General features: G+C 33.5%; 50 protein-coding genes (1 of these 50 running past the window's edge). 26 read left to right on the plus strand and 24 right to left on the minus strand.

The genetic code is table 11. From position 1 onward, the window contains the following. Positions 1-269: 269 nt before the first annotated feature. Positions 270-1,235: a leucine-rich repeat domain-containing protein gene (locus tag DR871_RS13370; protein WP_113666706.1), complete on the minus strand. Its 966-nt coding sequence runs from the start codon at positions 1,233-1,235 to the stop codon at positions 270-272. A 144-nt stretch (positions 1,236-1,379) separates the two neighbouring features. After that, a complete protein-coding gene (locus tag DR871_RS13375) occupies positions 1,380-2,423 on the minus strand; it encodes a tyrosine-type recombinase/integrase (protein WP_113666707.1) in 1,044 nt (347 codons plus the stop codon). Between the two features lie 459 nt (positions 2,424-2,882). On the opposite strand from DR871_RS13375, the gene DR871_RS13380 reads away from it, so the two are divergent. Next, the gene (locus tag DR871_RS13380) at positions 2,883-3,323 is read left to right on the plus strand and encodes a hypothetical protein (RefSeq protein ID WP_113666900.1); all 441 of its coding nucleotides are present in this window, start codon (positions 2,883-2,885) and stop codon (positions 3,321-3,323) included. Positions 3,324-3,456: 133 nt separating this feature from the next. On the opposite strand, the gene DR871_RS13385 is transcribed toward DR871_RS13380, so the two are convergent. From DR871_RS13385 to DR871_RS13410, 6 genes are all read right to left on the minus strand, one after another. Continuing rightward, the gene (locus DR871_RS13385) at positions 3,457-4,698 is read right to left on the minus strand and encodes a peptidylprolyl isomerase (protein WP_113666708.1); all 1,242 of its coding nucleotides are present in this window, start codon (positions 4,696-4,698) and stop codon (positions 3,457-3,459) included. Positions 4,699-4,731: 33 nt separating this feature from the next. After that, positions 4,732-5,856, minus strand: a complete 1,125-nt coding sequence (locus DR871_RS13390; protein WP_113666709.1) for a peptidylprolyl isomerase — start codon at positions 5,854-5,856, stop codon at positions 4,732-4,734. Positions 5,857-5,868: 12 nt separating this feature from the next. Further along, positions 5,869-6,528 (minus strand): gliding motility-associated peptidyl-prolyl isomerase GldI, encoded by a 660-nt coding sequence (gene gldI / locus DR871_RS13395; RefSeq protein ID WP_113666710.1) that lies wholly within the window; start codon positions 6,526-6,528, stop codon positions 5,869-5,871. Between the two features lie 4 nt (positions 6,529-6,532). Then, entirely contained in the window at positions 6,533-7,537 is a 1,005-nt protein-coding gene (locus DR871_RS13400; RefSeq protein WP_113666711.1) for a DHH family phosphoesterase, read from the minus strand. A gap of 69 nt (positions 7,538-7,606) precedes the next feature. Continuing rightward, positions 7,607-8,863: a voltage-gated chloride channel family protein gene (locus DR871_RS13405; RefSeq protein WP_113666712.1), complete on the minus strand. Its 1,257-nt coding sequence runs from the start codon at positions 8,861-8,863 to the stop codon at positions 7,607-7,609. Between the two features lie 35 nt (positions 8,864-8,898). Beyond that, positions 8,899-9,309: a RidA family protein gene (locus DR871_RS13410; protein WP_113666713.1), complete on the minus strand. Its 411-nt coding sequence runs from the start codon at positions 9,307-9,309 to the stop codon at positions 8,899-8,901. Positions 9,310-9,590: 281 nt separating this feature from the next. Between DR871_RS13410 and DR871_RS13415 the strand changes: the two genes are divergently transcribed. Further along, positions 9,591-10,259, plus strand: a complete 669-nt coding sequence (locus DR871_RS13415; protein WP_113666714.1) for a hypothetical protein — start codon at positions 9,591-9,593, stop codon at positions 10,257-10,259. A gap of 79 nt (positions 10,260-10,338) precedes the next feature. Here the strand turns inward: DR871_RS13415 and DR871_RS13420 are convergent, their stop codons facing one another. Next, complete coding sequence (locus DR871_RS13420) at positions 10,339-10,866, minus strand: hypothetical protein (RefSeq protein ID WP_113666715.1); 528 nt, start codon at positions 10,864-10,866, stop codon at positions 10,339-10,341. 202 nt (positions 10,867-11,068) lie between these two features. On the opposite strand from DR871_RS13420, the gene guaA reads away from it, so the two are divergent. The 7 genes from guaA to yidC all read left to right on the plus strand — a co-directional run bounded on the left by guaA (position 11,069) and on the right by yidC (position 21,063). After that, on the plus strand, positions 11,069-12,598 hold the full coding sequence (guaA, locus tag DR871_RS13425; protein ID WP_113666716.1) for a glutamine-hydrolyzing GMP synthase: 1,530 nt from the start codon (positions 11,069-11,071) through the stop codon (positions 12,596-12,598). Positions 12,599-12,660: 62 nt separating this feature from the next. Then, positions 12,661-14,577: a lytic transglycosylase gene (locus DR871_RS13430; protein WP_113666717.1), complete on the plus strand. Its 1,917-nt coding sequence runs from the start codon at positions 12,661-12,663 to the stop codon at positions 14,575-14,577. A gap of 84 nt (positions 14,578-14,661) precedes the next feature. Continuing rightward, positions 14,662-16,614: a LysM peptidoglycan-binding domain-containing protein gene (locus DR871_RS13435; protein WP_113666718.1), complete on the plus strand. Its 1,953-nt coding sequence runs from the start codon at positions 14,662-14,664 to the stop codon at positions 16,612-16,614. Further along, on the plus strand, positions 16,614-17,015 hold the full coding sequence (locus tag DR871_RS13440) for an OsmC family protein (protein ID WP_113666719.1): 402 nt from the start codon (positions 16,614-16,616) through the stop codon (positions 17,013-17,015). Before DR871_RS13435 ends, DR871_RS13440 begins: the two co-directional genes overlap by 1 nt. Before the next feature lie 81 nt (positions 17,016-17,096). Continuing rightward, the gene (locus DR871_RS13445; protein ID WP_113666720.1) at positions 17,097-17,327 is read left to right on the plus strand and encodes a DUF3820 family protein; all 231 of its coding nucleotides are present in this window, start codon (positions 17,097-17,099) and stop codon (positions 17,325-17,327) included. Between the two features lie 162 nt (positions 17,328-17,489). Beyond that, positions 17,490-19,103, plus strand: a complete 1,614-nt coding sequence (locus tag DR871_RS13450) for a CTP synthase (protein WP_113666721.1) — start codon at positions 17,490-17,492, stop codon at positions 19,101-19,103. A gap of 55 nt (positions 19,104-19,158) precedes the next feature. Then, complete coding sequence (gene yidC / locus DR871_RS13455; protein WP_113666722.1) at positions 19,159-21,063, plus strand: membrane protein insertase YidC; 1,905 nt, start codon at positions 19,159-19,161, stop codon at positions 21,061-21,063. Positions 21,064-21,111: 48 nt separating this feature from the next. On the opposite strand, the gene DR871_RS13460 is transcribed toward yidC, so the two are convergent. Next, positions 21,112-22,074, minus strand: a complete 963-nt coding sequence (locus DR871_RS13460) for a fasciclin domain-containing protein (RefSeq protein WP_113666723.1) — start codon at positions 22,072-22,074, stop codon at positions 21,112-21,114. 466 nt (positions 22,075-22,540) lie between these two features. Between DR871_RS13460 and DR871_RS13465 the strand changes: the two genes are divergently transcribed. The 6 genes from DR871_RS13465 to DR871_RS13490 all read left to right on the plus strand — a co-directional run bounded on the left by DR871_RS13465 (position 22,541) and on the right by DR871_RS13490 (position 28,953). Beyond that, positions 22,541-23,254, plus strand: coding sequence for a toxin-antitoxin system YwqK family antitoxin (locus DR871_RS13465; RefSeq protein ID WP_113666724.1), 714 nt, complete (start codon positions 22,541-22,543; stop codon positions 23,252-23,254). 311 nt (positions 23,255-23,565) lie between these two features. Further along, positions 23,566-24,186, plus strand: a complete 621-nt coding sequence (locus tag DR871_RS13470; protein WP_242497120.1) for a murein L,D-transpeptidase catalytic domain-containing protein — start codon at positions 23,566-23,568, stop codon at positions 24,184-24,186. A gap of 466 nt (positions 24,187-24,652) precedes the next feature. Then, a complete protein-coding gene (gene mnmA, locus DR871_RS13475) occupies positions 24,653-25,840 on the plus strand; it encodes a tRNA 2-thiouridine(34) synthase MnmA (protein WP_113666725.1) in 1,188 nt (395 codons plus the stop codon). Positions 25,841-25,965: 125 nt separating this feature from the next. Further along, a complete protein-coding gene (locus tag DR871_RS13480; protein ID WP_113666726.1) occupies positions 25,966-27,579 on the plus strand; it encodes a S8 family peptidase in 1,614 nt (537 codons plus the stop codon). A gap of 15 nt (positions 27,580-27,594) precedes the next feature. After that, positions 27,595-28,539, plus strand: a complete 945-nt coding sequence (locus DR871_RS13485) for an NAD(P)H-dependent flavin oxidoreductase (protein WP_113666727.1) — start codon at positions 27,595-27,597, stop codon at positions 28,537-28,539. A 3-nt stretch (positions 28,540-28,542) separates the two neighbouring features. Continuing rightward, the gene (locus tag DR871_RS13490; RefSeq protein ID WP_113666728.1) at positions 28,543-28,953 is read left to right on the plus strand and encodes a hypothetical protein; all 411 of its coding nucleotides are present in this window, start codon (positions 28,543-28,545) and stop codon (positions 28,951-28,953) included. Between the two features lie 29 nt (positions 28,954-28,982). Here the strand turns inward: DR871_RS13490 and DR871_RS13495 are convergent, their stop codons facing one another. Continuing rightward, the gene (locus DR871_RS13495; protein ID WP_113666729.1) at positions 28,983-29,423 is read right to left on the minus strand and encodes a DUF4268 domain-containing protein; all 441 of its coding nucleotides are present in this window, start codon (positions 29,421-29,423) and stop codon (positions 28,983-28,985) included. Positions 29,424-29,518: 95 nt separating this feature from the next. Between DR871_RS13495 and DR871_RS13500 the strand changes: the two genes are divergently transcribed. Both DR871_RS13500 and DR871_RS13505 read left to right on the plus strand, forming a co-directional pair. Continuing rightward, positions 29,519-30,169 carry an NUDIX hydrolase gene (locus tag DR871_RS13500; RefSeq protein ID WP_113666730.1) on the plus strand — a complete coding sequence of 217 codons (651 nt, stop codon included), beginning with the start codon at positions 29,519-29,521 and terminating at the stop codon, positions 30,167-30,169. An 86-nt stretch (positions 30,170-30,255) separates the two neighbouring features. Next, positions 30,256-31,065 carry a lysophospholipid acyltransferase family protein gene (locus DR871_RS13505; RefSeq protein ID WP_113666731.1) on the plus strand — a complete coding sequence of 270 codons (810 nt, stop codon included), beginning with the start codon at positions 30,256-30,258 and terminating at the stop codon, positions 31,063-31,065. A 75-nt stretch (positions 31,066-31,140) separates the two neighbouring features. Here DR871_RS13505 and DR871_RS13510 read toward each other — a convergent pair whose 3' ends face one another. Both DR871_RS13510 and DR871_RS13515 read right to left on the minus strand, forming a co-directional pair. Further along, positions 31,141-31,773 carry a hypothetical protein gene (locus DR871_RS13510; RefSeq protein ID WP_113666732.1) on the minus strand — a complete coding sequence of 211 codons (633 nt, stop codon included), beginning with the start codon at positions 31,771-31,773 and terminating at the stop codon, positions 31,141-31,143. After that, entirely contained in the window at positions 31,770-32,273 is a 504-nt protein-coding gene (locus DR871_RS13515; RefSeq protein ID WP_091171887.1) for an RNA polymerase sigma factor, read from the minus strand. Before DR871_RS13515 ends, DR871_RS13510 begins: the two co-directional genes overlap by 4 nt. 329 nt (positions 32,274-32,602) lie before the next feature. Here DR871_RS13515 and DR871_RS13520 point away from each other — a divergent pair, with 329 nt between their 5' ends. Next, positions 32,603-33,907, plus strand: a complete 1,305-nt coding sequence (locus DR871_RS13520; protein ID WP_113666733.1) for an NAD(P)/FAD-dependent oxidoreductase — start codon at positions 32,603-32,605, stop codon at positions 33,905-33,907. Positions 33,908-33,981: 74 nt separating this feature from the next. Here DR871_RS13520 and DR871_RS13525 read toward each other — a convergent pair whose 3' ends face one another. Further along, a complete protein-coding gene (locus DR871_RS13525; protein ID WP_113666734.1) occupies positions 33,982-35,043 on the minus strand; it encodes a DUF3810 domain-containing protein in 1,062 nt (353 codons plus the stop codon). Between the two features lie 109 nt (positions 35,044-35,152). Between DR871_RS13525 and DR871_RS13530 the strand changes: the two genes are divergently transcribed. Beyond that, positions 35,153-36,616, plus strand: coding sequence for an aminoacyl-histidine dipeptidase (locus DR871_RS13530; RefSeq protein WP_113666735.1), 1,464 nt, complete (start codon positions 35,153-35,155; stop codon positions 36,614-36,616). A gap of 283 nt (positions 36,617-36,899) precedes the next feature. Here DR871_RS13530 and DR871_RS13540 read toward each other — a convergent pair whose 3' ends face one another. The 5 genes from DR871_RS13540 to DR871_RS13560 form a co-directional block, all read right to left on the minus strand. After that, positions 36,900-37,238 carry a DHCW motif cupin fold protein gene (locus tag DR871_RS13540; RefSeq protein WP_113666736.1) on the minus strand — a complete coding sequence of 113 codons (339 nt, stop codon included), beginning with the start codon at positions 37,236-37,238 and terminating at the stop codon, positions 36,900-36,902. A 134-nt stretch (positions 37,239-37,372) separates the two neighbouring features. Then, positions 37,373-38,140 (minus strand): carboxypeptidase-like regulatory domain-containing protein, encoded by a 768-nt coding sequence (locus DR871_RS13545; protein WP_113666737.1) that lies wholly within the window; start codon positions 38,138-38,140, stop codon positions 37,373-37,375. A gap of 88 nt (positions 38,141-38,228) precedes the next feature. After that, positions 38,229-40,157 carry a DEAD/DEAH box helicase gene (locus DR871_RS13550; protein WP_113666738.1) on the minus strand — a complete coding sequence of 643 codons (1,929 nt, stop codon included), beginning with the start codon at positions 40,155-40,157 and terminating at the stop codon, positions 38,229-38,231. Between the two features lie 201 nt (positions 40,158-40,358). After that, entirely contained in the window at positions 40,359-40,937 is a 579-nt protein-coding gene (locus DR871_RS13555; protein ID WP_113666739.1) for a non-canonical purine NTP diphosphatase, read from the minus strand. 1,224 nt (positions 40,938-42,161) lie between these two features. After that, complete coding sequence (locus tag DR871_RS13560) at positions 42,162-43,670, minus strand: FMN-binding glutamate synthase family protein (RefSeq protein WP_113666740.1); 1,509 nt, start codon at positions 43,668-43,670, stop codon at positions 42,162-42,164. A 429-nt stretch (positions 43,671-44,099) separates the two neighbouring features. Between DR871_RS13560 and DR871_RS13565 the strand changes: the two genes are divergently transcribed. After that, positions 44,100-46,454, plus strand: coding sequence for a hybrid sensor histidine kinase/response regulator (locus tag DR871_RS13565; protein WP_113666741.1), 2,355 nt, complete (start codon positions 44,100-44,102; stop codon positions 46,452-46,454). On the opposite strand, the gene DR871_RS13570 is transcribed toward DR871_RS13565, so the two are convergent. From DR871_RS13570 to DR871_RS13580, 3 genes are all read right to left on the minus strand, one after another. Beyond that, positions 46,451-47,215, minus strand: a complete 765-nt coding sequence (locus DR871_RS13570; RefSeq protein WP_113666742.1) for an NYN domain-containing protein — start codon at positions 47,213-47,215, stop codon at positions 46,451-46,453. The two genes, DR871_RS13565 and DR871_RS13570, sit on opposite strands and share 4 nt — an antisense overlap. Before the next feature lie 63 nt (positions 47,216-47,278). Continuing rightward, positions 47,279-47,839, minus strand: a complete 561-nt coding sequence (locus DR871_RS13575) for a GDYXXLXY domain-containing protein (protein ID WP_113666743.1) — start codon at positions 47,837-47,839, stop codon at positions 47,279-47,281. After that, positions 47,829-49,112: a DUF2157 domain-containing protein gene (locus tag DR871_RS13580; RefSeq protein ID WP_113666744.1), complete on the minus strand. Its 1,284-nt coding sequence runs from the start codon at positions 49,110-49,112 to the stop codon at positions 47,829-47,831. Before DR871_RS13580 ends, DR871_RS13575 begins: the two co-directional genes overlap by 11 nt. Before the next feature lie 287 nt (positions 49,113-49,399). On the opposite strand from DR871_RS13580, the gene DR871_RS13585 reads away from it, so the two are divergent. Beyond that, positions 49,400-50,662, plus strand: coding sequence for an aminotransferase class I/II-fold pyridoxal phosphate-dependent enzyme (locus tag DR871_RS13585; protein ID WP_113666745.1), 1,263 nt, complete (start codon positions 49,400-49,402; stop codon positions 50,660-50,662). A gap of 111 nt (positions 50,663-50,773) precedes the next feature. After that, on the plus strand, positions 50,774-51,247 hold the full coding sequence (locus DR871_RS13590; protein ID WP_113666746.1) for a hypothetical protein: 474 nt from the start codon (positions 50,774-50,776) through the stop codon (positions 51,245-51,247). Positions 51,248-51,336: 89 nt separating this feature from the next. On the opposite strand, the gene DR871_RS13595 is transcribed toward DR871_RS13590, so the two are convergent. Both DR871_RS13595 and DR871_RS13600 read right to left on the minus strand, forming a co-directional pair. Next, on the minus strand, positions 51,337-52,455 hold the full coding sequence (locus DR871_RS13595) for a GTP cyclohydrolase (protein ID WP_113666747.1): 1,119 nt from the start codon (positions 52,453-52,455) through the stop codon (positions 51,337-51,339). 21 nt (positions 52,456-52,476) lie between these two features. Further along, complete coding sequence (locus tag DR871_RS13600; protein WP_165355340.1) at positions 52,477-53,412, minus strand: transporter; 936 nt, start codon at positions 53,410-53,412, stop codon at positions 52,477-52,479. 124 nt (positions 53,413-53,536) lie between these two features. Here DR871_RS13600 and DR871_RS13605 point away from each other — a divergent pair, with 124 nt between their 5' ends. From DR871_RS13605 to DR871_RS13620, 4 genes are all read left to right on the plus strand, one after another. Next, on the plus strand, positions 53,537-53,818 hold the full coding sequence (locus DR871_RS13605) for a DUF4834 family protein (RefSeq protein ID WP_113666748.1): 282 nt from the start codon (positions 53,537-53,539) through the stop codon (positions 53,816-53,818). Positions 53,819-53,866: 48 nt separating this feature from the next. Continuing rightward, positions 53,867-56,275, plus strand: a complete 2,409-nt coding sequence (locus DR871_RS13610) for a YfhO family protein (RefSeq protein WP_113666903.1) — start codon at positions 53,867-53,869, stop codon at positions 56,273-56,275. 64 nt (positions 56,276-56,339) lie between these two features. After that, complete coding sequence (locus DR871_RS13615; RefSeq protein ID WP_113666904.1) at positions 56,340-57,632, plus strand: glycosyltransferase family 4 protein; 1,293 nt, start codon at positions 56,340-56,342, stop codon at positions 57,630-57,632. A gap of 36 nt (positions 57,633-57,668) precedes the next feature. Beyond that, positions 57,669-57,671, plus strand: the start of a protein-coding gene (locus tag DR871_RS13620; protein ID WP_113666749.1) for a lipopolysaccharide biosynthesis protein. The gene runs 1,467 nt beyond the window's last position; only the first 3 of its 1,470 coding nucleotides appear in the window; it begins with the start codon at positions 57,669-57,671; its stop codon lies off the right edge, out of view.

Consider the following 57,671-nt stretch of genomic DNA (forward strand, 5'->3'; position numbering starts at 1 on the left):
TCTTTTTTTCCAGTTTAAAATTAGCAGCCTAAAAAAGACCTTTCTTAAAAGGCTTTCTTTTGGATTGTAGAAAAGGAAAAATTGAAGATTTTAACGCAAAAAAGAGGTTTTTTCACAGCCTGACGTTCTCGCGCTACAAGCAGTTTGGGACTAAATTAAGCCCATTATTCGGATTTGCCAAATCTTCCAAATACAAAACCAATTTTAAATTAAGCCTAATGCCCAAATTGCTTGTAGCGTGTGTTACCTGCAGTGCTTTCCGTTTGTCGTCACTCTATTTCTTCTCCTGTTTTGCTGTCATAGTAGTATAATGATACTTGTTTTAAGTGTGTCATTTCAAACTCCATTTTGCTCAATGGACAAAACTTATTTCCCAAAAGTTGTTCTGCTTTAGCTTGTTCTTTTTTGAGATAGAAATAAGTATAAACTTTTTTCACACAATTACTTTTTGCAATTGGTATGAGAATGTCAGTATTTTTATTTGGTCCAGTAATAATAAACTCGTCAACATAAGAGTTAGTCAAACTTGAAATGTCCTCCAAAGTGCTAATGTTCATTAGGCGAATATTTTTAAGTCTCTTTAATTGTGAAAGGTCAGGCAAAGTTTTAATTTGTTTTTCGTTTTCAATTTTAAGTTTGATTAGACTCGTTAGTTTGGATATTGCGTTTATTTCTTCAAGTTGCTTTACCCACAGAATGTCAAGTTCTTCAAGATTTTCAAGTTGGCTAATTGTGTCTATATTTTTTGATGTACCAAAACCAATGTAAAGGCGTCTCAAATTCTTGAGGTCATTAAGAAATGAAAGCTTATCAATTGAATAACCCGTCAAAGTCAATTCTGTCAATTTTGGAAGTTGCACTATACTTTCCAGTCCTTTTGGTTGTTTCACTACGCCTAAGTATTTGAGATTGGGAAGGTCAGAAAAAAAAGCAAATGAAATTTTCTTATTATTAAATTCTCCAAGTTGTAAGTTCTCTAGACTATCGGCAAGATGAAGAATTGGTTTTATGTCCGTAACACCAGGTAGAAATATTCTAATTACTTTAATACCTTTGTAAAACTTCAAGAAACTTAAGTCATAATCTTTGTTCGTTTCCCAAGTTGCTCCCCATCGTCCGCCTGCGATTGAAAGTTCTATTCCATCAATTTTATAAATAGCAAGTTGCTCCGCAATCTTACGATGTTCATTGTCGGATAGATTGTCTGCTATTTTAGTTAAGGATATTGGTTTCATTTCTTTCTATTGATGTTAGTACGTGTCAGCATTGCAGGTAACTAGTATATAGGCGCTACAAAGTAGCGCTTATACCTCTCATTTTGGGTGGATAGGCGCTACTGCGTAGCGTATTGCTTTCAAATATACACTTTAAATATTATCTTACAAATCATCAAAAGGACTTTTAATTTGTTGAATACTTTTCGTACTTACATGGGTATAAATTTCGGTAGTCTTACTACTGTTATGGCCTAATAATTCCTGTATATATCGTAAATCAGTTCCGTTTTCTAGTAAATGTGTGGCATAACTGTGACGCAACCAGTGTAATGTTACGGGTTTTGTGTTCCCCACTTTTTGAAGAGCTTGTTTTAAAACACTTTGTAAACTTTGTTCTGAATAGTGTTCTCCTACATTTTGCCCTTCAAAAAGCCAGGTTTTAGGTTTGCTTATTACATAATAATCTCGCAGCATTTCTAATATTTTTGGAGATAAAGGAACAATTCTATCCTTTTTACCTTTGCTTTGTCTGATTATTACAATACCTCTTTTTGAATCAATATTATTTGGTTTTAAATTTAAAAGCTCACCTCTACGCAAACCACAACTATAAATTAAGGACAGCATCGTTTTGTGTTTGATGTTGCTATGCGCATTTAATATTAATTTTACTTCTTCTTTGCTTAATACATTGGGTAATAGTTTGGCTCGTTTGGGACGATGGATTTTATCAATATCGATTTTGGTGCCTATAATTGTTATAAAGAATAATTTAATGGAGTTGACCGTTTGATTCTGATACGAAGCCGAAAGATTATTCTTTAAAATATACTCGTTATTATAAATAATCACGTCCTCATTATTGATTTCTACAACGGCTTTTTCTCGATAGAAGAGTAAGAACGATTTCAGAGCTTCGCTATAGGTACTAATGGTGCTTTCGCTATATCGTTTAGAACGAAGCCATTGCTTGAATTTCTCTATTTGAATAATCCCCTCGGGGGAAGGAAGAGAATTTTTCAGGGGTTCTATCTTGAAACGTTCTCTATTTTCGATTGTATCGGGTAGGTGCCAAACCGTTTTTTGCTGGCTCCATCGGGCTCCTTCTATTTGTTTGATACGGGCAATCAAATCTTCATTTTTTTCAAAATAAACGGCAATTCTATTTTCGCCTTTGTGTTTTATGGGTTTTGCAGTCCAAGTCATATCGTATTGATTTTGTGATTGAAAGATACTAATTTTTACAAATATTGTTTTATTAAACCAAAGGTTCTTATAGTACCAAAGCTTTTGCGTGAGGGATAAAAGCGGAAATCCTCCCGATTTTTCTTCGGGAGATTAAAGCGGATAGCCCGACCCGCTTTTTTTAGCGGGTCACGCCCAAATTGTAAATTTTAGAATTAGTAGCAGTATTTGTGTAGCATTATTTTTTAAATAAAAAGGTAGTGGACTTTGCGAAAAACTTTGCGAACTTTGCGGTCCAATAATACGAGATGAAAGGAGTATAACGCAAGTTTGAAATAAACAACTATAGCGCTATGCAAATTACATATTGCTTAAAAAAAATATAAACTACGTATGAAATCGCCATGACAACATTTGTCGCATACACCGATGAAGATCTGGCGATACCATATTCCATTAAAAAACAAATATTATCTACATATGAAAATAAATCCAAAAAACGGAATTGACAAGCTCATTTTCGGAATGAAACAAAATGATGTTACCGCTATTTACGGGAAACCAGACCGCAATTATAAGGATGAGGATGATAATGTGATTTTTGCTTATAATAAGCTAAAAATGCGTTTGACGTTCTATGTAGAGGAAGATTTTAAATTGGGTTACATCGTTGCGTCTAGCCCGGAACTGGAAGTTTTTGGATATAAAATAATTAACAGAATAATCAGTGAGGTCAAAAAAGATTTGGCAGCAAAGGGAATTACTAAATTTACTCAGGAAGAGTTTGATACGTTCGAAAACTATTTCAATGAGGAAAACTGGATGATTTTTCAAACAGAATTTGATGAAGTGGTGAAATTTGAGATTGGTGCCATTATCAATCAGAAAGATGAATTTGATTGGAAATTTGGAAAGAAATAATTGAGACGTCGATAATGCTCAAAAAAGCATAAAAGCCGATTTCTATTCCTGTAATCACAGAGAATAAATTATAAAAATAAACCCGACAGATTTTGAAGTCTGTCGGGTTTTTTTATGGAATTTTTTTTGAGTTTTATTGTTTTGGAGCGGGTTGTTTTTCGAGCATTTCCAATTCGAAAATAAGCATTGTATTAGGCGGAATAACACCACCGGCGCCTCTTTCTCCATACGCTAGATTTGATGGGATGAAAACTACTGCTTTGTCGCCAAAAGCCATATTTTCAAGTCCTTCAATAAATCCTGGAATCATACCGTCTTTTTTTCCGGCTTCAAACGGGAAGGCTTGGTAGCCGTTTTGTGCGGCACGATTTGCATCATATTTTCCATAGGATTTATTCACCGTTTCATAACTGCTGTCAAATAGTGTTCCGTCCTCAAAATAACCAGCATAATGAAAATAGAATGTGGATCCGTTAGCGGGTTTTACTCCTGTTCCTTTTTCTGTTATTTTGTATGCTAATCCAGACGGAGTGGTTGTTGCTGTAGCTTTTGTAGCGGCTAAATAGGCTTTTTTTGCAGCTACTACAGGACCGTATTTTTCAGTGTACGCTCTTTTGGCTTCGGCTTCAATTGCTGCTTTTTTGGCTTTGTTTTCAGCGTTGATTAAATCCTGTTTCTTTTGGTCTTCGGATTTATTGTTGAAATAATCAGCGAACACTTTTGGCGCATCAAATTTTTGTGCTAAAGCGCCTTTTCTTACGATGGTAATTTTTGTGATTACATCGTTTTGCGCAATGGAGTTTACTATATTCATTCCTTCGGTAACGTGACCAAAAATGGTGTGTTTTCCGTCTAACCAAGGCGTTTCTTTATGCGTAATGAAAAACTGGCTTCCATTAGTAGTAGGGCCGGAATTAGCCATAGAGAGTATTCCGGGTTTGTTGTGCTTCAAGTCTGTGAATTCATCCTTGAATGCATAACCAGGACCGCCAGAACCATTACCGGAAGGATCTCCACCTTGAATCATGAAGTCTTTGATGACACGGTGAAATTTTAAACCATCAAAGAACGGTTTTCCTTTTAGTTTGTCATCTGTGACAAAAGTATTTTTCCCTTCGGCAAGTGCAATGAAGTTAGCCACTGTTACGGGTGCTTTTTGGTATGCTAATTCTAGTACAATATCTCCTTTGTTTGTTGCTATTGTTGCAAAAATCCCCTCGATTGCCGCTGGAGTTTTTATTGCAGGCTTTACTGGCGATTTTACAGTTGCTTTAACGCTTGTTGCCGGTTTTTTGGCAGGAACGGATTTCTTGATCGTTTGAGAATGGACGTTGACCATTCCCAGAAATAATAAAAACAGAATTTTAAATTTCATGTTGTACTAATTTAAAGGCTTACTTTTTTAATATTATTGGGGCATTTTTTCTAATAATTCAATCTCAAAAATGATATTGGCATTGGGTGGTATTACGCCTCCAGCACCCGCTGCTCCATATCCTAAACGGGATGGGATGAAAATTACGGCTTTATCACCAAAAGATAATTGCTCCAATCCTTCGATGAAACCAGGAATCATGCCATCTTTTTTGCCTGCTTGGAAAGGGATGGGTTGGTACCCGTTTTGAGCGGCTCTGTTTTCATCGTATTTTCCAAACGTTTTAGCCACATTTTCGACACTGGCGTCAAATAATTCTCCGTCTTCCAGAAAACCAGCGTAGTGTATAAAAACATTAGCGCCATTGGCCGGTTTTTTACCACCGCTTTTCTTGATAATCACATATTGCAAACCACTAGGCGTTCTGGTAGCCTTTGCTTTTAAAGCAGTAAATTCAGCTACTTTTTGTTCGCGAACTACTTTGTACTTTTCGTTGTATACTCTTTTATTTTCCGCTTCGATTGCTGCTTTTTTCTTTTGATTTTCAGACTCTACAGCGAAATAATCATTGAATATTTTTACAGCGTTGAATTTTTTGGCAGCTTCACCATTTCTGATGATGGTTACTTTATTGATGTAATCATTTTGTTCAATTTTGTTTACGACTTCCATTCCATTTTCGACTACATGACCAAATATGGTGTGTTTTCCGTCGAGCCAAGGTGTTGCAAGATGCGTGATGAAAAATTGACTGCTATTCGTTGTTGGTCCGTTATTGGCCATAGCCAAAACACCGCCTTTATCAAATCTCAAATCAGAAAATTCATCTTTAAATTTGTATCCTGTATCTCCAGAACCTGTTCCAAGCGGATCTCCGGTTTGAACCATAAAATCTTTGATAACTCGGTGGAATTTCAAACCGTCAAAAAAGGGTTTGTTTTTAAGATTTTCGTTGGTTACAAATTCATTTTTTCCTTCGGCTAAGGCGACATAATTGGCCACCGTGATAGGTGCTTTTTCAAAATCTAATTGGACAATGATTTCACCTTTATTGGTTTCAATTTTCGCATATAAACCGTCAGGAAGGTTGTTGTATTCTTCTTTACAAGAGTAAAATGAAGCAATTATCAGGAATACGAATAGAATCTTTTTTTTCATTTCTAAATTATTTTATTGAGTTATTGTATCTACGGTCTTGTTTATAATAGGGGTTGATTCTTTTGTAGGTGTTGGAACTGTTGGCGTGACTTTCAGTTTTACCTCGTTTTCTTTTTTATAAGCTGCTTCCGATTTAAAATCACGTAATGTCACGGTGCAAAGTAGCGGTTGATTAGTGCCAATTCTTTTTTCGTCACCATGGTATCCATATCCCATGTGCGATGGGAAAAGAAAGTTTACTTTTTCATTTTTACGCATCAGCTTGATTCCGTCACGCAAGCCCATCATGATATTTTGTTTGTCCACATAATAAATTTGCGGTCGCAATTCTAATGCAGAATAGATCATGGTTCCTTTCAAGTCTTTGATTTCATAATCAAAAAAAGCAACGTCTCCTTTTTTTGGTGTAAGCGTATCGGCTTCATTTCTTGTTTCATAGGAATACCAATATCCTTTTTTGGATGCGAGATAAACAACATTAGGATTACTTTTGATTACATCCTGAATTTGGGTTTCCTCGTTGGCAACTAATTTTTTGTTGCGTGCCACAGATTTTTTCATGAAGCTTCCTGATGCTTGAGAAATAGGTCTCCTGGCTTCCTGATGTTGTTTGCAACTTGAAAAGAGGACAAACATAAAAAATACAATTGCGATTCCCTTGCTATTTTTCATAGGATTAGATGCTTAATTTTGTTACTAAATCTTCAAATTTCCGAATCGTTTCTTCCATCGAAACTTCTGATTTTCCTCCGGCAGCATTGCGATGTCCGCCACCATTAAAATAATCTCTTGCAAATTGATTGACATCAAAATCGCCTTGAGAGCGGAATGAAATCTTGATGATTTTTTCTTCTTTATTTTCGATAAATATAGCGGTAAAAAGGATTCCTTTAATGCTTAGTCCGTAATTTACAATACCTTCCGTATCTCCTTTTACATAATCAAAGGAATTTAGTTCCAATTGCGTCAGTGTAGTATAGGCTGTTTTATGTTCCGTTATCACTTTCATATTTTGAAGTGCTCTTCCCAATATTTGCAAGCGTCCAAAAGAACTGTTGTCAAATAACAAGCTTGGAATTTCTGTGTTTTCAACGCCCAAATCAATTAGTTCGGCCACAATTCTATGGGTTGTTCCAGTTGTTTTTGGGAAACGAAACGAACCAGAGTCTGTTAGGATTCCTGTATAAATGCAAGTTCCGATAGTTTTGTCGATATCTTCTTTTTTTCCAAGATGCGATATGAAGTTATAAAGCATTTCGCATGTAGATCCAAACGAAGTGTCGGAATAGGTTACCACAGCATAATCATCTGGTTTTTGATGATGATCTATCATTACGAAAGGTGCGGTTAGCTTGGCTAAAACATGTTCCATTTCGCCGGTGCGATGCAACGCATTAAAATCTAAAGTGAAAATAAGTTCTGCCTCTTCAAGAATTTGGGTGCAGTTTTGTTTGTCTTTTTCGAATATTTTAATGGTTTCAGAACCCGGCATCCACGCTAGGAAATCCGGAAATTCATTTGGAGAAACCACCACAGGATGATGCTTGTTTTTTAATAAAAAATGGTATAAACCCAGTGTAGAACCCATGGCGTCTCCGTCAGGACCGCGGTGAGGGATTATGGCAATTTTTTTTGGAGTTGATAATAACAACTGTATCGCTTGAATGTCTTGTATTTTCATAGTCTGCGAAATTACATTTTTTTAGCGTAATGTTGAAATCATTTATACAATTAACAAACTTTTAGAAGGTTATAAAAAGTCGGTATTTTTTCTTTTCAATTTTTGATACAAATGGTATTTTGCTCCTTTTACAATTTGAGCATTATAAATTCCCACTGACCCCGAAGAAAAGTAAGCAAGCAAACACGCAATCCCAATAAAAATGCCGCTTTCGATCCCGAAAAGTTCCATTCCCATAACCGTACAGGCAATAGGAGTATGAGTGGCTCCCGAAAAAACAGCTACAAATCCCATTCCTGCCAAAAGGGCTATTGGTAAAGGAACAAAAAGCGATAAAGCGCTTCCTAAAGTGGCACCAACAAAAAATAATGGTGTGACTTCACCTCCTTTGAATCCCGCTCCCAGCGTAAATCCTGTAAAAAGTATTTTTAGCAGGAAATCATAGGAAGCATTTGGGTTTGAAAAAGCATCGACAATCATAGGGACTCCAAGACCAATGTATTTTGTGGTTCCAATAAAATATACGGCTAGTGCTATAAAACATCCGCCCACAAAAGGGCGAAGCGGTGGAAACGAAATAGTTTTTGAAAATAAACGTCCCCAAAAGTGTGTGCTTCTGGAAAAAAGCATGGCGGCTAGGCCAAATAAAATACTCACGAGAATTACCCAAAATAGAGTCGTAAAGTTATTTTCCGGCAGAAATGGAATCGCATAAGGGGTGTGCTTTACATGCCAAAGTTCCACGGTGAAATAAGCGATATATGCAACCAGAAAAGAAAGAAAAATGCTTTTGAAATTGATTTTACTAAAATAAACAACTTCCAAAGCGAATAAAGCTCCGGCTAAAGGAGTTCCAAAAATGGAGGCAAATCCAGCGCTGATTCCCAGAATGAGTATCGTTTTTCTTTCGGATGCATCAAGTTGAAACAATTTTGTAAACTGGTCTGCAATCGCTCCGCCCATTTGCACGGCGGTTCCTTCTCGACCGGCTGAACCTCCAAAAAGATGAGTGATTAAGGTGCCAAAAAGCACCAAAGAAGCCATTTTTAACGGAATGATTTTTTGCGGATTTTCGTATTCTTCCAGCAATAAATTATTTCCTTTGACAACTGATTTACCCCAATAATGATAGCCCAATCCTATAATCAAACCGCCTATTGGCAAAAGCCAAATGATCCAACTGTTATTTTTCCTTATTTGCGTAACCCATTCTAAGGAAACCAGAAAAAAAGCAGATGCCGATCCGGAAATAACACCGATTAAAATGCAGATGAAAATCCATTGGAGTAGCAGCGACGAATTTTTTTTAGTTTTCTCTAAATTCATTAGTAGAATGGGCAAATTGTTTTTTTGCAAAAGTATTATAAACCTTCTTGAATTAATGGTTTTTCAGCGGCTATTGCGGTGATTTCAATTTCGACTAAATACTCAGGAGCAACTAGTTTGCTAATTTCATAAAAACCGGTCGTGGGTTTTATGTCCTTAAAAAATAGGGCATGAGCCTTGGCAACATCTTCAAATGTCGAAATATCGGTAGTAAAAATTCGTGTTCTGATGACATCTTCCATGCTTACTTTTAAGTCTTCGAGAACTACTTGTACGCGTTCTAAAATGTTTACTGTTTGTGCATACGCATCAGTAGCTTTTACTTTTTCGCCATCAATAATAGCGACTGTACCAGATACTTCAATAGTATTTCCAATGCGTACCGCTCTGCAGTATCCCATTTTGTCTTCCCATGGAGAACCGGTCAATATGTTTTCTCTTTTCATTTTCGTAGTGTTTAAATCTTGTTTAGTAATAAAAATGCGATTTTGGATATGGCATACTATTTGCAAGTTAGAAAAAAAAGTGAAATAAAAATACCGATTTTGGATTAAAAAAAATCAAATTTTATCAGGGATATTTTAGTTGTTTTATTCTCTTTAATGAAATAAAATACAGATTTAGGAGTTATAAATGAAAGTTAAATTACAGCTTGATTCTTGAATAAATACAATTGGTTTTTTATTTTTAAAATTTTACAAGCACGGATAAACTAATTTAAAAAGTTATGAAAAGGATTTTATTTTTAATGATTACCATCAGTATGTCCTTGAGCGGATATGCCCAGAATGAATTTAGCTCGAAATTTAAAGCGATTCCGCCGAAAGTTAATGCACCAAAAATAAAAAAAGCAATTCCACCCAAAGCAGATATTCCGCCTATTAATACGCCAAACGTTTTTAAAAATCCGGAAATTTTTAACCCAAAACCAAGTCCGTCGCTTCCTAGTACGCCTGCAGCTAACTTCTCCATGACTCCTAAAAACGAGTTTATTAATCCCGGAGATGTTTATAAAGATAAGTGGAATAAAAAGGAGGAAAATACAGATGGTGTTGTGTATAGAAAGAACCAAAATTTAGGTAATTTCGCCACGGGATCAGTTACTGCTAAGGTAATGTATCGGGATGCAGCTTACGTTGATGGCGATAAGATTAGGGTGTATTTGAATGATCGAGTAATAGAATATCAGGTGAACCTCGATAGTGATTTCAAGGGTTTTGAAATTGTGTTGGAAAAAGGCTTTAATAAGATAGATTTCGAAGCATTAAACCAAGGTAGTTCGGGTCCTAATACCGCCGAATTTAAAGTGTATGATGATAAAGGTGGTTTGATATCAGCAAGCCAGTGGAATCTTGGAACTGGTTTCAAAGCCACTATTATTTTGGTAAAAGAATAAAAACATAGGTAAGGTAAATAAGAAAAACCGTTGGATATCATGAATATTCAACGGTTTTTTATGTTTAAGGATGTTTTGTCTAAAACGGATCTGCAGTAACTTGAAATTTCATGTCTGATTTTACAGTAATGTCTTGAGTTAAGGATTCTTTAATAACTGCCTTAGCCCTTATTTTATAGGAAGGTGCCTTGATGTATTTGTCTAATTTTTGAGAGATACAAATTAGATTAATCGTATTTGAAGTGGAATTAATGTCGTCTAAATAAGCCAATTCAATTTCATCATTAGCATCTGTTGAAATATATAAGTGTATCGATTTTAAAAAGCGAAATGTTTTATCAGTTGGCTCAGTGATAGTTAATTTTAACGCTGTCAACTTTACATCTTTTACTAAATCTGCTTTTGTATTGTTATTTTCAAATTCTTTACTTGAATTCGTGGTTATTTCCGGTGTTACAACTTCAAATAGAGCTCCAACTGGGAAAGCACTATCAATTGTAAAAGAGGTTTCGTCATCGATTGTAAACGTTAATAAATCATCAATTACACTACACGAAATGGCTATAAGGCCAAAAATTGCAACTGCTATAAATTTCTTTGCTTTCATTTTCTTTCTGTTTTTACGAGATTATGAGGGTTACAAATGTACTCTTTTATATTCTAAACCTAATTTTAGAATAATCCCAAAATTACGATACAAGATCAGATGTCTTTTAGTAGGCAAGAGAATTTTTTTAGCAACTTAAAAGAAAATAAATATTTTTCAAAATTCAATTTTTCAATTCAAAATATAAAAAGTATTTTTGCGCATGCAACACAACGTACTTATTTTAGACTTCGGATCGCAATACACACAACTTATTGCGCGTAGAGTTCGCGAATTAAATATATTCTGCGAAATCTTCCCTTACAATCATTTTCCGAGTGATTTATCCTCTTATAAAGCAGTAATCCTTGGTGGTAGTCCATTTTCTGTCCGTTCAGAAGATGCGCCTCATCCAGATTTATCTCAAATTAGAGGAAAACTTCCTATGCTGGCTGTTTGTTACGGCGCGCAATATTTATCCCATTTCAGTGGTGGGGAAGTAGCGGCTTCCAATACCAGAGAATATGGTAGAGCTAATTTATCGTTCATAAAGGAAGACGAAATTTTCTTTGAAGGAGTTTCTGAAAATAGCCAAGTTTGGATGAGTCATAGCGATAGTATCAAAGCTTTGCCAACAAATGGCGTAAAACTGGCAAGTACTCATGATGTGGAATTTGCTGCTTACAAAATTGAAGGCGAAACAACGTATGCGATTCAATACCATCCTGAGGTTTTTCATTCTACCGATGGATCAAAAATGCTGGAAAACTTTTTAGTAAAAATTGCAGAAGTTCCTCAAAACTTTACACCAAATGCTTTTGTTGAAGAGATGGTAGCTGAACTGAAAGAGAAATTGCAAGATGATAAAGTAGTTCTAGGACTTTCTGGCGGAGTTGATTCGACTGTAGCGGCAGTTTTATTGCACCAGGCGATTGGAAAAAATCTATACTGTATTTTTGTAAATAATGGTTTGCTTCGTAAAAACGAGTTCCAAAACGTATTAGATCAATACAAAGGAATGGGTTTGAACGTAAAAGGAGTTGATGCCGGAGATCGTTTCTTATCAGAATTAGCAGGTGTAAGCGACCCGGAAACCAAACGTAAAATTATTGGACGTGTATTTATCGAAGTTTTTGATGATGAATCACACCTTATAGAAGATGTAAAATGGTTGGCTCAAGGAACAATATATCCTGATGTTATTGAATCGGTTTCTGTAAAAGGGCCTTCAGCAACAATCAAATCACATCATAATGTAGGTGGTTTGCCGGATTATATGAAATTGAAAATCGTGGAACCGCTTCGTATGCTTTTCAAAGATGAAGTGCGTAGAGTAGGAGCTTCACTAGGAATTGACCCAGAATTATTAGGAAGACATCCTTTTCCAGGACCAGGATTGTCAATTAGAATTCTAGGTGATATTACACCTGAAAAAGTGCAAATTTTGCAAGATGTAGATGCTGTTTTTATTGATGGATTAAAATCTTGGGGATTATACGATAAAGTATGGCAGGCAGGAGCAATTTTACTTCCTGTAAATAGCGTAGGAGTTATGGGTGATGAACGCACATATGAAAAAGTGATTGCGCTTCGTGCTGTAGAATCTACTGATGGTATGACAGCTGATTGGGTGCATTTACCGTATGATTTCTTGATGAAAATTTCTAATGATATTATTAATAAAGTAAAAGGGGTAAATAGAGTAGTGTATGATATAAGCTCAAAACCGCCAGCAACAATTGAGTGGGAATAATATCGTTTTTTAACATTAAGTCATTACATTTGTGATGACTTAATTGTTTTAAATCATAATTTATGAAAGAATTTTTACGAATTTTGTTTTTAGTAATATTGTTTTCAAATGTCATTCTTGGACAAGAAAGCGTAATGCAACATACCGTTGTTAAAGGGGAAACAATAACACAAATCGCATTAAAGTACAAAACAACCCCTGCAGCTATTTATAAACTTAATCCGGAATCTCAGTCCGGAATTCAAGAAAACCAACTTCTTAGTGTTCCTAATGTTGTCTTACATCAAAGTGATAGTGTTATTCACATTGTAGGTCCTAAAGAAACACTTTACGGTTTAGCTACAAAATATAATGTAAAAGTTGAAGCACTTCGAGAGTTAAATGAAACAGTGCTCGTTAATGGGTTAAAAACAGGACAGGAGTTAGTCATTCCGAAATCTTTTGAATCTAAAAAAACAGGGTTTGACCAGCAAACCATAAATGCTGCTAATTCAAAAATTACTCATAAAGTACTGCCTAAAGAATCCTTGTTTGGTATTGCAAGATTGTATAACGTATCTGTTCAGGATTTAGACAAAGCTAATTCAGATATTTTTAAAGTAGGATTACAAGTTGGACAAAATTTAGTCATACCAAACAAACGAAAAACAGTAGATGGAAGAACCAGAATTATTAACTCTGAAACTATTTTTCATGATGTTCAGTTTAAAGAAACTAAATACTCAATAGCCAAAAAATACGGGATTACAATTGATCAATTAGAATCACAAAATCCTGAAATTGTAAATGGATTAACTCAAGGAAATAAATTGGCTATAAATGTTAAGCAGATAACTCCTTCAAACGAAAATGAAGAGTTGATGATTGCATTGGCAGAGAAGCAAGTAGTGGTAGAGAAAACCAAAGCTAAAAATATTCAATTAGAGGATTTAAAAGACAAGCTCACCGTTCAAAAAGAAATAAATCAAAAAGTTATTAAAGTTAATAATTTAAAAATTGACCTTAACGAGATAGATGATGCCAAAGAAGGTTCAGAGGAAAGGCTTAAGTTAGTCTTAGAAGCTAATAAAAATATTCAGGATATATTGATTTCAAAATTAGATTCATTAGTCTACACGATGAATGAAGATTTGTCAGAATTAAAAAATACTGAGATTGAAAATCTAGAGAAATCAAAGCAATTGGAAGCTAAATCGTATGAAAGTATTTCTAGAACCAGTGAATTGTCATTTCAATTGAAAAAAGATTTAGCTCAAAATAGAAAAGTGTATTCTACATTGATGAATAAAGTGCAGCGAATCGCTGTTGAAAAAAACATTGAATACAAGAAGAAAGTAAGGGAAAATAGTAAAGCTGATCTCGCGGAGTCTGACAATGAAATTACTTCTCTTGATACTTATAAAAAGATGGAATCAGACCAAAAACGAAGAGATGAATTAAATGAAGTGCTTCTTAAAAAAATTGATTCGTTAGGCGGAGAGAAAAAAATTGAATTAAAAAGACATATTAGTATGGCTACTTTTTATAGCAGAGAAGCAAGAAATTTTGATGATAAATTAGCGTTGGTGCGATTAAAAAGATACCAAAATAAAGCGCAGGAGTCTCAAAATCAAAATCCAGTTTCTAAAGATTTAAACCAACAAAATCTAGTGGAGATAAAAGAACCTATAAAGCAGGATTCTTTAAGTGAGGGAAATAGATCTAAAATAGAAATATTAGATAATCTTAAGGAAGTGCCGGCAGGGTATTACATTGTTTTAGGAGATTTTAGTGAAGCAGAGGACAGAGATAAATTTATAATGAAATTGATTGATGCCGGAGAATTGAATTCCAGTTTTTTCTTTAATGTAAATATTATGTCATATTATGTCTTTACTGAATTTTTTACTACTGAAGAAGAAGCTCTTTATGAATACAAACAGAAAAAAAACAAAGAATTCTTTGAAAAAATGTTTGTTGTAAAGATTGAACAGAATTAATTTATTTAGGAAACAATTAACTACTCTTTTTAAAGTTCATTACTAATTTTACAAAAACTAAAAAATTAATTTATTACACTCAGCATGAAATATTTTTTAACATTCTTTGTTGTTCTTTTTTTTATTTATTTTCCGAGTCAAGCTCAAAATAAAGTGATACAACATAATGTAACAAAAGGAGAAACTATAAATCAAATTGCACAAAAATATAAAGTCACTCCTTATGATATTTATCAATTAAATCCAGATGCACAAAGTGGTTTGAAACCCAATACAATCTTGTTAATTCCTCAAAATTCTGGAAAGCAAGTAGTAGTTCAAACCAAAAAAAGTACACCGTCTACAATGCATCAAGTAATGCCAAAAGAGACTTTGTATGGAATTGAGAAAAAATATGGTGTCACAGATGAAGCATTAAAACAAGCGAATCCTTTTCTTGAAAAAGAGGGTTTACAAATTGGACAGACGCTTACAATTCCTTCGAATGTTATTTTGAAAAATAAAACTCCAATCACTGAAAAAGTGGTGTTTCATTTTGTGCTTCCAAAAGAAACTAAATATTCTATAGCAAAGCAATACGGAATTACGATTGAGGAATTAGAACGCAAAAATCCTGAAGTAGTCACTAATTTACCGGAAGGATTTAAATTATTGATTAAAGGCAATCCCGAAACTTCGGGACCAAAACTAGATAAAACTGTTCCGGTTACTGAATCTAAAAAAGAGATTGTTACTACAAATCCAGTAAAAACAGCTTCTGCAGTAAATTACTTAAATTATATTGTAAAGCCTAAAGAGACCTTATATAGTTTGTCTAAAATGGCAGGTATAAGTCAGGAGGAATTAACAGCGCTCAACCCTGAATTGGCTCAAGGCGTTATTGAAGGTATGGTTTTGAAATTTCCTGCTACAATAGCATTTTCTCCACAAGTTAAAAAAGAATACACAGAATTGTCAAACAACAAGCGAAGTAGCGGCAGAAAAAAGCTGGTACTGCTGTTGCCGTTTAACATATCCAAGATTCAAGGCGATACGGTCAATTCGACTGCAATGCGCTTAAAAAAGGATAAATTCTTGAATATGACATTGGATTTTTATGCTGGAGCACTAATTGCTATTGATTCCGCTAAAACATTAGGACTTAATATTGATGTGAAAATCTTCGATTCTCAGGAGACTAAAAATAGTTCCAATGTTGCTGCTCTGATCAAAAGTAATGATTTAGAAAATTCGGATGCCATAATTGGACCATTCTACCAAAGCAATGTGGAGAAAACTGCCGAATTACTGTTGCCAAATCAAGTTCCTGTAATTTCGCCTTTGTCTAAAGATTTAGGAGCTTCATACGCTAACATTTTTCAATCGATTCCAGCTCCTGAAGCAGTCAAAAATGCCATGTTCGATTACATGCGTTCCAAAGGTGGTAACATGGTAGCGGTTGTAGACAAGAAAAAAGGTTCGATAATTCAGTTTATCAAAGAGAATCACAAAGATGTACGATTTTCAGCGCTTACCGAAAATGGTGGCGTTTCTGCTGAAAACTTGAAAAGTTTATTTGTAAAAGACAAGATAAACTATGTCGTAATGGAAACTGGAAACACGGGAATGATAAAAACGACAATTGCGGCAATGTTAAGTGCGATGCCTTCATTTAAAGTACAGTTGGTAATTTTGGAACCTAATGAAACGTTGGATACTGATGAAATTAATTTTGGAAATTTAACCAAATTAAAATTAATGTATCCTTCAGTTACCCGTGAAAATGAATCTCCTGAAGCTTTAATTTTCGAAAAGGAATTTAGAAAGAAAAACAAAATTTATCCTAGTGTTTTTGCTACTCGTGGATTTGATTTAACTTTTGATACGATGTTGCGTTTGTCACAGGATAAAAAATACCAGGAAACAATTGATGCTGCGGCAACGGAGCAAATTGACAATAAATTCGAATTTTATAAAAAAGAGGACGGCGGTTATACCAATAAAGGAATCTATATTTTATATTATGACACGGATTTAACCATAAAAGAAGCGAATTAATGACATCAATAGTGACTTATTTAGGGGATTTGAGAACGTCTTCTATTCATTTGCAATCAGGAACCGAAATCCTTTCGGACGCTCCGGTAGACAATAACGGAAAAGGTGAGGCTTTTTCTCCAACGGATACTGTTGCAAACGCATTAGCAACTTGCATGATGACCATAATGGGTATTAAGGCACAAGAAATGGAAGTTGATTTGACAGGTTCTACCGCCGAAGTAATTAAAATTATGAATGCAGAACCAAGGCGTATCGGTGCAATAGAAATTGCTTTTGAGATGTACGGAACGGCAGAGGAAAAAAACAGAACCATACTGGAAAGAGTAGCGATGACTTGTCCCGTTTTTTTAAGCTTGCATCCTGAAATCGAGAAACGAATAATTTTTAATTGGAAATAAAGAGATTTGAGAAGCAAGAGATAAGAATCAAGAAGAAGTAATAGTTCTTGATTCTTATCTCTTGCTTCTTTTTTATAAAAAATGGATCAAAACCAAAAACAACTCGTTAAGCTAGCCCATACTAAAATGCCTTTTGGTAAGTATGAAGGATGGTTTCTTATTGATATTCCTGAATATTACATTGTTTGGTACAGCAATAAAGGGTTTCCTAAAGGAGAATTAGGTGAACAGCTGAAATTAATTTATGAATTGAAGCTCAACGGTCTGGAGGAGTTAATTAGGAATATAAAAAAACGTTATCCAAAACCATAGGATAGTATCTATAAGACTCCATAGATTTTTAGAGAATTGTATTTTGCTTTTTTTTTAACCAAAAAAGAGTCTGAAAATCTAACAAGCTAATATTCTAATAGTCCAATTAAATTTGTACTTTTGCCACGTTTTTTACACAACTACAACACAAACAACAACAGAATGAATCAAACGAAATATATTTTTGTTACTGGCGGTGTGACTTCTTCCTTGGGGAAAGGAATCATTGCTGCATCTTTGGCAAAATTGTTACAAGCAAGAGGATACCGTACAACCATCCAAAAGTTTGACCCATACCTTAATGTAGATCCCGGGACATTAAACCCTTATGAGCATGGGGAATGTTATGTTACTGATGATGGTGCAGAAACCGATTTGGATTTAGGGCATTACGAGCGTTTCTTGAATGTTCCTACTTCTCAGGCGAATAATGTTACAACAGGAAGGATTTATCTTTCGGTTATTGAAAAAGAAAGAAGAGGAGAATTTCTTGGTAAAACGGTTCAAGTTGTACCTCATATTACCAATGAAATTAAGGAAAGAATGCAGTTGCTTGGAAATTCCGGTGACTACGATATTGTAATTACGGAAATTGGTGGAACGGTAGGAGATATTGAATCTTTGCCATATATCGAATCTGTTCGTCAATTGGTTTGGGATTTAGGAGAACATAATGCCATTGTAATTCATCTTACTTTAATACCTTATTTGGCTGCTGCGGGAGAATTGAAAACAAAACCAACACAGCATTCTGTTAAGACGTTGATGGAGAGTGGGATAAAAGCCGACATCTTGGTTTGTAGAACTGAGCATGAACTTTCTGAAGAATTACGCAACAAACTAGCTTTGTTTTGTAATGTAAAAAGAGAAGCGGTTATCCAGTCTATCGATGCTTCGACTATTTATGAAGTTCCTAATTTAATGTTGGAAGAAGGACTTGATGTTGTTGCGTTAAAAAAATTAGATTTACCTAAAAAAGCGGCCCCGGATTTAAAAAACTGGAATACTTTTTTACGCCGATTAAAAAATCCAAAGCATACTGTGAATATCGGTTTGGTTGGAAAATATGTTGAAATGCAGGATTGTTACAAATCTATTTTGGAAGCTTTCATTCATGCAGGTGCTGCGAATGAAACTAAAGTAAATGTAGTTTCCATTCATTCGGAACATATTGACGCGAATAATATAAGCGAGAAATTTTCTGGTTTAGACGCAATTCTCGTTGCCCCAGGTTTTGGAGAAAGAGGAATTGAAGGCAAAATTGCAGCAGTCCAATATGCGCGTGAAAATAAAATGCCGTTTTTCGGTATTTGTTTGGGAATGCAAATGGCAATCATAGAATATTCAAGAAATGTTCTGGGTTATACTGATGCCAATTCAACCGAAATGAATGAACACACGTCTCATCCGGTGGTAAACCTTATGGAAGAGCAAAAAACAGTTACGGACAAAGGAGGGACAATGCGTCTTGGTGCATGGAAATGTGACATCAAAAAAGATTCATTGGCCTACAAAATATATGGAAAAGAAACGATTTCAGAGCGTCACCGTCATCGTTATGAATACAATAGCAATTATGTGGCGCAATTGCAAAATGCAGGATTGATTGCTTCAGGAGTAAATCCTGATACCGGATTGGTTGAGATTGTAGAAATAGAAAATCATCCATTTTTTATTGGGGTACAATACCATCCGGAATATAAAAGTACGGTTGCGAATCCACATCCTATTTTTGTGAATTTTGTGGCAGCGGCTGTTCTAGCGAAGAAGAAATAATATAATTCTGTGGAGCTGAACTTTAAACTTTAAATTTTAAACTTTTTTAATTACAATGGAACAAAAGAAATTTGACCTCAATTCGATTATCGGTTTTGCATTAATTTTTGTTATTTTGGTTTTTATCATGTACCAAAATCAACCGGACCCGAAAGTGGTTGCAGCTGAAAAAGCACAAAAAGAGTTGTTAATTAGAGAAGCTAAAGCAAAAGAGTTAGAAGCTAAAACTGTGGCAAAAGCGACAGTTGCAGTAGCAACTACGGGAGATTCTACTCAATTGGCGCAATTGCAAAAGACGCTAGGGAATTTTGCGTATTCAGCGACACTTCCTTCTGCGAAAGCGGGTGTTACCACTATCGAAAACGATTTGGTGAAGCTGACAATTGCCAATAAAGGAGGATATATTGTTGAAGCGACTTTGAAACAATTCGAAAAGTTTAAGAAAGGTTCCGGACAATTAGTTCAATTGGTAAAAGACAATAATGCCAATTTAAATGTGCAATTACTGACTAGTGATAACCGTACTTTAAACTCAAAAGATTTATATTTTGAACCTACTTTAACGAAAGTTGGAGCAGATCAAATATTGTCCATGAAATTGAAAGCGGGAGCCAATGAATTCTTGGAGTACAAATACATTTTGAAGCCTAACGATTACATGATTGGTTTTGATATTCGTTCTCAAGGGTTGAATAAAGTATTGAATACTGCAAAACCATTGGATTTAGAATGGAATTTGAAAACCTACAGAAATGAGAAAAGTGTTTCCTATGAAGACAGATATACACTTCTGTATTTTGAGTATGGAGATAAAAAATTTGATTATGTAGGCGACGGAAAAGATAAAGAAGAGATTCCTGAAAATGTTAAATACATAGCTTTTAAACAACATTTTTTTTCAACTATATTATTGACAAATACTCCTTTTGCTAAATCATCTTTGAAATCGACTAAGTTGGTTTTAGATGAAAAAGTAGATACAATTTTCACGAAACAGTTTAAAGCTAATATTCCTTTAGCTTTTACTAATGGAGAATTAGACCACAAAATGAGTTGGTATTTTGGTCCGACGGATTACAAAACTTTAAAAGACTATGATAAAAATTTAGACAAGATTATTCCTTTAGGTTGGGGTATTTTCGGCTGGATTAATAAGTTTATTTTTATCCCGTTATTCGGATTTTTAAGTTCTTACATTGCTTACGGAATTGCGATTATCATTTTTACGATTCTAATAAAAATTGCAATGTCGCCTATCACTTTTAAATCGTTCTTGTCACAAGCGAAGATGAAAGTATTGCGTCCTGAAATCACTGAGTTGGGAGAAAAATTCAAAAAAGACCCAATGAAAAAGCAACAGGAAACCATGAAGTTGTATAACAAAGCGGGAGTGAATCCTATGGCAGGTTGTATTCCAGCACTGATTCAGCTTCCTTTTATGTATGCTTCGTTTCAGTTTTTCCCTTCAGCTTTTGAGTTGAGACAAAAAAGTTTCCTTTGGGCAGATGATTTATCGTCTTTTGATGAAGTTATACGTTTGCCTTTCTATATTCCTTTTTACGGAAATCACATCAGTTTGTTTCCAGTACTGGCTTCGATTGCGATTTTCTTCTATATGAAAATGACTTCTGGCGACCAACAAATGGCTGCTCCACAACAAGAAGGTATGCCGGATATGGCGAAGATGATGAAAATCATGATTTATGTTTCGCCAATAATGATGTTGTTTTTCTTTAACAGTTATGGCGCAGGATTGAGTTTGTATAACTTTATTTCGAATCTGATTACCATTGGAATTATGATTGTTATCAAGCGATACTTTATTGATAGTGATAAAATTCATGCTCAAATTCAAGAGAACAAATTGAAAGAGCCAAAGAAACAAGGTAAATTCCAGAAAAAATTGCAAGAAGTGATGGAACAAGCCGAAGCTCAAAAAGCACAACAGAAGAAAAAATAAAACAAAAAAAAAGCTCTCAATTTTGAGAGCTTTTTTTTGTTTTAAAAATTACAGAATAGGTAATAGGACTTTGTCTATGGCATGAATGACACCATTGGAACATTGTACATCAGTTATGATAATATTTGAAATTCTGTTGTTAGCATCTTTAATTTTCGCGCCACCAGTAAGTTGAATTGTAAAAGTTTGTGCTGGTGTCAAAATTGGAGTTACAATTTGACCTTCTGTTAAACTTGCTGCTAAAACATTAGCTGGACTTACCACATGATATTGTAGAACTTTAGTCAGGTTTGCTGCTGAAACTCCTGCAATTCCTCCTGGAGCTAATTCAGTATTTAATGCAGTAAACGCAGCATTTGTAGGAGCAAAAACAGTAAATGGACCAGTTGCTGATAATGCAGTTATGAAATTGGGTTGACCTGATCGATTCAGCACACTAACTAAAGTACTAAAATTGGCATTTGCAGCAGCATGAGTTACAATAGTTGGTAAATCAATAACTTTATCTACGATGTGTATTACGCCATTAGAAGCCATGATGTCCGCAGTTGTAACTGTTGCAATTCCGTTGAGTTTCACTCCTGATGAGGCGTTAACATACATACTCAAGGTATTAGTCGTGGATGCAGTTCCTTTGGCAAGAGTTTTAATGTAGCCTGTAGTTAAATCGGTTGATTTTACTGCCCCAGTAACCACATGATTAAGTAAAATTTGTGTTAATGCTTCTTTTGGTACATCATTTATTGTAGCATAAGAAGTTGTAGCTAGAAAAGCGGTAAAGGCTTCGTTAGTTGGTGCAAAAACAGTATATGGACCAGCTCCTTTTAAAGTAGTTGCTAAATCAGCCTTGACAAGTGCCTGAACTAAGATGCTTAAGTTAGCAGTCGCAGTTGCTTTTCCTGTAATGGTATTGTCTACAACTACATTGTTATCGTCATCATCACACGATACAGCTGCGATTGAAAATAATACAATCAGAGCCCAATTTTTAATTTTAGATACATTTTTCATAGTGTTTGTTGTTTATTTGTTTCCTCTAAATTAGTAAACTGATTTCTAATTTTGTTTATTTTTTATCTAAAAATGATAAACAATGTGAAAATTTATTATTTTTTTTAAAGTTGTTTAATTTTTATTTTAACTGCATAAAATAGTATTTAACACGTTGTTGTTCAATATTATATGGGTTTTAGGGTTATTTTCAATACACTATTAGAAAAGAATAGTAACAGGATGCTTAAACAATTTATAAATTGCTTTATTTTAAATATTTGTAGAGATAATTATTTCAATATCACGAAGCGAATTGGTTGGGTTTAAAGTTTGAAATTTGCTGTGATTTTGTGTTGACTTAAAAGAAGAGTGTATTTTATTTGTGAAATAATAGAGCGAGCACCAACTCTAATAAATTCGTATTTTTGCTAAAATAAAAAAGAAGATTCTCAGTTTTAAAGTGAGGACTAAATACAGAGTAGTAATGATAAAATATAAGATTAGTTTTTTTGCCTTTTTGATTTTTGCGCTTTTGAGCCAAAATGTTATATCGCAAACCGATTTTAATAAATTAGATGCAAAAGGGAAAAAGCACGGGGTATGGAAAGGGTTTTATGCGGAATCTAAACGCTCAAGATATGAAGGGACTTTTGAGCACGGAAAAGAAATAGGAATTTTTAATTTTTTTGATGACACTAAAGCTAAATCTATAATTGCCACAAGGGAATTTAATGCAAAAGACAATTCGGCTTATACCATTTTTTATGATCAGAATAAAAATAAAGTCAGTGAAGGGAAAGTGGTCAATAAAGTATTTGAAGGACAATGGAAATATTACCATCTAGCCTCTAAAAATATAATGACAACGGAATACTACAGCAAAGGTAAGTTGGAAGGTTTGCGTACCGTTTTTTATCTAAGTGGTAAAATTGCGGAAGAAATTAATTATAAAAATAATTTAAAAAATGGTTTTTATAAAAAATACACCGAAAAAGGTATTCTGTTGGAAGAGTCTATTTTCAAGAATGATCAATATAGCGGTTTGGCAATCTTTAGAGATTCTGATGGGAATATGGTTTCTAAAGGGCAATTTGTAAATGGAAAGAAAGCTGGAATTTGGCAGTTTTTTGAGAAAGGAGAATTAGTAAAAGAAATGAATATGAGCTTTCCGGAAAATGCAACAAAATCTAAATTGTAATTTTTTTTAAAAATTAATTATTTTGACATAAAATAATTTTCGGTAAAATTAGTTATGATTTAATAATAGATTTATTTTTATTCAAATTCTTAATGGATAAATTTAACAAGACGAATAATTCAATTTTTCACTTGTTAATTAATTGCTAATGAGTGTATTGATATTGTGTAAAAGGTTTAGTTTTGCAAAATTTAATTTATAAATTGTAATCAAAACGTACTAGCTTTGTCTTAGTTTAGTATTGCATTACGTTTATAAAAGAGTCTGTAGCCCTCTAATATTTTAGATAAATAAAACGTAATATAGATAAAATGAAAAAACTTTTTTTTGTTTTAATGTCAATTGTAATGTTGATGTTTAGTATCAAAATTTTGTCAAAAAACACTAATGATAGTACCATAATTTCGGTGTTTAATAATGCTACAGAGGAAAAACTTTTTAATCGAGCAAAAATTATTAAGAAATTTATTGTCAATAATTCTAAATATAATAATGAAATCGCTTTCATTATTGATATGAAGATTATGTCTGGGAAAAATAGATTTTTTGTCTATGACTTAAAGAACAATGTAATAATCGATCAAGGTTTGGTTGCTCATGGTATTGGCTCACAAACACAAACTGAAGGTGAACTAATTTTCAGCAATGAACCTAATTCTCTTTCTACCTCATTAGGTAAGTACAGTATAGGATCCAGCTATAATGGGCAATTTGGAAAATCATACAAATTATTCGGCTTAGAGGAAACAAATAATAAAGCTTTTGCGAGAAATATTGTTCTTCATAAATATTCTAAAGTGCCTTTTGGAGAACAAGAGAGTCCAATTTGTAAAAGTTTTGGCTGTCCAATGATAAATGTGGAATTTTATAAAAGAATTGAAAAGTTAATTGATAATTCAAAAACAAATATCATTTTAGATATTTTCTATTGATAATACAATAAAGGTAAAATGTGCACTATAAAAACCTCATTCAAGAAATTCTGAATGAGGTTTTTTGATTAGCGTTTTATTTTAAAGCAACGATTTTGCGACCGAATGAAACCTTTTGTCAATCAAATTATTTACAGAAGTTGCTTCAATAATATTTTTGACACTTTCTAAAATGGATCATTCAGCAACAGTAGCAGCACTTTTTTTAAATTATTCCGTTGACTATTTTAGAGAAGAATGTAATTAAAAAAAGCAAAATTGGCTGATCTTTATTTGTTTCTAATTCAAATCAATTAGCATCTTATTAAAATTTTCACTTCATATTTAGTTCATTTTGATCTTTAAAAACGCAGATTACTGGTTCTGGAAATGTAACAAAATCGGATACAATTAACTTTATAGATAACAAATACTCTTGCAAATCTTTTGTAACTTTGGACCCTTATAAAATTATAATTTTTTGAAGATGAAGCGTGTTGTTGTAGGACTTTCCGGAGGTGTAGATTCAAGTGTTGCAGCTTATTTGTTGCAAGAACAAGGATATGAAGTAATAGGTCTTTTTATGAAGAATTGGCATGACGATTCAGTCACTATTTCTAATGAATGCCCGTGGCTGGAAGACAGTAATGATGCATTACTTGTTGCCGAAAAATTAGGAATTCCATTTCAAACTGTTGATTTAAGCGAAGAATACCAGGAGAAAATCGTGGACTATATGTTCAGTGAATATGAAAAAGGAAGAACTCCAAACCCTGATGTACTCTGTAATCGTGAAATAAAATTTGAGGTTTTCATGAAAATTGCATTGAGTTTGGGCGCTGATTTTGTAGCTACAGGACATTATTGCCAGAAAACCGAAATCGAAAAGAATGGAGAAACGATTTATCAATTAATAGCCGGTGCAGATACTAATAAAGATCAGTCGTATTTTCTATGTCAATTATCACAAGAGCAATTGGCTAAATCTTTATTTCCTATTGGAGAATTAACAAAACCTGAGGTTCGTGAAATAGCCGCTAAAATGGATTTGATTACTGCCGAAAAGAAAGATTCGCAAGGTTTATGTTTTATTGGAAAAGTACGTTTGCCTGAATTTTTACAACAAAAATTGCAGCCCAAAGATGGGATTATAATTCAAATAGATAAAAATGATCCTGTTTACAGTTCTGAATTACAAGAAGGATTAAGTATTAAGGATACTTTAAAATCAGAAGCAAGAAAAATTCCGTATACGCCACAAATGGGGAAAGTAGTAGGGAAGCATCAAGGGGCCCATTATTTTACTATTGGACAACGAAAAGGATTAAATGTAGGAGGAACAACGGATCCATTATTTATTATCGCCACGAATGTTGAAACCAATACAATTTATACCGGATTAACCAGTCAGCATCCCGGATTATTCAAGAAAGCATTGCGTATTGAGAAAGATGAAGTACATTGGATTCGTAAAGATTTGGCTTTGGCCAATGGAGAAACAATGGAGGTAATGGCAAGAATACGGTACAGACAGCCCTTACAAAAAGCTATTTTACATCAATTTGAAAATGAAATGTACATAGCTTTTAATGAACCACAATCCGCCATAACCGAAGGGCAATTTGCAGCTTGGTATTTAGGTGAAGAATTAGTTGGTTCTGGTGTAATTTCTTAGTTTAGTGCTGTATTTTAATTTCAATAAACGTTTCCTTTGATATAAGTAGGAGTGTCATAGAAAACTGCAATCTTGTTTCTAACCAGTGGAATTTAGCATATTTATGGCTTAACAAATAAAGTTTTATGAGAAAATTTTACTTATTTCTTTTTCTAATCATTGCTACTGCAGGTTTTTCACAACAGGATGCTTGGGTATATTTTAATGCAAAACCCAATTCTCGGTTTTTTTCTGATTCACCATTAAATATGCTCTCTCAAAGAGCATTGGACAGAAGAGGCAATCAAAGTATTGCCCTAGATTATAAAGATGTTCCAGTAGAAGCAACTTATATCAGTCAAATAAAATCAGTTGTAGGAATTACTGTCATGGCAAAATCCAAATGGCTCAACGCAATTCATGTTCGAGGGGAACAAGCGGCTATAAATTCGTTAGCCCTATTTTCTTTTGTCAATAAAGTTGATTTTGCGGACAAATCGTTAAATCAATTGGGAAAAATTGCAAAATCCACGAAGGTAAAAAAGGGAAATAAAACGAAGAAAACTAAAATTGACTATGCTTATGGATCCTCATCGAATCAAATTAAGATGCTTAATGGACAACTATTGCATCAGCAGAATTATACCGGGTCAGGAAAAATAATTGCAATATTGGATGCTGGTTACCCAGGAGTAAACACCACACAGCCTTTTCAAAGATTAAGAGATAATGACCAAATTTTGGGTGGTTATAACTTTGTTCTTAGAGATTCAAATTTTTATACAGGTTCTTCACATGGAACATCTGTGCTTTCCACAATTGGAGGATACAAAGAGAACTCGTTAGTGGGAACGGCGCCTGATGCCTCTTATTATTTATTTATAACAGAAGATGACACCTCTGAGAATCCTGTGGAAGAATCCCTTTGGGTTGAAGCTGCAGAAAAAGCAGATAGTTTAGGGGTAGATATTATCAATACTTCTTTGGGTTATTTTGATTTTGATAATGAGGCTTACAATCATACCTACAGTGAAATGAATGGCGCAACAGCATTTATGTCTCGCGGTGCTGAAATTGCATTTAGCCGAGGAATGATTTTAGTTACTTCAGCTGGTAATTCAGGAAATTCATCAGATCCACATATTGCTGTTCCTGCTGATGCTGTTTCGGTGCTTTCTGTTGGAGCAGTAACAGCTTCTGAAATAATAACTTCATTCAGTTCAACAGGGCCATCTTTTGACGGAAGGATAAAACCGGATGTCATGGCGCAAGGGCAAGCTGCTATAGTTTCAGATGCAGCAGGTAATATTGTAACAGCAAACGGAACTTCTTTTTCGGGTCCAATCATGGCGGGAATGGTAGCTTGTTTATGGCAGGCGTTTCCACAAAAAACAAATCAGGAAATCAGAGCATTAATACTACAATCATCCGATAAATTTTTGGTGCCAAATAATCAATATGGATATGGTATCCCAGATTTTGGATTGGCGGTTAGCAATGGATTAGCTTCAACATCTGTTTTGAAAGACGATTTTATAATTTATCCCAACCCGGCAAGTGATTTTGTTTCGGTTTCTTTACCGGCAAAGTTTGAAATGGGAACCGTTTTTATTTTTACCATTTTGGGACAAAAAATATTTGAACAAAAAATCACTTCTCAATCATCAATTATTTCATTGAAATCTCTTGAAAAAGGAATGTATCTTTATAAAATGGAATCTATCGGTTTCTCTAAAACGGGAAAAATAATAAAACAATAATAGCATTATTACCACATGAATAAAATCACAGCACTTTTTAAAATTAAATACCCAATTATTCAAGGAGGAATGATTTGGAACAGTGGATATAAATTAGCAAGTGCTGTCAGTAATGCTGGGGGTTTGGGATTGATTGGTGCTGGTTCTATGTATCCTGAAGTGTTACGCGAACACATTCAGAAATGTAAAAAAGCCACTTCAAATCCTTTTGGAGTAAATGTTCCAATGTTGTATCCCAACATTGAAGAAATCATGAAAATCATTGTTGAAGAAGGCGTAAAAATCGTTTTTACTTCGGCTGGAAATCCTAAAACATGGACTTCGTATTTAAAAGAAAATGGCATTACAGTTGTGCATGTAGTCAGCAGTTCTGTATTTGCTTTGAAGGCACAAGATGCAGGTGTTGATGCTATAGTTGCTGAAGGTTTTGAAGCCGGAGGACATAACGGAAGAGAAGAAACTACCACACTTGCGCTGATTCCTATCGTGAAAGAAAAAATAAAAATTCCATTAATTGCTGCTGGGGGTATTGCTACTGGTCGTGGAATGTTAGCCGTTATGATTCTTGGTGCAGATGGAGTTCAGGTTGGAAGTAGATTTGCAGCATCTTTGGAATCATCAGCTCATGAAAATTTCAAGGAAACTATCATAAATACTAAGGAAGGTGATACACAATTGACTTTGAAAGAACTCGCTCCAGTGCGCTTAATTAAAAATAAATTTTATCAAGATGTTCAGGATTTATATGAAAAATGTCCAACAACGGAAGATTTAGTTGTTTTATTAGGAAGAGCAAGAGCAAAAAGAGGTATGTTCGAAGGAGATTTAGTTGAAGGAGAATTAGAAATAGGACAAATTGCAGGGATTATTCATGAAATAAAGCCAGCGGGAGAAATCATTAAGGAGATGATATTCGATTTTCAAACTGCTAGGAAAGAAGTAGTAAATTTTGATTTTTAAATAATGAATAAAACAAAAATATATATAATCTTGTTTTTTTTGGTTCTAGGTTTGCAAAATTCCTTTGGACAAAATTATAAGTTTAAAACCTCGGGCTTTAGTGTTTTGGAAAAAAATGAAAAGGGGAAATGGGGCAAATGGTCTGATTTGAATTTGGTAAATTTATTAGTGACATTGGACACTAACAAAAGTAGGATAGTAATTTATTCTCAGATTATTCAATTATTTGAAATTATTGAGTATCAGGAAATTGAGGAAAATGATGCTGATATTGTATATTCTTTTTCCTGTAAAGATAATGAAGGAGTCAATTGTACCCTTTCAATCATTACCCGAAAAAAGCAAGATAACAGGAAACAATTGTACATCAATTATGACAATAGGATTGTTGTTTATAATATTTTCAACATGTAAAAAGGGTCTTCTTATGTTTTTTTTATTAATTAAACTATTTCTATATCTTTAATAAAATCATCATACTCAGAATAAAACATTTCCAAAGCACTCATTTTTTCATGGTAAAAATCAAAAATTTCATCCCAGTATTTTTGGTTGCTAACTCCAACATTTAATTTTTCAACCCAAATGCGACTTATTGTTTTTCCGCTTTCCAGGGTGTACTCTTTTTCAAAAATTAAATCTTTAATAAATTCCTCTTCCAGAATATTTTTTAAAGATTGCAGTTTTTCAAAATATGCAATTCTTTTTTCATTACTTCGATGTTCGATATCTATTAGGACCTGCGCTTTTTTATTATCTACGTAAAATTTAAAAGAGAAATCTTTGATTTTAGTGTCATACAACACCCATTTACGGGGATATTTTTCTGCAAATGCAATCCAGAATTCACGCTTTAATTTTTGGGTTTCCACTTTGCTGTACATAATAGTTATGACTTTAGGTACTAGAAAATTTGTGCAACTCTGTTTTCTAGACTATATTTATATTTAATTTCAGTGTACAAAAATAGACTTTGATTATGGATTTTCAAGAATTTTTACGGTTTGTTCCTAAATTAATCGATGCTAAGCTTCCCGCATTTGAGGCGCATATCAAAATGGCACCTTTGGAAAGGTTGGAAAGTTTAAAAAATATATATTTAGAGAATAAAAATCCAAGGATAGCGGCTGTGATGATGCTTTTTTATCCTAAAAATGAGAGAACCCATTTAGTGTTGATTGTTCGGAAAACTTATGAAGGAGTTCATTCGGCACAAATTGCATTTCCTGGAGGAAAATACGAACTGGACGATGATAATTATGCTGAAACAGCTCTTCGAGAAACGCATGAAGAGGTAGGTATTCATCCGGATAAAATTGAAATTCTTAAACCGTTTACGGAATTGTATATTCCGCCAAGTAACTTTATGGTACATCCATTTTTAGGTATCAGTATAGAAGAACTTGTATTTTTACCTGAACCATCAGAGGTTGCGGAGATAATAGAATTGCCTTTGTCTGTTTTTTTGAGTGATGGTATTGTAGTTGATACGAATTTGTCTACTTCCTATGCGAATAACATCAATGTTCCAGCATTCAAAATTGAAAATCACATCGTTTGGGGTGCTACTGCAATGATGTTAAGTGAATTAAAAGAAGTCTTGAAAGAAGTGCTTGGCACTTCAATTTGAAGTTAAATTAATGTGTAGGAATTGTAAAGTACATCAAATATTAATTTCGTAAGTTTGCTAATTAAATATTAAAAACACATAATTTTATGGGATTGTTTAAGAGAAATCCTTTTGGTCACATACTATTTATAAAGAAATGGTTAATTCGAGTTTTCGGTGCTAGTACGCATAGAAGATATAGAGGATTTAACGAACTACAAATTGAAGGTTCGGAAATTATCAGAAATTTACCGGATACTAACGTACTTTTTATTTCTAATCACCAAACCTATTTTGCTGATGTTGTAGCCATGTTTCACGTATTTAATGCAAGCTTGAGCGGTCGCGACGATACGATCAAGAATGTTTGCTATTTGTGGCAACCTAAAATGAATATCTATTATGTAGCTGCCAAAGAAACCATGCAGGCGGGATTATTACCAAGAATTATGGCGTATGCCGGAGCAATTTCTGTAGAGCGTACCTGGCGTGCTAAAGGAGTTGATGTTCAGGAGAAAAAAGATATTAACCCCGATGATACGGAAAATATAAAAATAGCTTTAAATGACGGTTGGGTAATCACTTTTCCACAAGGGACAACAAAATCGTTTAAACCGGTTCGTAAAGGAACAGCGCACATTATAAAACAGCACAGACCAATCGTAGTTCCTATTGTTATAGATGGTTTTCGTCGCTCGTTTGATAAAAAGGGACTACGCATGAAGAAGAAAGGAATCCTGCAATCTTTTATTATAAAAGAACCGTTGGACATTGATTACGATAACGATACCATAGAAGAAATTGTAGAAAAAGTGGAATATGCAATTGAGCAACATCCTTCATTCCTAAAAGTTATTCCATCTGAAATTATAAAGGAGCAAGAAGAATTGAACCGATTAAGAAAATGGGAATATTAAAAAATTAGTCATAAAGAAAAAGTCTTAAAATTCAATATTATAGAAAGTTGAATTTTAAGACTTTTTCTTTTGCACTTAAAGATCTATTTTCTTTAATTCTTTATAATTGGCATATAATTTACGCAATAAAGTGCCGTATAATACTCTGTAAAACAGCCATAACAAACCGAATAATGCAATGCTAAAAATACTTAAGACGGCTATGGTTATAGCCATAACTTTACTGTTGCCATTAATTTGATTTTTCAAGGCATCCATTTCAGGATTATAAGCAAAAGCAATTATAAAACCAATAATTAAACTAAAAACAAGCATCGCTAAATTATACCAAACATAATACTGAACCGTTTTCCGGGTTTTGAGTATGTCTTGCATCAATTGCTTGGTGGAAGCAGTGGTCGAAATCAGAATATAGTTTTTGTAAAACAAATAAATAAAAATCAAAATAACAGCGTAGTTAAAGTAGTTTAAGACTTCAAAATAGCCAATTAATTCTGCATGTTTTATTTTTTCTAAATACTCATTAGAGTCAAAGCAAACGCTAAGACAGGTCCATAATAAAACCTCTAAAATGCTTATAATCAAAATCCACTTCACAATCGAAGATGATTTTTTATGAATCATTTTGTAAATTTCTATTTCCGATACTTGCTCAAAAGAGCTATCACTCTTCTGCCAGTCTTTTTTTAATAAATCCAGCTCTTTCATATTCCTAATGGATTTAATATTTTTTTTAATTTCCCTTTTATTCTATTCATTTTCACCCTCGCATTTACTTCGCTAATTCCTAAAGTTTCCGATATTTCCTGATAATCCTTATCTTCCAGATACATGAATATCAACGCCTTTTCAATATCATTCAATTGGTAAACCGCTTTGTACATTAACTTTAATTGTTCCTCTTCTTCATAATCATATTCCACATCATTCAGGAAATGTTGCCGCCCTTCAAATTCGATAGTATTTATGGATCGTTTTGTTTTTCGGTACAAAGTAATCGCCGTATTTAGCGCGACTCGATAGGCCCAAGTCGAAAATTTACTGTCACCCCTAAATTTTGGAAAAGCCTTCCATAACTGAATCGTAATTTCCTGAAACAAATCCTTGTGTGCATCATCGCCATTAGTATACAACCTACAAATTTTGTGGATTATATTCTGATTTTCCTGCAACTGCTTAACAAAAGAATGTTCTAAATTATCACTCATATATACGTTAGTAAGTCAATACTGGTTTTTGTTACAAATTAAGGAATAAAATAATACTTCTCAAATTTGTAATTATGAGGTACGAAGCAATCAGGAGCACAACGCCTTCATTCCATAATTAATACTCGTCCCGCTGTACATTACAATCTTTATTTCTTGATAAAAATCAGTAAATAAAGGATTTTCATTACCATCGGGGCTAACAAAGACGTTTTTTTTTCAGAAGAACATTTCTAAAACAAACAAAAATTTCGATACTATTTGATGAAATGCAACAATAGAAAACTTTGTATCTTTGGTTTTTAACAATTTTGAACTTTTTTAGAAACATGAACATCCCAAATTCAACTTTACCAAGAATAGTCATTGTAGGTGGTGGTTTTGCCGGAATTGCATTAGCCAAAAAATTAAAAAATAAAAAAGTTCAGGTTGTCCTTTTAGACAAACACAATTACCATACTTTCCAACCTTTATTATATCAAGTAGCTACAGGCGGACTCGAAGCCGGTTCTATAGCATACCCAATCCGAAAAGTAATTCAGGAATACGATGACGTTTACTTTAGGCTCACCAACGTTCAAGAAATAGACACTGAAAATCAAAAAATAGTTACCGAAATTGGCGAATTAAAGTATGATTATTTAGTCATTGCCACGGGTTCCAAAACCAATTATTTTGGCAACAAAGAAATTGAGCGTAACAGTATGGCTATGAAAACCATACCGCAATCGCTGAATATAAGAAGTTTGATTCTTGAAAATTTTGAGCAAGCTGTTTTGACCACTGATGTAGCCGAACAAAACAGTCTCATCAATTTTGTACTTGTAGGTGGCGGACCAACAGGAGTAGAGCTTGCAGGAGCTTTGGCCGAAATGAAAAAAGCCATTTTGCAAAAAGATTATCCCGATCTTGATATTGCCAAAATGGAAATCAATCTGATTCAAAGTGGCGATAGAATCTTGAATACCATGAGCGAGAAATCCTCTCAAGCTGCTGAAAAATTTCTAACCAGTTTGGGTGTAAAAATCTGGAAAAACGTTCGCGTAACTAATTATGATGGGCGCACCATAACCACAAATTCCGATTTGACCTTTGAAACCGCCACCGTAATCTGGACAGCAGGCGTTCAGGGTGCTCTTGTTGCGGGATTGGATGGGAAATCTTTGGTAGAAAAAGTAGAACGTATTCGGGTCAATGAATTCAATCAAGTGGCGGGCTATGAAAACATTTTTGCAGTAGGCGATATTGCTTCCATGGAATCCGAAACCTATCCGCAAGGACATCCCATGATGGCGCAACCCGCCATGCAGCAAGGAGAATTATTAGGCGAAAACTTAGTGAAATTAATTGAAAACAAACCCATGAAAGCTTTCGAATACAACGACAAAGGTTCGATGGCAACCATAGGAAGAAATAAAGCCGTTGTCGATTTGCCAAAATACCATTTCAGTGGTGTTTTTGCCTGGTTTGTATGGATGTTTGTACACTTGTTTTCACTTATTGGATTCAAAAATAAAGCTGTCGTATTCCTGAATTGGGTCTACAATTATATTCGTTTTGATCGGGAAGGAAGATTGATTATTAGACCATACAAAAAGAAAAGTTTTACCACTTTTACAAGTGATGAAGTATAGAAAATGATGAGTTATGAATGATAAGTTTTAAGGTCTTGTTCATAACTCATAACTCATAACTCATAACTAATCATTTATAACTCTTTTTCTTTATAATAATTCACCATCAAATTAACAAATTTACTGTAGCCTTCCATGCCGTCTTTTTGTTGGTTTACTTTCAGGAATTGGTCGTAAAAAGCATGAAAACCTTTATCGATAATTGTGTCGTATTGCTTCCAGAAATGTTCACTTTCTTTATAATTTTTCAAAATACCGGGATGAACAGTTTTTAATAATTGTTTAAAAAGAGCCTCGTCTCGTGCTTGCCAATTGCCTAAACAATAGCGTAAAGCCATGCTGTAACCTGAATATTGAACGTATAAATCATCATTTCTTACAGAAGCTAAAAACCCAATAAAGTTGCATTCACTTTCACTTGCGTAACCCATTTGGTGTGCCATTTCGTGATTCGTGGTCATAGGGAAACTGTACATTGGACCTAGATAATTAACCTGTGCTTCATTGGTAAACGGATTCAAATAACCTCCAAAACCCATATACGTCAACGGCAGGCTAAACAATGATTTCTTGGTGCTTAACTTGGAATAAGAAAAATAAGGATATTCCGCGGATAGGTTTTTGTATCCATTCAGACTCATTTCAAAAACCTGTTCTTGTGAGTAAGGAAATACCACTTTCAAGCTGTCATTTTTTGTGATTTGGTAATGAACTGTATTGGTTTTGGCAATTATCTTTTTGGTAAAAGCCAGCAAATCAGCATCCGAATAGTCTTTTTGAATTTCCATTTTTTCAAAAAGCGGTTCACGGTAATAATTTAATGCCCAAAGGACATGGAACAAAAAGTAAAAAACCGAAACAAAACTCAAGATGCTCAAAATAGTGTCTTTCCATTCGGATTTCCAAGTTTTTCGTTTGTTCCAAAGCCATTTTAAAATAAATAAAATAAGAATAAAATAGAGAAAGTCACCCATAGAAAAAGGAATTCCGCCCAAAATAGTTCTTGAAAATAGCGAAAGTATCGGATAAAAACCATTGCTGTACCAGTCTTCTATCTGTTTAGGATAAAAGGGAATTATTTGCAAAAGCAGAATTTGGATTAATAGGAAGCAGGAAAGGAAATATTTTGTTTTCAATGTTTGAATTTTGGAAATGTAAATATAATTACAATATCAATTACTATCATACCGAATTTAAACTTTGTAACTTTGGGACTTGTAAATGTTAAACCTCAAACAAAAATAAATGAGTCAGGAAATAAGAAATCTGGAACCAAAAGCTCTTTGGAACAAGTTTGCCGATTTGAATGCCGTGCCTCGTCCTTCTAAAAAAGAAGAGCGTGTAATTGAGTTCATGAAAAACTTTGGAAATAATCTAGGATTGGAAACTTTTGAAGATGAAATTCGCAACGTAATCATCCGCAAACCGGCAACTGCTGGAATGGAAAACCGAAAAGCAATCGTGCTTCAAGGACATTTGGATATGGTGCATCAAAAAAATTCGGATACCATTTTTGATTTTGATACACAAGGAATTGATATGTATGTTGATGGGGATTGGGTTCGTGCTCGCGGAACCACTCTTGGTGCTGATAACGGTCTTGGAGTTGCGGCTATTATGGCAATTTTAGAAAGTACTGATATTCCGCATCCTGCCATAGAAGCTTTGTTTACTATTGACGAAGAAACAGGAATGACAGGAGCGTTGAACTTAAAAGGAGGCATTCTGCAAGGTCAAATTCTTTTGAATATGGATACGGAAGAAGATGATGAAATCGACATTGGTTGTGCTGGAGGAATTGATGTGACAGCTACTGCTGAGTATGATGAAGAGGAAACTCCAGAAGGTTCAGTTGGATATACGATTACCGTAAAAGGATTGAAAGGTGGGCATTCTGGAATGGATATTCACAAAGGGTTGGGTAATGCCAATAAAATCATGAACCGATTGTTGTTTGATGGTTTTGATAATTTTGGTTTGCAAATTTCTGAAATAAAAGGAGGAAGTTTACGTAATGCGATTCCTCGTGAAAGTGAGGCAAAAGTAATTATTGCCGAAGTATATGATGAAGCTTTTGTTTTTGACATGCAGCAAATTGTAAACGAAATCAAAACAGAGTTTAAAACAACGGAGCCAAATTTAGAAGTTGTTTTTGATAAAATGAAGGAAACTCCTGCTAAAGTAATGCCGACAATTGCTCAGTTTTACTTTGTAAGATCGATGTATACGGCGCATAACGGAGTGTACAGAATGAGTGCTGATTTTGATGATTTAGTAGAAACATCTAATAATATTGCCAAATTAATTGTTGGAGACGGACAACTTTCAGTACAATGTTTAACGCGTTCTTCTGTTGAAACATCTAAATTTGATTTGGCTAATGGGTTGCGTTCTGCTTTTGAATTAATGGGTTGTGAAGTAGAATTTTCAGGTTCGTATCCTGGTTGGACACCAAATTCAGAATCAGAGATTTTGGACGTTTTAGTTCCAATTTATGAAAAACAAAACGGTGAAAAACCAAAAGTAGTGGCTTGTCACGCAGGATTAGAATGTGGAATTCTGGGAACTAATTATCCAGATATGGATATGATTTCTTTTGGACCAACAATTCACGGTGCACATTCCCCTGATGAAAGAGCTAGTGTTTCTTCTTCTCAGAAATTCTGGAAGTTTGTATTGGAAATATTAGCAAATATTCCGGTAAAATAATATTTAGTTATTGAAAAAGTGATCGGTGTTCAGTTATTAAGGAGTCAGTATTTAAACTGAACACTTCTTTTTAAACTGAACACTGACCACTAATTATTAGTCTCTTTTCGGAGCGTTCTTCTTGTCTCTCTTTTCTTCTTTCTTTTCTTTAGCCGTTTTTAAAGGCTCTTTTTTCGCAGTTTTTTTTGCGTCTTGACTTTTTGCCATGATATAGATATTTAGGTTATGTTTTTAATTCTTGATTCAGGTAAATGTATATAATATTTTTGATTTGTTTTAAATATTATTTTAAAAAATCCCCATCGATGATTAATAATTCTACGCCGGTAGCAGCTATAGACCGATGCGAACTTTCATTGTCTGAGACGATATAAGTCATTCCTTTGGAAAGTATAACTTGTTCTCCAGATTCTAATTCACTAATGAAATCTCCTTCAAGACAATGTACAATATGGCCTTTCTGGCACCAGTGGTCTGCTAGATATCCTTTGGAATAGGTTACTTTGCGAATTCTAAGTCCGCCTAATTGTATAGTTTGCCAATGCGCAATTCCTGTTGTGCCGATATGTTCGGTTTTTTCTATTGAATCCCAATCAATAGTTTGAAAAGGTATAGTAGACATATATTTTACTTTATTAAATTGTTGAAATTTTGATTTAAATGGTATCACTCCAAAATAAAATTCCCCAATTTCTTTTAGAATTGAGGAATGATTTAATTTGTGAAAGCTTGTTTACTAAGATTTAATTATATGTTTTATTTTTTCTTTAAAACTTTATATTCTTCATAACAGCCGCTGATAGCGTCCATAATCTGTAAGTCGTTAGCTGTTTTTATAAAGGATTCCGAGTAGTTGCAACGCTGTAAAATCTCAGGTATTTCATTTTTATCAATACCTAAAAGTACGGCTATAGTTTCTCTGTCAAATTTTGATTCCAGAAGATTACGCACCGTATCATCTTTCTTCATTTCTTTGAGTTTTTTGAGCTCTTTTGGATTGTTACCAAAGAAATTATAAAGCATATCGGCTGGATTAAAGATGGAACCAAGAACTCTTCCAAACGCATTTGGCGAATATTCACCCGCTTCATATCCTTGTGTTAAACCTGAAATACTGTAACGATAGTTTTCTTTTACGGGAATAATTTTGGTGTCTACTTCAAGATATCCGGTAAGATTAAATGGTCTTATTACGACTTCTTCAAGTGCTATAGCTTTTTCTGTAAGTTGAATTTTAGTACTTTTATTTTTGATCCAGTCATTGGTCACTCGAACGCGAAGTGATTGAAATCCCAGACTGGTGATGTGAAGTGTGTCGTTCACTTGAACGTCTATCTCAAAAAATCCTCCTGAATCAGTTGTTGCTCCTCTAACTTTATTAATATTAATAATATTTACACTAGATAAAGGTTGTCTGGTAGTATTACTGATGATGATACCATTAACTTTTTGGGAGGCTTCTTTAACTTGCGCAAAAGCGCTTAAGGACAGTACTAAAAAAAAGAAAACTACAAAATATTTCATAAACTGATTTAAGACTTTAAAAGTAATAAAACAGGATTAAATATTTTGTAGTTCCAGTATTTAATTATAAGAAAATTAACAATGAATGTTAGTCTCTTCTTGGTCTTCTTGGTCTTGGTGAATCACCAAAGCTTTCAGAACGTCTTGGCGCTCTGTCAGACGAACCTTCAGTTCTAGGTCTGTCAGATGAAAAACCACCTTCTCTTCGAGAATCGCTTCTTCCGCCAAATCCACCTTCTCTTGGAGCTGAATTTCTGTCGCTTCTGAAACCACCACCACCAGAACCTTCTCTTCTTGGGGCAAAACTACCTTCTCTTCTTGGAGCTGAACTTCTTCCGCCACCAAAACTTCCACCAGAACTTCTTCCATTATGGTCACGTCTTCCGCCACCATCATTTTTAGAAATTTCAACATTGATTCTACGTCCTTCTAATTGTACGTTGTTCAATATCTCCATTACTTTATCAGTATGCTCAGGATCTGTGTTAAAGAAAGAGAAACCTTCTTTTACATCTACTTTGAAAACATCATCACGACCTAAGTCTAATGTTTCTTTCAAGTAATCTTTCAATGACATCCAATCAAAGTTATCTCTTGAACCTATGTTCACAAAATATCTTGTTGCACCACCATTGTTATTTTCTCTTGGAGCACCATCTCTATCGTCACGCTCACGTCTTTCAGAACCTGAAGCTTGATTAGAAATATCTCTTGTTTTCTTGTAGTAATTGATGAAACGATTAAATTCAACCGATACCATTTTCTTGATTAATTCTTCTTTCGATAAATCTTCAAGTACGCTATTAATTGCAGGAAGGTAAGTGTCAATTTCATGATCAACTTCCGTATCTTTTATTTTAGTAGCTAGGTGTAATAATTGGATTTCGCAGATTTCAATTCCAGAAGGGATTGTTTTTTCTTCGAATTTTTGCTTGATGATTCTTTCAATTGAAGAAATCTTGCGCAATTCGCTTTTAGTAACGATTACAATAGATGTTCCTAATTTTCCAGCACGACCGGTACGACCTGAACGGTGGTTGTACGTTTCGATTTCGTCAGGTAATTGATAATTCACTACGTGAGTAATGTTGTCAACGTCAATACCACGAGCAGCAACGTCAGTCGCTACAAGCATTTGAATTTGTCTTCCTCTAAAAGATTTCATGACACCATCACGTTGCGCTTGAGATAAATCTCCATGCAATGCAGCAGCGCTGTATCCATCTTCAACCAGTTTTTCAGCAACAGCTTGCGTATCTCTTTTGGTACGGCAAAAAACTACTGAGAAAATGTCTGGGTTAGAATCAGCTAAACGTTTTAAAGCTTCGTAACGGTCACGTGCATTTACAAGGTAAAATTCGTGAGAAACGGTAGCAGAACCTGAATTTTTAGCTCCAACTGTAATTTCAATTGGATCAGTCATGAATTGTTTTCCAATACGTGCTACTTCAGCAGGCATTGTTGCAGAGAATAACCATGTGTTTTTTTCGTCTGGCGTAGTAGAAAGGATGTTTACGATATCTTCGTAGAAACCCATGTTCAACATTTCGTCAGCTTCGTCAAGAATACAGTAGTTGATTTGAGAAATGTTTACCAAACCTCTATTAATCATGTCTTGCATTCTTCCTGGAGTTGCCACAATAATTTGCGCGCCTCTCTTTATGTCTCTCGCTTGTTCTGTAATGCTAGCTCCACCGTAAACTGCTACCACATTAATACCTTTTTCGTATTTAGAGTAGTTTTTAATTTCGTTGGTAATCTGCAAACAAAGTTCGCGTGTTGGAGATAAAATTAATGCCTGTGTGTTTCTGTTGTTGACATCAATTTTCTGAATAACTGGAAAACCAAAAGCTGCCGTTTTCCCTGTCCCTGTCTGAGCCAACGCAACCATATCTGTATCTTTTTCCAATAATAGGGGAATCGCTTTCTCCTGTACTTCGGTCGGATTTTCAAATCCTAGATCTAAAATCGCCTTCAGTAACGATTCACTCAATCCTAATTGTTCAAATTTATTCATATGTATTTTTAAAATAGGGTGCAAAATTACTGTTTATAATTCATATAAACTAATGCTATTTTAAGATTTAATGATTTATTATAATTTGATTATCAGAAAGTTAAGTTTTTGTTTGCAAATTAGAGATTTTACTTTAAGCAATTGAGTGTGAAATTATGGCTTGAATTTCAATTTTTTGTTATAAAATGTTGTATTCAATCGTTATTTAGACTTTTTCAAAAAAGCGATCAATTCTTGTGTTGCCTTTCCTCTGTGACTTATTTTATTTTTTATGTCTAATGATAATTGGGCGAATGTTTGAGTAAATCCTTCTGGCTGAAAAATAGGATCGTACCCAAAACCCTGATTTCCAATTTTTTCCAAAGTAATCGCACCTTTTGCAATTCCTGTAAAAAGATGTTGCTCTCCTTTTAAATTTAACGCAATTACGGTTTTAAATTGCGCTGCTCTATTATTTTTATCGGATAGATTAACTAATAATTTATTCATATTATCATCTGCATTGCGTTGTTCGCCAGCATAACGTGCGGAGAAAACTCCTGGTTCACCATTCAAAGCGTCTACTTCGAGTCCGGTGTCATCGGCAAAACAATCAAATCCGTATTTTTGAGTGACATAATTTGCTTTTTGGATGGCATTGCCTTCAATAGTGTCAGCTGTTTCTGGAATATCTTCAAAACAGCCAATGCTCTCTAAACTAAGAATGGTAATAGATTCAGGAAGCATGCTTTGTAATTCGTGGATTTTATTTTTATTATTAGAGGCGAAAACGAGTTGCATTTTTTTTAGTTTTATTTTTCAAATATACATTTTCTGCTAATTAAGGATAGTGCCAAACAGTTTTTTATTTATGCGATCATATATTTTGCAGGGTTTTGAAGGAGTAAGTTTCTCAAAATGAGTAGAGCTACGTTATAAATGAATATATTAAATATTAGTTAAAATATTGATATACAGTAATTTAAATATTTAATACTTGTATCTTTGAATGTGGTTTTGATTGATCACTTGAATAATTTACCAGTTTGTGGTGATAATATTCAGATACTCAATTATACTGAACGGTAGCGTTGATAATGGTAAATCGAAACTAACAATTGGAGGTCTTTTATGAGACCTCCTTTTTTTGCAAAATATTTTCTGAAACAGTTTTAGAAAATACACAGTGGTTAAAAAGCTTCTATGTAATTAAAAATCAGTATGTTAATGATTAGTTAAACTACTGTGCGTTAGTTTTTTATGTTTAAAATAGTTGTATCTTTGGGTATGGTTTTGGTTTATTGTTGAATATATCCATCTGCAAAGAGAAGAGTATTTAATAGTTAGTAGTGTCGAAAGATATATACCGATAACAACAAACCAAAGTCCATATCTGGAGGCCCTTTAAAAAGGCCTCCTTTTTTTGTTTATTACCCTAAATAACATTCTCATATTAAATTTTTATTGAAACAGTTTAAAAAGCTATGTTTTCAGATTTCTTTTCAAAATCAAATTTTCAAAATCAAATAAAGGAAACAAAAAAAACATTAATTTAATAATTTAAATAAAAGTTAAAATATTGATTTTCAATTAGTTTAATTAAAAATAGTTGTATATTTGAATGTGATTCTGATTAATTACTTGGGATGTTAATCTTATAATGAGATTGATAACTCATAATTGACTCTATCAGTAACGGTATGAGTTAGTATTGGTAAATCAGAATCGACAATTGGAGGACTCTCAAGGTCCTCCTTTTTTTTATTGTTTAAATTAAAATTTCCTCTTTATATAGAAACTGATAGTAATACGTTAATTATGTGTTAAAATATTGATTTTTAATTATTTATGTATTTTAAAATCTTAAATTTATATGTGGTTTTGATTAATTACTTGAGTTATCCATCTTGCAATAAGATCCGGTCATTCAATAATCAGCTATACATAAAAGTATGAGTTGATAATGGTAAATCAGAATCAACAATTGGAGGGCTGTAAAAGTCCTCCTTTTTTTTGGGATTTAGTTTAATGTTTGGTGACACTTTTTAAGTTATCAGGAAAATATAAATCAGATAAATGAGTAAATTCATCCCCACGCATAAAGATATTGATATCTACTTCAGAGAAGCTTTTTTTACCTGCGGCTGCAAGAAGTTCATTGGCAGAATGTAAAGTATTTTTATGAAAATGAAAAACGCGTTCCGCTTTATCAGTAACCACTAATCCTTTCATCAGCATTTTATTTTGTGTTGCAACTCCTGTAGGGCATTCATTATTGTTGCATCGCAAGGCTTGGATACATCCCAAAGAAAACATAAAACCGCGCGCACTATTACAAAGGTCAGCACCTAGAGCAACTGCTCTTAATATAGAATATCCTGAGATGATTTTGCCACTACTAATAATGCGGATTTTGTCCCTAATTCCAAAACGTACTAATGTTTTATTTACAAAAATAAGTCCTGGTTCTAATGGCATTCCTACACCATCAGCAAATTCTAGTGGGGCCGCGCCAGTTCCTCCTTCGGCACCATCAACAGTAATGAAATCGGGATAGCAGTTTTGCGTAATCATTTCTTGGCAAATCATTTCGAATTCCCGAGTCTCACCAATGCATAATTTAAAACCAATTGGCTTTCCATTAGATAACTCGCGTAATGTTGCTATGAAATCAATTAAACCTTTAATGTCTTGAAAAGCCGAATGACTTGGTGGCGAAAGAATTGTTGTATGAGGTAAAACACCTCTTATTTTAGCAATTTGCATTGTGTTTTTTGCAGCAGGCAAAACACCTCCGTGACCTGGTTTTGCACCTTGTGATAACTTGATTTCTATCATTTTTACTTCTGGTAGATTCGCTTTTTCAGTAAACCTTCCTCCATCAAAACCACCTCTGTCATCGCGGCAACCAAAATATCCTGTTCCTATTTGCCAGCATATATCACCTCCTTGTTGATGGAATTCAGTTAAGCCTCCTTCTCCGGTATTGTGATAGAATTTTCCTTGGTTTGCTCCTTTGTTGAGTGCTACTATTGCATTTTCACTTAGTGAACCAAAACTCATTGCCGAAATATTTAATAACGAGGCTGAGTATGGTTGGGTACAATCTGGTCCGCCAATTGTAAACCGAGGGAGCTCATCATTGACTATTGCAGGGAAAATAGAATGTTTTATTCCTTCATAATTTGAGTCGTTCAGATTGAGTTGCGTTCCAAACGGTGTTGTCGAATCAATATTTTTGGCTCTTTGATACACAAGGGAACGTTCGTTTCTTGAAAAAGGTTTGCCGTCAGTGCTGCGTTCTATAAAATATTGTTGGATCTCAGGTGCTATCATTTCAAATAGATACCTGAAATAACCTAAAACAGGAAAATTTCTTAAAATAGCATGTTTGTGCTGCATAGTATTGGCAAAACCAACAACTAAAAGCAAAATCAATAGTAGCATTAACAGCAGCCCTTTTTGGAAAAAGAAATAAATTATAGCTGTAATAAGTAGTGCAGATATTCCGATAAGGAAAAATTTTTGTCTCATTTTAAACTTGGTTATAGTTTTCTTACGAAATTAAGTACATTTTGGTATAAATTAAAATTTAGGCCTCTATTTCTAAATATTTTTTATTAAAAAATAAGGAAAAATAAATTTAACCTTTTGCTTCGATTTATAGTGATAAGTTAAAATAATTTTTGGGTGGAGTTTTTTTGGATATGTTCGAAATAAAATATTTTTCTTTTTTATAAAATCGAAAGTTAATAATTAGTAAAAATATAATTTTATCAAAATTGTAGCTAATAGTAAATCAATATAAATTTTTATTCTATTTCATTTTACCAATTTATTTTTAACTCCGTTTAAAATTATTCCAACAGTATAAAACTGCATGTCGTCGAATATCTCTAATCATTTTCTATAGTATTTTAATCTTTGCTAACTTATTAAAAAAAATAAAACTAACTGATTTTTATGAAAAATATTCAAACATTTCTTTTAATGCTCTTTTTTACAAATTGCTACTCTCAATATGTTTTTGAAAAAAAAGCGGTGCCTGAAAAAGTATCTTTAGAAAGTTTTACTGAAATTATTAATGCTGAAGACGAAGTATTAGATATTCAAGAAGTAATCTTAAAGTTTGATCAACAAGAACCTAAGTTAAAAGCTTCAATTCAAAAATATTTTGGTTACACAAATGATAATTTTTGGGCCAAAGTTGCAATCCAAAATAAAACAAATCAATCATTAAACTATTTACTTTCAACTGCAACTCCAATGACTAACTTGGTTGAACTGTATATAGTCGATGAACAATCAAAAAAAATTAAAAAAATTGTAAATGGTGCTTCTTTAAACTACTCAAAAAGGATTTTAGCTAGTAACGAGGTTCTTTTTGATTTAAGTATTAATCCTGACACTAATCTGGATTTATATATACATTATAGCACCACTGGAGGTGTTGTTGCAATACCTATGGAACTTTATAGTTATGAGAGTTTCTATAAAAATACAATTCAAAAAAAGTTTATTAATGGTATTTTTTATGGCCTTGTAATACAGTTTTCATTGTTTTTGATTTTTTTATATTTTGCAATGCGGGGAGCCAAAATAGTAACTTTAGCATTTTTTATTTTCTTAAGTGGACTAATAGCTTTTATGCTTGATGGTTATTTTTCCGTAAATTTTAATCATGAATCAGGAGTTTTTCTAAATAATATATTTTTATTAATTCTGATACTTACAGGTTTGTTTTTAGGAAAGTTTGGAGAATTATCACTAAAAATTAAAAAAAACAATAAAAAATTATTTTATGTTTTTCAAATTTTTTATGTCTTAAATATTAGTTTGTTTCCTTTACAGTGTATTTTTAAAACACATTTTGCTTTATTTTTAATTCTTTCAAATTTATTCGGTTTTATCTTGTTTTTATTAATTGGATTTGCGCTTCTAACTTTCAAAAATAGAAAAGATAAGATAATAATATTTTTTGTATTAGGAAATATCTCCCTATTTGTGGGCTATTTAATTTATACTTTGAAAATTTATGGAATATTGGATTCAACTACCGTAATTGAAAGTAGTACTAAAATTTCAATAGCACTTGCTATGATTTTATTTACAATTAGAGAGGTTGTCTATCTTTTTAGATTAAGAATTTTAAAAAATAATTTAAGTGAAAAGGCTTTGATTAAAGCGCAAGAAATTAAAGATTTAAAATGTTATCTGCTTTGTAATATTAGCCACGAATTGAGAACACCCTTGAATGTGATTATGAATTTAAACAGAGACATTTTAGAGAAAAATATTGACACATCCATTAATAAAAAGTGCGAAAATATTCAAAATTCCTCTGAAAATTTATTAAATTCAATTAATGATATTCTTGATTTTTCCAAAATTGAGAAAAAAGAATTGAAGTTAGATAATTTAGCTTTTAATCCATTACAGACTTTGACTCGAATTAGAAAAACGCAGGAGCTGAGAGTCACAGAAAAGGGGTTAAAATTTAATTTTTCTGAAAGTGAAGGTTTTCCAAACTTAGTAATTGGGGATGAGTCGAGGTTTTCACAGATTATTAATAATTTGCTGAATAATGCTATTAAATTTACTTCAGTAGGTTTTGTTGATTTTGATATTAAATCTAAAGTAATACCCAATAACAAAGTTAGACTAACTGTCTCCATAACTGATTCGGGTGTTGGTATTGAAAATGAAAAAATAGATAGAATATTTGATTCTTTTAGTCAGAATAGCATTGACAATAAACGGGCATATGGTGGAATAGGTTTAGGATTATACATTGTAAAATCTTTAATTGATATGCAAGGTGGTATAGTTGAAGTAAAAAGTGTTTTAGGTAAAGGAACAAATTTTAAAATTAGCATAGACTTTGATATTGTTGTGCAATCACAAATGGAGATAGTTGCTGCTGTACCTGCAGTTTATGATTTGGGAGGAAAAAGCATATTAGTAGTTGAGGATAATAAAATGAATCAAATGATTATTGATGTAATAACCAAAAAATGGTTGAATACAAAAGTTTTATATGTTAATAATGGTCAGGAAGCCTTGGAAGCATTTGAAACAAATCATTTTGATATTGTTTTAATGGACCTGCAAATGCCAATTATGGATGGTTATGAAGCAACAGTTGCCATTAGAGATGGTGAAGCTGGTGCACACAACTGCAATATTCCAATTATTGCAGTTACTGCTGATGTTATGGAAACAACAAAAAATCGTGTCAAAGAAATAGGGATGAATGATTATTTGTCTAAACCAATTAAGAAAGAAACGTTATATAAGGCGATTAAAAAATTAGTTTAACTAAAACGCAATCGCACATAAACGTGTTTGATTCCTTTTTTATCAGAATCTCTTTCGTCGATTTCTAATATGTCAGTCAATGATTTGAGCATAGGAGTAAGTTTAGAAAAGCCATAATTTCTTGGATCGAATTCTGGTTTTTTCTTAACAATCAAATTTCCTACGTCGCCTAAAAATGCCCAGCCACTGTCATCAGCAATGTCTTCTATAGTTGATTCAATCAATTCAATAGTATGTAAATCGACTTTGTTTAAGCTTTTTGGAGTTGTTTTTTTAGTATCGGTTGCGGTTCTTTTCGGTAATTTCTTTTTAATGGCGCCATCTAAAACTTCGATGTAAATAAATCGGTCACAGGCTACAATAAATGAATTTGGTGTTTTTTGTTCACCTATTCCAATGACTTTCATTCCGGATTCTCTCAATCGGATGGCTAAACGTGTAAAATCAGAATCACTGGAAACAATACAAAAACCATCGACTTTATCAGAATACAACAAATCCATGGCGTCAATAATCATCGCTGAATCCGAAGAGTTTTTCCCAACCGTATAGCTGTATTGTTGAATAGGAGTAATGGCGTGTTCCAACAAAACACTTTTCCAGCCGCCAGCATTTGGTTTAGTCCAATCGGCGTAAATCCGTTTGGTGGTTGGTGTACCAAATTTAGCAATTTCCTCCATCATTCCTTTTACATTGCTGTACGGAACATTGTCAGCATCAATGAGAACGGCTAATTTTAATTCTTTAGTATCTTGTGACATCTTGTAATGTTGTTGATTTTCGTACTTTAAAGGTACAGATTTTTCTTTTGTATTGTGTTTTTTTTATTTTTTGGATGCCAAATCTTTAATTGAAACGTCATTGATACGAACATCTTTGAGCACCGCTTCTCCATTTTTTACAGCCACTAAAGCGTACGTTTCGTTTTTCTTTTTAATAGAGAATCCCTGATAGATTTTCTCTGCTTTTTGCGCAATATCTTCATTCATATAATACCGATTGAAAGGAAAGTCAATTATTATTTTGGAGTCCAGATACCCTAAACTAATTTTTGTTTTAATATACGATTCGCTATTTTTTGGTTTTATTTTAGAAATAGAACTGATTTTGGCGAACCCATTTTTGTCGATAGTGAGTGTTGCAAAAATGGTTTCACCGTTACTCCATTTAATATTGTTTTGCACCGTGATTTCTCTTTCTTTAAAGAATAACGTAATGTACTTCCCTCTAAAAGGATCATAAGGATCTATTGGAGCTGTCTGAAATTTGAATTCTGTTCCAGTTTTCATAATATCTTCCTGATTGAACATCATTTGCAATGGAACGTATAATTGAGCGATAACAACCAATATGAAAATTAGGAGTGTGATTTTCTTATTTTTCATTTCTATTTCTTTTTTTAAGGATGAAATAATTAGCTAAGAAGAATCCTAAACCAATCGTTATAAATAGAATACCTCGAAGTACGAAACTTAAATCCGTATCAAAAAAACGACACGTAATAAGAATAGTAGTAAGGAGTAATCCAAAATTCAATAGTCCCAGATGATTTAATTTAATACCACGTTTAACCTCGAAGATGCCAATGAATAATACGATTACATTGGCCACAATTGAAAACTCATAGCCGCTATTAAGAGTGAGGATATTCATCAAGAATACAAGCTCTAAAAGAGAAACTTCCTTAAAATTCGTTTGACTGTTTTTTTTGTAAAATAAGAGAGCGGCAATCAATGTGAGTGCACAAGCAGTTATGAATTCTATCGATAGCAATGTTTCTGAAATTGAATCTGTTTTATAAAAAGATTTATCCCAAAACCATTTAAAACTATACAGCAATAAAAGATAAAGTATTCCTAATTTTCCAACGATGAGAAAGCTGTTATTTTTTAATTTTTGTTTGTCAAAGAATGACGTTTTACCAATGAAATAAAAAATCGTGAACAAACTTATGTAGCCTAAATGTAGTAAATGACTATTTTTATGGGCAATAGTACCGAGGCAAATTACAATTGAAACAGCAATAAACCAGTTGTGAAACAACGTAAAATTGCTTAATGCTTTGGTTTTGATCAGCTGATAATAATGAGGAGCGATTCCTAAAAGCAATAACCAATATAAAAAAGAATGAGTACTTGGATAGGTAAAGTAATTAGCATTACAGCCATAATACGTAATTCCTACAATATATAAAAGTGAAACGATGGAGGATTGAAGCAGATAAACCAGAGGCAAACTCAATAGCATCCAAGTAATTATAAAAGAATTTAAATCTCCCGGAATATTATAAACCTGAGCGACTAATGAAATGCTTGCGCCAATGGCAAAAAATAAAAAGACGGATGAAGTTTCTTTCCAAACAGTGCTTCCAGATTTTTTTAAAACAGAATAACCACATAATAATTGACCAATAAGAAGCGGAAGGAACGATAGGATTATTTTAGTTAATCGGGAAAGATTGTCCCAATTGTGAGCGAAAACAAGAATAATTCCAAGTCCAACAAGTATAGCTCCCAAAATTCCAAAAATAGAAGAAAGTCTGTTGTGGTTTTCTTCCTTTTTTTGGTGGAAATATTCGCGTATTTTTTCGGCGGTTTCTCTAGTCACTACGTTCGCGTGGAGTAGTTCTTCCAGTTCATTTATTATTTTGTCAGACATAAACTATAATTCTATAAATCAAATATACAAAGATTATCATTGAAAACGACTCGAAGCTTCTGGTTTAGTCTAATCCTTGTTAAGTTCGATTAGTTCATTTTGCGTGACCATGGCAAGAAATCATGCATTATTTCATAATCTCATAAATCATATATTAAATAACAGAAATTAGTACTAAAGAGACAATATGATAAAGCATGAAAAATAAATTTGCTTTCAAGTCCATTATAAAATTTAAATAATTATTTTTGCAACTTCTTAAAATTAAAATTATTACTTGATATATTATGGTAAAAGATTTATTCGAAAGGATTCAAAACAATAAAGGACCGTTAGGGAAATGGGCTTCGCAAGCTGAAGGTTATTTCGTTTTTCCTAAATTGGAAGGTGAGTTAGGTCCAAGAATGCAGTTTGGTGGAAAAGATATTTTGAATTGGAGTTTGAATGACTATTTAGGTCTTGCTAATCACCCAGAAGTGCGTCAGGCAGATACGGAAGCAGCAGCACAATACGGTGCCGCTTACCCAATGGGAGCGCGTATGATGAGCGGTCACACTAAATATCATGAGCAATTAGAGAATGAATTGGCTGCTTTTGTAATGAAAGAGTCGGCATATTTATTGAATTTTGGATACCAAGGAATTATGTCAACAATTGACGCTTTGGTTACAAAAAATGATGTAATTGTATATGATGTAGATGCGCATGCTTGTATTATTGATGGTGTTCGTTTGCACATGGGAAAACGTTTTACATACCGTCATAATGATCTTGCCAGTATGGAAAAAAACTTGGAACGTGCTACAAAATTAGCTGAAGTAACTGGAGGAGGAATTCTTTTTATTACAGAAGGTGTTTTTGGAATGCGTGGACAACAAGGAAAATTGAAGGAGATTGTTGCCATGAAGGAAAAATTTAATTTCCGTTTATTGGTTGATGATGCACATGGCTTTGGAACACTAGGAAAAACGGGTGCCGGAGCAGGTGAGGAGCAAGGTTGTCAAGATGGAATTGATGTTTATTTCTCTACTTTTGCTAAATCTATGGCTAACATAGGTGCGTTTGTAGCTGCTGATAAAGATATTATTGATTATTTGAAATACAATTTACGTTCTCAAATGTTTGCAAAAGCATTGCCAATGATTCAAACAATTGGATCTTTGAAACGATTAGAATTGTTGCGTAATCACCCGGAATTGAAAGATAAATTGTGGGAGAATGTAAATGCGTTGCAAAACGGATTGAGAGAGCGTAATTTCAATATTGGAGATACAAATACTTGTGTAACGCCAGTTTATCTTGAAGGAAGTGTGCCGGAAGCAATGATTATGGTAAATGACTTAAGAGAAAACTACGGGATTTTCTTATCGATTGTAATTTATCCTGTAATTCCAAAAGGGATTATCTTGTTGAGAATGATTCCTACAACATCTCATACATTATCAGATGTTGATGAAACACTAACTGCTTTTGAAGCGATTCGTGAGAAATTAGAAAATGGTACGTACAAAGAAATCGCAAGTAGAACTACGGTTGATTTAGACGCATAATTAAGTCATTAAATGTATATGTAAATCCATCAGTCTTCGGGCTGATGGATTTTTTTTTGAAAGGTATTCCATCAAGAAGTCGTATATTTAGTAAACTAAAGTTGAAAATGTATGAAAAAAGAAATTATATTGGGTGTCGTTTTTATGACTTTTTTTATTTCTTGTAAAAAAGAAATGGAAACAGAAGAACCTCCTGTTGCGTCAGAAAAAATTGTTATTAAAGAATCAGAATTTCAAGAATGTTACCAGGCAATTCTTAAAAAGGATACTATTTCGTTGACTTTGAAGATAAAAAACGGTGAGCTTTCCTCAGGAAACTTAAGTTATAATTTTTATGAGAAAGATAAAAACGAAGGAACACTTGTTGGGGAACTGAAAGGTGATACGCTTTATGCGGATTATACTTTTATGTCCGAAGGAACTTCTTCAGTCCGCGAAGTTGTTTTCTTAAAAAAAGATGATTCTTATATTGAAGGTTTTGGAGATGTGGTTGATGATAACAAAGGAAAAGTAACTTTCAAGGATAAAAAAAAAATACAATTTGATGGAAGTATAGTTTTGTCAAAAGTAGATTGTAAAATGTGATTTTATTAAAAACATGTGATAATTAAAACCAAAAAATCCATCAGCATGAAATTGATGGATTTTTAGTTTTGCTATAAAATGCAATTTATTTACAATTCTTTTCTATAAGTACATCGTCGTTTGTGAATCTGAGGATCAAAATGTTTCCATAAATTGATGCTTGCGGCGTTGTCAGCTAATTCAGGAGTTCTGAAACAATTTAAGATTCCTTTTTCTTTGAAAGTTTCGTAATATTCTTTAAATATAATGGCTGTAACCGCTTTGTTTTGGTATTCGGGCAGTACGCCAATAAGGTAAAAAATCACGTCTTTACTTTGTTTCTTAGCTCGTAGTAAATGAAGGAATCCAAACGGGAATAATTTTCCTTTTGCCTTTTGTATCGCCTCTGAAAAGGAAGGCATTACAATACTGAAAGCAACTATATTATGGTCTTTGTCTTCCACAAATTTTATAAACTCAGGATTGATGAAACTGATGTATTTCTTCTTGAAATATTCTTTTTGCGTATCTGAAATAGCTACAAATGAAGATAGAGACGCATATGACTTATTGAATAAATCAAACATTTTGTCCACATGAGGCATTACTTCTTTAGTAGTTTTGAAATTAAGTGGACTTAATTGGTACCTTCTTTTTACCAAATCATTTGCCTTTTCAAAAAATTCAGGTTTTACGTTTGAAAAAGGAAATTTACTTTCAATGTATTCCTTTTCTTTAACATAGCCTAATTGTTCAAAATGAGTTGCATAATAAGGATGATTGTACCATGTAATCATCGTTCCTATCGTATCAAAACCTTCAGTAAGCACGCCAACTTTATCCAAGTTTGAAAAGCCCATCGGGCCTTCAACATATTCTAAGTTATTTTTTCGACCTAATTCATGCACTTTTTCTAAAAGTGCTTTTGTCACTTCAATATCATCTATAACATCAAACCAACCAAAACGAACTTTCATTTTTTGTTGGTCTTTTACCTCACTCCAATTGATGATTGCAACAATTCTACCTACTATTTCGTTATTTCTTTTAGCTACATAAAAATAGGCTTCAGCAGTTTCGAAAGCGGGATTTTTAGTTTTATCAAATCCTTCGACTTCTTCTCCAATTAATGGCGGAACCCAGTTTTTATTGTTTTTGTATAGTGAAAAAGGGAATTTGACAAATTGAGTTAATTCACTTTTTGTTTTTGCTTCTTGTATTGTAATCATGCTGTTTTTGAAATTCTATGTTTATCCTTTTTTAGTCTTTTTTGCTCTTTTCTTCGCTTTTTTTCCAGAATCACCAGAGTCAATATTTATGCGTACTTCTTTATAATTACCATCGTAACGCCATGAAAAACCAATGCCGCCGTATAGGGCAGAAGGTGTGTATTTTAGGCTTGTACTAATCGAAGCGTCAATTTGCATGTTTTTATTCAATAAATAAGCGGCGCCTCCTCGAACAATCGCATCACTGTAAAAATCACTTTTGAAGCCTTGGTTTTCCACGAAACCAGACCATTTGTCATTAAATCCTCGGGTTAATGTCAATACATAACCATAACTAGGGAAATCAGTGGTTATATAATCCGCTAAGATATTAGTTACAAAAACCCATCTTCCGTCACCTAAATGGTTCTGAGTTATTAGCATTATTTTGGGGGAGATGCTGGATTCTGCAGAAAAGGAATACGGATTATCCGCCATAGTAAAATTTGCTCCCGCAAAAACAGAAACGGCAGGTACCAATTGGCGCCATCTGAAGCCGTGATTTGCTTTCCAACTGTAAAGATTGACCTTTTTCTGGGAATTTTTGAAAGGATCGTAAATCAAATATTTGGCTCCTAAAACTGTTTGTTTGAAATCTGCTCGATTGGAACTGTTAAACAAGGTAGTGTATTTCTCGTTTTGGTATTGGATGTCGGCAATCAATTCTAATTTCTCCATGAATAATCCCCATCGTAAGGTGGCGTCAATTCCAAAACCATTAGCATCATAATTCAACAAACTATGATTTTGTTTGATGCCATAAACGCCTGTTTCAATTTGGATTACTGATTTTCCAACTGCGAAAGCGGACATGGTTTCTCCAGGTCTGTTCGAATTTATTTGATCAGTATATTGGCCATAATGAATACTTGGAATCATTAAAACAGCAGTGATAAATAAGATTTTGATTTTGGACATATTATTTTTTTTGGGTTAAAAAGTAATAACGCTTTTCAAATGTACTATATTTTATTATTTATTTAAGAGAGATATTTTAATTTTGAACGGTTGATTTATTAATTTTGGAAAAAATTACAGTTATATGCAAACAGCTTCCTTCATTGGTTTTATAAAAGCAATATTTTATATGCTCGCTTTTTACTATATTTTCAGATTTTTAGCAAAATTGTTTTTGCCTTTACTAGTTAAAAAAGTAGTCGAAAAAGCAGGAGAGAATATGCAAAAGCAGCAGCAATATGCCCAAGACAATACTTGGAAAAAAACACAAAGTAAGGATGAAGTAATATACAATACTGCAAATGCTAAAAACCCACGCGAAACCAAAAAAGTGGGAGATTATGTTGATTACGAAGAAATAGATTAAATTTGTCGTTATTTGCAGGTTTTTTATTCTAATCCAAACTTTTTTAAATTGAAAATAATAAATAAGTTCTATCCGCACGCCCTTGCCATACTTGGTTTTGTACTCGTTTCTGTTCTTTATTTTTATCCTGTACTACAAGGAAAACAAATTTTTCAATCGGATATTGTACAATATACCGGAATGGCCAAAGAGCAAAATGACTTTAGAGCCACGGATCATATAGAACCTTATTGGACTAACTCAGCATTTGGTGGAATGCCAACCTATCAATTAGGAGCGAAATATCCGTACGATTATATTGGCGCTTTAGATGATGCGTTGCGATTTTTACCGCGTCCTGCGGATTATTTATTTTTATATTTTCTTGGATTTTATGTTTTGATGTTAGTGCTAAAAGTTGATCCTTTGAAAGCCTTTTTTGGAGCATTGGCTTTCGGTTTATCTACCTATTTAATTATCATTCTAGGCGTTGGCCATAATGCCAAAGCGCATGCTATTGCTTACATGCCGCTTGTTATTGCCGGATTTATTCTGGTATTTCAAAAAAAATATATTCTGGGAGGTTTGATTACGCTTTTTGCGACAGCATTAGAAATCAATGCAAATCACTTCCAAATGACCTATTACTTATTGATTTTCCTATTGATTCTTTCAGTGTATTTTATCTATCAGCAAATCAAAGAAAAGGAATATAAATCGCTTTTGTATTCTTTTGGGACGTTAGCCATAGCAGGAATTTTTGCTCTTGGTGCAAATGCGACCAATTTATTGGCAACAGCCGAATATGCAGATTTCAGTACACGCGGAAAAAGCGAATTGAGTTTTAATCCTGATGGTTCAAAAAATTCAAACAGCAGTGCGCTGACTCATGATTACATCACGGAGTACAGTTATGGAATAACCGAAAGTTTTAATCTTATAGCACCTCGACTTTTTGGTGGTTCTAATAATGAAGCTGTAGGGAGGAATAGCAATATGTTCGAATTTATGATTGGTCAGGGTGTTCCAGAAGACCAAGCTGTTGATTTTGTTTCAGGAATGCCAACGTACTGGGGCGATCAGCCTATTGTTGCGGCTCCAGCATATATAGGTGTGGTGGTTTTCTTTTTAGGAATTATGGCTCTGTTTATTGATAAACGCAAAATTAAATATGTATTTCTTTCGGGAGCTGTCGTTGCCTTGATACTTTCGTGGGGTAAAAACTTCCCGTTATTAACAGACTTTTGCATCGATTATGTTCCAATGTACAACAAGTTCAGAGCGGTATCTTCGATCCAAGTTATACTTGAATTGTGTTTTCCAGTGCTGGCTATTATGGGATTACAGTCTTTCTTTCAATTGGATAAAAAATTACAGTGGAAAGCATTATATGAAACAGCTATTCTAGGTTTTGGAATCATTATAATCTTGTTCTTTAGCAAAAGCTTATTCAGCTTCTCTGGCGGTAATGATGCTTATTTTCAAGAAACGTATGGTCCAGATTTTGTAAATGCATTAAAACAGGACAGGATGAGTTTGTATAGTGCTGATTTATTGCGTTCGGGTTTCTTTATCTTAGTAATTGCAGGCGTTTTGTGGATGGCTATTAAAGATCGGTTTGCACAAAATACGGCTATTATAATCGTAGGATTATTAATGGTTTCCGATTTGTTTTTCGTGGATAAAAATTATGTTTCAGGAAAAGATTTCGTTAGCGGAAGAGAAGTAGAAGTGCCTTTTCAGGAGTCTCCTTCTGATGTTGAGATTCTAAAGGACACCTCACATTATAGAGTATTTGAAGTTTCTGGGAATTTATCTAGTGCCAGAGCTTCTTATTTTCATAAATCGATTGGTGGCTACAGTGCCGTAAAACCGCGCAGAATGCAGCAATTATTCGATTACCAAATTGCCAATAACAATATGGAAATCCTCAATATGCTGGATGTAAAATATGTGATTCAAACCAATAAAGAAGGAAAAGAATTTCCAACTTCAAACCCAAATGCTAATGGAAATGCTTGGTTTGTAAGCCAAGTACAATTGGTCAATTCTACTGATGAAGAGATGAAAGCTTTGGATAGTTTGGATTCTAAAAATGTGGCAGTTGTAAACAGTAAAGATTTTGAAATTAAAAATACGGCTTTCGCAAAAGACAGTTCAGCGAGTATAACTTTAGAAAATTATAAACCTAATTACTTGAAATATGTATCAAACAATTCAAAAGAAGGTTTAGCCGTTTTCTCCGAAATGTATTATGGAAAAGGATGGAATGCGTATATTGATGGAAAAAGTGTGTCTCATATTAGAGTCGATTACGTTTTAAGAGGATTGCAAATTCCGGCAGGAAAACACACGATAGAATTTAAGTTTGAACCACAAGTCGTAAAAACTGGAAGCACCATAACGTTGATTAGCTCCATAGGAATGCTGTTGCTTTTAGTTGGTGGGATTTATTTCGAAAGGAAGAAAAAGATTTAAGATTGTTGATTAACGAATTTTGATTTTAGATTTTAAATTATCGTATTATAACAAATCCTTGAACTTGAAACCGAAGAAAATTTTAATAATTACCTATTATTGGCCACCGGCGGGCGGGCCAGGTGTGCAACGTTGGCTTAAGTTTGTAAAGTATTTGCCAGACTTTGGCGTTCAGCCTATTGTTTATATTCCGGAGAATCCTACATATCCCATTGTTGATGAAAATTTGGTTAAAGAAGTTTCGGATAAAGCGATTATTCTGAAACAAAGGATTTTTGAACCCTATCAATTGGCTTCTTTTCTTTCAAAAAACAAAACTAAAAAAATCAGTTCGGGAATTATTCCAAATCAGAAAAAGCAATCTTTTCTGGACAAAACGTTTCTTTGGATTCGCGGGAATCTCTTTATTCCAGATGCGCGCGTTTTTTGGGTAAAACCATCGGTTGCTTATTTGGAGAAATATATTCTAGACAATGATATCGATACTATTTTAACTTCCGGACCGCCGCACAGTCTGCATTTGATTGGATTAGAATTAAAACAAAAATTAGATTTAAAATGGTTTGCTGATTTCAGAGATCCGTGGACTACTATTGGCTATCATAAATCATTGCGACTATCTAGTTTTGCTGCCAAAAAACATAAAGCTCTGGAACATCAGGTTTTGAATACAGCGGATACAATTATAGTCACGAGTAAAACTACTAAAACGGAATTTCAAGCGATTACTACTAAACCGATTGCGGTAATTACCAATGGGTACGATACTGAACGGGTCGAAAAACAAACATTAGATGCTAAATTTAGTTTAGCACATATTGGTTCTTTTCTTTCCGAAAGAAATCCTTCGATTTTATGGGAAAGTTTAATTGAACTGACACATGAGATTCCAGATTTTAAATCACATTTAGAAATTAAACTAATCGGCGCAGTCAGCCAGGAAGTTTTAGAAACTATTTCTCAATTTGGGTTAAAACCGTATTTGAATAACTTAGGTTATGTTTCGCATGCAGAAGCAATTGCGCACCAGCGAAAATCACAGGTTTTGTTGCTTATTGAAATCAATTCTGAAGATACGAAAAGCATTATTCCCGGGAAATTATTCGAATATATGGTTTCAAACCGGCCAATTATTGCCATTGGACCAAAGGATTCTGACTTTGCAGAAATTATTACGAATACCAATACAGGTGTATTTTTTGATTATTCGGAGAAAGTGAAACTTAAAAGTGTAATTTTGGACTTTTATAATCAGTTTTTGGAAGGAAAATTACAATCTAATGGAGTTGGTTTACAAAACTATTCCAGAAGAAACCTAACCAAAGAATTGGTTGAATTGCTTAAAAATTTAAATTAAAAGCGTGGTTTCTTAATACCTCGCAATAATAAAATAATG

Origin of the sequence: Flavobacterium petrolei (assembly GCF_003314435.2) — a bacterium.
GTDB classification, from domain to species: domain Bacteria; phylum Bacteroidota; class Bacteroidia; order Flavobacteriales; family Flavobacteriaceae; genus Flavobacterium; species Flavobacterium petrolei.

Bases quoted from the DNA above. Each gene is read 5' to 3' on its own strand.
- DR871_RS13370 (WP_113666706.1), bottom strand. From the start codon at position 1,235: ATGAAACCAATATCCTTAACTAAAATAGCAGACAATCTATCCGACAAT.
- DR871_RS13375 (WP_113666707.1), bottom strand. From the start codon at position 2,423: ATGACTTGGACTGCAAAACCCATAAAACACAAAGGCGAAAATAGAATT.
- DR871_RS13380 (WP_113666900.1), top strand. From the start codon at position 2,883: ATGAAAATAAATCCAAAAAACGGAATTGACAAGCTCATTTTCGGAATG.
- DR871_RS13385 (WP_113666708.1), bottom strand. From the start codon at position 4,698: ATGAAATTTAAAATTCTGTTTTTATTATTTCTGGGAATGGTCAACGTC.
- DR871_RS13390 (WP_113666709.1), bottom strand. From the start codon at position 5,856: ATGAAAAAAAAGATTCTATTCGTATTCCTGATAATTGCTTCATTTTAC.
- gldI (WP_113666710.1), bottom strand. From the start codon at position 6,528: ATGAAAAATAGCAAGGGAATCGCAATTGTATTTTTTATGTTTGTCCTC.
- DR871_RS13400 (WP_113666711.1), bottom strand. From the start codon at position 7,537: ATGAAAATACAAGACATTCAAGCGATACAGTTGTTATTATCAACTCCA.
- DR871_RS13405 (WP_113666712.1), bottom strand. From the start codon at position 8,863: ATGAATTTAGAGAAAACTAAAAAAAATTCGTCGCTGCTACTCCAATGG.
- DR871_RS13410 (WP_113666713.1), bottom strand. From the start codon at position 9,309: ATGAAAAGAGAAAACATATTGACCGGTTCTCCATGGGAAGACAAAATG.
- DR871_RS13415 (WP_113666714.1), top strand. From the start codon at position 9,591: ATGAAAAGGATTTTATTTTTAATGATTACCATCAGTATGTCCTTGAGC.
- DR871_RS13420 (WP_113666715.1), bottom strand. From the start codon at position 10,866: ATGAAAGCAAAGAAATTTATAGCAGTTGCAATTTTTGGCCTTATAGCC.
- guaA (WP_113666716.1), top strand. From the start codon at position 11,069: ATGCAACACAACGTACTTATTTTAGACTTCGGATCGCAATACACACAA.
- DR871_RS13430 (WP_113666717.1), top strand. From the start codon at position 12,661: ATGAAAGAATTTTTACGAATTTTGTTTTTAGTAATATTGTTTTCAAAT.
- DR871_RS13435 (WP_113666718.1), top strand. From the start codon at position 14,662: ATGAAATATTTTTTAACATTCTTTGTTGTTCTTTTTTTTATTTATTTT.
- DR871_RS13440 (WP_113666719.1), top strand. From the start codon at position 16,614: ATGACATCAATAGTGACTTATTTAGGGGATTTGAGAACGTCTTCTATT.
- DR871_RS13445 (WP_113666720.1), top strand. From the start codon at position 17,097: ATGGATCAAAACCAAAAACAACTCGTTAAGCTAGCCCATACTAAAATG.
- DR871_RS13450 (WP_113666721.1), top strand. From the start codon at position 17,490: ATGAATCAAACGAAATATATTTTTGTTACTGGCGGTGTGACTTCTTCC.
- yidC (WP_113666722.1), top strand. From the start codon at position 19,159: ATGGAACAAAAGAAATTTGACCTCAATTCGATTATCGGTTTTGCATTA.
- DR871_RS13460 (WP_113666723.1), bottom strand. From the start codon at position 22,074: ATGAAAAATGTATCTAAAATTAAAAATTGGGCTCTGATTGTATTATTT.
- DR871_RS13465 (WP_113666724.1), top strand. From the start codon at position 22,541: ATGATAAAATATAAGATTAGTTTTTTTGCCTTTTTGATTTTTGCGCTT.
- DR871_RS13470 (WP_242497120.1), top strand. From the start codon at position 23,566: ATGAAAAAACTTTTTTTTGTTTTAATGTCAATTGTAATGTTGATGTTT.
- mnmA (WP_113666725.1), top strand. From the start codon at position 24,653: ATGAAGCGTGTTGTTGTAGGACTTTCCGGAGGTGTAGATTCAAGTGTT.
- DR871_RS13480 (WP_113666726.1), top strand. From the start codon at position 25,966: ATGAGAAAATTTTACTTATTTCTTTTTCTAATCATTGCTACTGCAGGT.
- DR871_RS13485 (WP_113666727.1), top strand. From the start codon at position 27,595: ATGAATAAAATCACAGCACTTTTTAAAATTAAATACCCAATTATTCAA.
- DR871_RS13490 (WP_113666728.1), top strand. From the start codon at position 28,543: ATGAATAAAACAAAAATATATATAATCTTGTTTTTTTTGGTTCTAGGT.
- DR871_RS13495 (WP_113666729.1), bottom strand. From the start codon at position 29,423: ATGTACAGCAAAGTGGAAACCCAAAAATTAAAGCGTGAATTCTGGATT.
- DR871_RS13500 (WP_113666730.1), top strand. From the start codon at position 29,519: ATGGATTTTCAAGAATTTTTACGGTTTGTTCCTAAATTAATCGATGCT.
- DR871_RS13505 (WP_113666731.1), top strand. From the start codon at position 30,256: ATGGGATTGTTTAAGAGAAATCCTTTTGGTCACATACTATTTATAAAG.
- DR871_RS13510 (WP_113666732.1), bottom strand. From the start codon at position 31,773: ATGAAAGAGCTGGATTTATTAAAAAAAGACTGGCAGAAGAGTGATAGC.
- DR871_RS13515 (WP_091171887.1), bottom strand. From the start codon at position 32,273: ATGAGTGATAATTTAGAACATTCTTTTGTTAAGCAGTTGCAGGAAAAT.
- DR871_RS13520 (WP_113666733.1), top strand. From the start codon at position 32,603: ATGAACATCCCAAATTCAACTTTACCAAGAATAGTCATTGTAGGTGGT.
- DR871_RS13530 (WP_113666735.1), top strand. From the start codon at position 35,153: ATGAGTCAGGAAATAAGAAATCTGGAACCAAAAGCTCTTTGGAACAAG.
- DR871_RS13540 (WP_113666736.1), bottom strand. From the start codon at position 37,238: ATGTCTACTATACCTTTTCAAACTATTGATTGGGATTCAATAGAAAAA.
- DR871_RS13545 (WP_113666737.1), bottom strand. From the start codon at position 38,140: ATGAAATATTTTGTAGTTTTCTTTTTTTTAGTACTGTCCTTAAGCGCT.
- DR871_RS13550 (WP_113666738.1), bottom strand. From the start codon at position 40,157: ATGAATAAATTTGAACAATTAGGATTGAGTGAATCGTTACTGAAGGCG.
- DR871_RS13555 (WP_113666739.1), bottom strand. From the start codon at position 40,937: ATGCAACTCGTTTTCGCCTCTAATAATAAAAATAAAATCCACGAATTA.
- DR871_RS13560 (WP_113666740.1), bottom strand. From the start codon at position 43,670: ATGAGACAAAAATTTTTCCTTATCGGAATATCTGCACTACTTATTACA.
- DR871_RS13565 (WP_113666741.1), top strand. From the start codon at position 44,100: ATGAAAAATATTCAAACATTTCTTTTAATGCTCTTTTTTACAAATTGC.
- DR871_RS13570 (WP_113666742.1), bottom strand. From the start codon at position 47,215: ATGTCACAAGATACTAAAGAATTAAAATTAGCCGTTCTCATTGATGCT.
- DR871_RS13575 (WP_113666743.1), bottom strand. From the start codon at position 47,839: ATGAAAAATAAGAAAATCACACTCCTAATTTTCATATTGGTTGTTATC.
- DR871_RS13580 (WP_113666744.1), bottom strand. From the start codon at position 49,112: ATGTCTGACAAAATAATAAATGAACTGGAAGAACTACTCCACGCGAAC.
- DR871_RS13585 (WP_113666745.1), top strand. From the start codon at position 49,400: ATGGTAAAAGATTTATTCGAAAGGATTCAAAACAATAAAGGACCGTTA.
- DR871_RS13590 (WP_113666746.1), top strand. From the start codon at position 50,774: ATGAAAAAAGAAATTATATTGGGTGTCGTTTTTATGACTTTTTTTATT.
- DR871_RS13595 (WP_113666747.1), bottom strand. From the start codon at position 52,455: ATGATTACAATACAAGAAGCAAAAACAAAAAGTGAATTAACTCAATTT.
- DR871_RS13600 (WP_165355340.1), bottom strand. From the start codon at position 53,412: ATGTCCAAAATCAAAATCTTATTTATCACTGCTGTTTTAATGATTCCA.
- DR871_RS13605 (WP_113666748.1), top strand. From the start codon at position 53,537: ATGCAAACAGCTTCCTTCATTGGTTTTATAAAAGCAATATTTTATATG.